This is a genomic window from Hahella sp. KA22, assembly GCF_004135205.1.
Classification (GTDB): Bacteria; Pseudomonadota; Gammaproteobacteria; order Pseudomonadales; family Oleiphilaceae; genus Hahella.
Genome location: NZ_CP035490.1, coordinates 802,882 through 860,552, shown reverse-complemented (window position 1 = coordinate 860,552; position 57,671 = coordinate 802,882). Strand labels below are relative to the sequence as shown.

The window sequence follows — 57,671 nt, the reverse complement described above, 5'->3', positions numbered from 1 at the left end:
GCCGAACAGAATCAACGGCGTCGACTTTTCCTGCACGGCGGCGAACATATCGGCAAACTCAATGCGTCCCGAGGTCGCGCCTCTGCGACTGGCGATCATAAAACCCGCCATCAGCAAAGGCGCCAGAATATTCACCAGAACAATGGAGATTAAAGGCAAAATCCCCACCACAAACATGATCAGAACGTACACGATCATCATGCCCATCCAAGGCCCTGGACCGGCGCGAAATATTGCAAAGCCTTCAGCAATCCAGCTCCAGCCACAGCCGGCGGGCATGCTTTGCGGTGGACCCAGTACGCCGGGCGAATTGGATTCATCCATCACTTCTGAGGACGGCGATTGGTAGGGGTTGGGGTCGGACACGGGACAGGCTCCTTTTATTAATCAGGCAGGCAAATAGCTTCCTTCTATTTGTCTGCAACGGCTGGGCCTGTACATGTCAGGCCCAGCCTCCCGCGGCTGGCCGCCGCGCAGGCGCATCCATGCGCCTCTTTATTAACACGCCATTAACATACGAATATCATTGCTACGCGAATAAATGCTTGGACAGATGAAAGCATAGCAGAGCCCACCCCGAAGCGCGTAAAGGGGGCTAGAGGTAGCCCGCCCGCTTGATGGAGAAGTAGCTGTTGATAACCTGGGCGGTGAGCTTGCTGGGGGCGCAATCCACAAAGAACAGCCCTTGTGCGCGCAGTTTTTCCTGTAGCTTGTCCCGCTGGCGCAGATAGTCCACCACACCGGCGTAAACCACCGCCTGATCGAAATTGCGAACGTCCTCCGCAAGCGTCCGATCCAGAGTTTCCTCACGCAGATTCGCCACCAGCACCAAATGACGCTTTTGCAGCAGGCGACAGGCGTTGATGATGTCGTCGCTGTCCTCTTCCCTCAGGTTGGTGGTGAGCACCACCAGAGAACGTTTGCGGTATCGCTGCATTAACTCGCGGGCGGCCTCCAGATAATCCGGCGCGGACTTGTCTGGATAGAAGTCGTAGAAGTGATTGATCAGACGGTTGATGTTGGTGGCGCCCTTGATTGGCGACGCATGTTTGACGGAGGCGCCGAAACTCATCATGCCCACCGCGTCGCCCTGACGTAAGGCGACATACGACAACATCAGCAAACAGTTGAGACAGTGGTCGAAGTGCGTACTCACGCCATCCTGCGTCAGCATACGGCGACCGCCATCCAGCAGCAGTATGACCTGTTGATCGCGCTCGTCCTGATACTCACGGGAAATCAATTTCTGGCGCCGGGAAGTGGCTTTCCAGTCGATCTGCCGCTGCGAATCTCCCTGCCGGTATTCCCGCAGCTGATGGAAATCCATGCCCTCGCCGCGACGCGGCTTGCGGCGGATGCCCATCTGGCTGGTGTGATTGTCCGTGGCCAGTAACTGGTAGCCTTCAATGGAAGCGAAGTCTGGAAACACCTTGGCGGAGGTTTCCACGACATGGGTCTGGCGCAACAGCCAGAATCCCGCCACCGAGCGCACGCGGACTTCCGCCCGGGTTAACTCCAGGGGGCCACGGCGACGGGGCCGCAGTCGATACTCCACGGTTGTGCGGTGGCCCGGCTCCATTGGCACAACCAAAGGCAGTCCTTCGAACTCGCAGTCCACCGGAAGATGGTCGTGTATTTCCAGCGTGGCCGCGTAAGGAAAGTCATGAGTAATAGTGAGTTTGACAGGAATCCACTGGTCCAGCGCCAGATTGTGGCGCACTTCGCGGTGAATCTGCGCCGATGGCAAACGCCAGGACACGAACAGGTCCGCCGCCAGCAGCAGGAGCGCTACCGTCGCAAGCCCCATCAGCACATTGAAAAAGCCCTCGCCGACCTCACTGCCAGGGGCCGGCAGCCAATCGCCGTCGCCTGTCCACAGCTCATAGCCCTGCCAGCACAGCAGGGCGAGCGTGACGGCGAGTCCGCAGTAGAGTAACTGCAGACTGGGTTGCACCCCTCTGAGTTTCATTTACGGGGGGCCTCAATCTCTTCCAGCATACCGGCGAGGAGTTTATCGACGCTAACGCCTTCGATCTCCATGTCTGCGGACAGCAGCAAGCGATGACGCAGCACCGCTGGAGCCAGTAATTTGACGTCATCGGGCAGGATATAGGGACGCCCTTCCATTAGCGCCCGCGCTTTCGCTGCGCGGATCAGGTTGATGCTGCCGCGCGGACCGGCGCCGCGGGCGACGCCCGGCCATTCGCGAGTGGCGCGGGTAATGCGCACAGCGTAATCCACCACCGCGTCATCCGCCAGGATTCGCCAGGCCGCCGCTTGCCATGCGCCGACTTCTTCCGGCGTGGTCAGGGCGCTGACCCGGGCCAGATAATCCACTTTGGCGCCGCGACTGTCATTGACCTGACGCACGATGGAGGCTTCGTTTTCCGCACTGGGGAATTCGATCAGCAGCTTCATGATAAAACGGTCCAGCTCCGCTTCCGGCAGCGGATAAGTGCCTTCCTGCTCAATTGGGTTCTGGGTCGCCAGCACCATAAACGGCGTAGGCACCGGGAAAGAGGTCCCATCGATAGTGACCTGATATTCCTGCATCACTTCCAGCAGCGCCGCCTGGGTTTTGGCGGGAGCGCGGTTGATCTCGTCCGCCAGCAGCAGGTTGGTGAACGCCGGCCCTTTGCGGATTTTGAAGCTTTGCGTCTCCATGTGATACATGGAATGGCCGGTCACATCGCTGGGCATCAGGTCGGGAGTGAACTGAATGCGTCCAAATTTACCCTGAAAGGTTTTCGCCAGCGCCCGCACCAGCAGCGTCTTGCCCAGACCGGGAACGCCTTCGATCAGCACGTGTCCGCCAGCCACCAGGGCGATCAGGGTATGCTCGATAATGTCGGACTGCCCCACTATCGCCTTTTCCAGCTCAGACTTCAGAGTCTGCAGTTGCTGGCTGATGGATTGCAGTTGGGATTCTTCGATGTGGGCTTCACTCATAACTTATCCTTTATTCGCTTCAACGCTCGAATAATATTGACAAAACTTACCGGATCATTGGGTATCGGGCCGAACAGGGCCGCTTCCACCGCTTGTTCATTCATCTGAAAATGTTTGGCCAGCTGGGCGACCTGAACAGATTGCTCCAGCCGCGTAATATGCTGCAGCCGCTTGGAAATCGCCTGCCAGGTTTCCGCTCTGACGCTTTCCACCAGAGCCTGACCTTTATCCATACGCCACAGGAAACGGGCGCTGGCGGCGATGTGCTCAAGAATCTGACGCTGGGTTCCCGGCTCTTCATCCCGTAGCGGGCCGAAGCGCATGCCTCGATACCACAGCCATAAAAGCAGCGTCAGCGCTCCTACCGCAATCGCCGCATAGAAGTGACGCCAGAGCACGGACCCCAGACTGGGAAAGTCCCGGTTGTAATAGAAATGCATGACCCCGCTGTCTCCCGGAGCCATTTGCCATAGCATGTAGGCATGGTCCTGGCAGCCGATGGCGAAGTTCTTCCACATATCCAGACTGACCATGTAGGTCACCATGCCGTCGCCGTATTCGTACTGCAGCATGCGGGAAGCGCCATCCGGGCCGACGGAGGCGTAAAGGTAATCGTCCTGGCCATAAAGCGTATCGTTGGAGAGGAAATGCACGCCAATGGTGTTTTCATCGCCCTCGAACGAGAATTCCGCCTGGGGATACAGCATGGGACACAGGTCTTCTTGCGTGATGCCGACATACCCGCCAATAGTGCTAATGGCGCCCCACAGCTCCTCGTCGAAGTCGCCCTGACCATTGCGCTCCACTTCCACTCCGAACTCTTCGAAAACCGGGTCCTGGATTTTTTCCATGCCCTTGAGGTAGGGATTCTTCGCCGTCACCATCAGATGGCCGCCGCGCTCCACCCATTCCAACAGGGTTTGCGCCCGCTTTTGTGACAGTGAGCCGTATGCGTCCACCAGCACAATGGCGTCGTCTGTCGACGTTTTCAGCGCAAAATCCGGGTTATCGAAGTCGCGGAAGCTGGGATTGCTCTCCAGTTTGTAGCCGCGTTTTTCAATGAATATCTGCGCCGCCAGAAAAGGCTCCCGGCGGGCTTTCTCATTCGGCCCCAGATCGCGCTCGTACTCGATCCACTCCAGTCCCTGATACCAATAGACGCCCAACCCCACCAGCAACAAAACAGCGACGGCGATACCGATCGCGGCGAAGGAATTACTGCGCTGCATGCTCGCCTCCTTCCCGCTCTACATCAAACACGTCGCGCCAGCCCCGGCACAGCTCCTGAAAACGCTCGGCAGTGGGCAGTTCGTGGGCGTAGGCCAAATGCTGCCAGACCCGGGTCAAAACCGCGAAATAGTCGCTGAGCGCGCCGCCCTGACGCCGCTTCACCATCGCCACGCAATCCCCTTCTGTGGCGCCGCGATTCAAACGCAGACCATGGCGATGCACCAAACGGGACAGGCCGCCGCGGTATAACAGACCCAGGGCGTCCCGATGTCGTCCTTGTTCCCACAACGCCCAGGCCTCGTCGGCTAATTGCGGCGGCAGGGACTCTTCACGAATATCAAGATCAAACACATGGGTCGGCTTGCTCTTCTCCTTACGCTCAATGCGAGGCATCCAAGACAGCGCCAGGATGGAATCCCGATAGCGATACAGCAGATATAAAATCAGGCCAATCAGCGTCGCCCAGATCAGTAATTTGAAGATCTGGGCGAAGTATTCGCCAAAGGAAAAGTTGGAGCTTGTGAAGTCATCCAACTGCTTTTCGCGCTTTTCTTCCTGGCGGTCTTCCCACTCCTTCCAGAACTTGGGCGCCTCTTTCTTGACGATATTACGGAAGTCCGATCCTTTCAGGATCTTCTCGATATCTTCTTTCGCCTTGTCCGGGGTCAGCGCGGATCTTTCCGCGTCCCAGTTTTGGCTTTCCGCAGTTTCGGTCTGTTCCGTCGCCGTCTCCGCCCGAACGGAACCAGAGGGAGGAAGCGCCAGGGCGCCCAACGCCAGGACCAGACACATCGCCTGAGTCACCCGGCGCGCAGCCCCGCCGTCGCCGGAATGAACCGATCCCCGACTATCATCCAGTCGCTGCCCCAGCTGACGGAAAATCAGCTCAAGATCCCAGCCTTCCAGCGTAATGCGGCGATTCAGGTACAAAGAGAAACCACTGGCGGCGTAGACAGGACCAACTAAGGCCATGCCGACGAAGTAACAAGTGGTGTACAGCGGCGCAGCCTCAAAAACGGTCTCCCACTCCAGCTGCACGCCTTGCGGAATAAACATGACAACCAGCCCGATAGCGGCGAGCATCAGAAAGTTCTCCAGATGCACGCCGACGATGGTGACCCAAAAGCTGACGGACGCCGCATTATCACGATGCAGCACTGTCATACGTTGCTGCCGGCTCTTGCCTTTTAAGCCTTCCAACTGAATAACCGGCAAGTCAAAGGAACGGGTCGGACTGAAACGCCGCCAGGTCAGCGTGGCGAAACATTGCAGAAACATCAGTTTCGGCGTTTGCCGCAGGGTTTCTTTAATCGTCGGAGGCGCGCCAAACACTGCGCGACTCAGAAAATACAGTTGCCCACGCTCAAACAGCGGCTTCACCCACCACACAGCGATACTGACGTAGTTAATATCGTCAATCAGCAGCCAGCACAACGCCGCCACCGGCGTCATCGTCAACAGCCATACTGCGTAGAGTTGCTTCCACCAGCGACGCACAAACTGACAGCCCAGGTCCACCGCTTCGTAGTGGTCCCGGGGGCGTAAACGGAAATTGATATTAGCGGGGTTCACGCACCCTCCCGCTGAACACAAAATAACAGGTCACCAACGCCCACATGACAGCGCCAACGGAATATTTCACTGTCGCCGGCATGGTGTGATCCGACGACCAGAACGCTTCAATAAAAGCGGCGATCAATAGCATGCCCGCCATGCCAAACAGGATGGGCGTGCAGGCCTTCGCCGACCGCTTCAGAGATTCCAGGCGAGAGAGATTGCCGGGAGATAACAGTGAGAAACCCAGCTTAATGCCCGCCGCTCCGGAAAACACAATCGCCGTGAGCTCAAAAGCGCCATGGGCGATAACGAAGGTCCAGAACGGCTCGGTATAGCCGATCTCCGTCAGGTGTCCGGCGACGGCGCCCATATGAATACCGTTGTAAATCAAAAAGAACAGGCTGCCCAGGGTATACAGAATGCCCGTGGCGAAAGTGCGGAACGCGATACCGATGTTGTTATAGATGTAAAACCCGAACATCTGCACATCGGTAGACGCTTCTCGCGGCCGACCCAAGCGTTCCGAGGTGGGGTCGTACATCGCCTCGTAGGAAGCGACGTCGTGCGGGTCCAGCACCAGATTCACCAGATCCGGCTGCAGTTTGATGGCGATGATCAGCACGATGAACGGCAGGTACAACAGGGCGCTGGCCAACCAGACATATTGTTGGTTGGCGCGCACCGCCTGGGGAAAGTCATAGCGGATAAATCCCAGAAAACTCAGCCAGAAATGACTGGGACGACGATACAACATCTGATGTCCGCGCAGCATCAGGTCATTCAGATAGGAAATCAGGTGCGGCGAATAGCTGCGATGACGCGCGACGGACAAGTGCTGACACAGACGCCGGTAAGAACTGGCGAAATTGCGATAGCCCGTTGTGTCGCCGGTCTCCAGCCTTTGCAGTAATACTGCGTACTCGCTCCAAAAATGCTGCTGTTGGCGCTCAAATACGTCCTGCTTCACTGCCGCTCCTCAGGTGGTTGCGCGATGGATGATGACGGCTCCGGCGCGGATGGCTCCCGCACAGGCTCAGGTCCTGGCGTTTTGCCCAACAGATAGTTCGCCATCTGATTGATATTAACGACCGCCGCCTCGTCTTTTTCGTGATGCAACGGCTCCAGAATGTTGGCCAGCTCCTGGCGGCGCGCCTGGGACAGCACGCCAGCCCGTTGCGCAAACTGCACGATGGCCTTCTGCTCTTCCGGCTTGAGGGGAACACTCGGCGACCGCACGCCCGGCTCCGCCAGCGCCGTCAACGTCTCCACGCGACGCGCCCTGACCACCACTGTGCCGGCGGCGATGTCGCCCAGACGCTTGAATTGCTTGTTGCACATCATGGACACCAGCCCCAACGCGTAAAACACGGGCAGAATGTCCGCCGTGCGCAGGAGATTGCGCAACAATGAAGAAGAAAAGGTAATAGGCGCGCCGTCATCGTGTACGACGATAAGATTCATCCACTTTTTACCCGGCGTCGCGGCACGGTATACCTCAAACAGCACCGGGTAAAACCACTCCAGCACGAAGTAAATAATCAGTGAGATGCCGATACCGGCTTCTCCAAAAATAGACAGGACAATCATACAGGCCAGGACGACACCCAGCCGAATGAGGAAGTCGGCCATGTACGCCAGCGCGCGGGAAAGCGGCCCGGCGGGAGTGAGATCGAAGTCCACGCCTTCAGGCGTTTCTATTGCGATGGAAGTATCCAGCATCCCGGCTTAATCACCTTACTAAGGAGTACATCAAAAAGGGCCCCGTATTTTACAGTAGTTGGCGGACTTGCATAGCCCAAAGGGCGTCTGGTATAGCCTAATGAGCGGATCGCACAGTCCAACAGGCGTTTTTAAGCGTTGCGTTCAGAGCGAAAGGCCTGTTCAGGAGCCCGACGCGCCGGAATCCAACAACTCTCTCTCACGGGTGCGGCCACGGTTGAAATTCAGCTGCGAAACTATCATGCCGGCCAGCATAAGACCACATCCGTAAATCGCTTTTTCGTCCAGGACTTCCTGCAGCATCAGCCATCCGCCCAGCACTGCAAAAACCGTTTCCAGACTGATAATGATGGCGACCCGGGTCGCCGGCGCATGCTGCTGGCCGATCACCTGCAAAGTATAGGCGATTCCCACGGACATGAAGCCCGCATAGGCGATTGACCAGGACGCGCCCCACAACCCGCTCCAGGTGGGCGTTTCAATAGCGAACGCCACGACCCAGCTCACCAGGCCGCAGACCAGGAACTGCACGATGGAAATATGCAAAGGGTTAAAACGGGGAGACAGCCACCCGATCATCAACACATGTCCCGCCCAGAAGCCGGCGCCGATCAGTTGCAGGGAGTCGCCATAGGAGACAGTAAAATCTTCGCGCACGCTGAGATAGAACAGGCCAATGACGCACAGCACTGCGCCAAACCATATTTTGGCTTCGGCGCGCTGTCCCCAGCATAATGCGATCAGTGGCACCAGAATGATATACAACCCGGTTATGAAACCCGCCTTACCGGCGGTGGTGTACTGCAGCCCCACCTGTTGCAGTGAGGCGCCGGCAAATAGAAAAAAGCCCGCCAGACAGCTTCCCAGCACCAGACCTTTGGCCTTGGGTTTGGCAGGCGCCACCCGCTGCAAACGCGGCAATATAATGAGCAAAGGTATCAATGACAGACCGCCGAGCACAAAACGGGCGGCGTTGAAAGTAAAGGGGCCTACGTGCTCCATGCCCGCCACCTGGGCGACAAAGGCGAACCCCCAAATCGCCGCCGCGACAATCAACATCGCTTCCGAACGATACGCGCCGACTATCATCAACTACCTCCGTCATCCCCAGGGAAAATAAATAAAGTCCAAAGGCCGCAAACAAACCGCCGATTGTATCACAACCGCCATAAATGGCAGACTTGCCGTTAACAGGCTCAGGCCAAAAAACAAGGGATTTCCATGCAACTTTTTTCCAACGAAGCCAAAAAACCCAGAGTGCTGGTCACCGGCGCCAGCGGCTTTTTAGGCGCGCATATCTGCCGGGCGCTGAATCGGGATTACGAAGTGCTGGCGCAGAGCCATCATCTTACGCTGCCGGAGGATCTAGCGCCGTTTCGCGTGCGCCAGGATCTGTGCGACGCCGAGCTGACGCAGGCCATGTTCCGTAATCTCAAGCCGGACGCGGTGATCCACGCCGCCGCTTTGTCCGATCCCAATACCTGCCAGCAGCAACCGGAACGCTCCCTGCAGCTGAACGTGGAAGCGACGCGCCAGCTCGCCGCTTTGTGCGCGGAGAGAAATATACCGCTGCTGTTCACCTCTACCGATCTGGTGTTCGACGGCCGCCAGGGCGTATACCGGGAAAGCGACCCAGTGAACCCCATCAATCGCTATGGCGAGCACAAGGTGTTGGCGGAAGAGTCGATCCGCGAACGGCATCCCCTCGCCACCATCGTGCGCCTGCCCTGGATGTTTGGGCTGGGCCTGCTCAAGCCAAGCAACGTGACGCAATGGCTGGAGCGCCTGCGTCAGGGCGATGCGCTCACCGGCTTTGTCGACGAATATCGCTCCGCCGTGGATTACGCCACCGCCGCCCAGGGCATCGTGCGCTTCTTCCAGATGCAACAGGGCCTGACTCTGCACTTAGGCGGCATTGAGACCGTCTCCCGCCATCACTTTCTGAAGGCGCTGGCGCGCACCTTTGGTCTGGATGAGGACCTGATTCAGGAGCAAAAACAAAGGGATGTCATCATGCCGGCCAAGCGTCCCCGTGACGTCAGCCTGGATAGTCGACGCGCCAGAGGACTTGGCTACAAGACCCCGTTCATGGATGAAATGCTGGAAGAATTGCGCAACATTTAGTCACTTATAAACGCAAATCTGCACAGAGTTCACACCTTCTGTACAAGTCTAGTTGCAAAACCGTTACGGAATTCCCCTGTTGCGCCGGTCATACTGGGCGACAGGGGGAACCTTTAATGATCGCCAAGAATTGCCAAGCCTGGGTCGACTTTCTGAGCCGAGTCGAATTGCCCGTACTTTCTCAGACCATGCGGGAAATCAACGAGCTCACCGCTACCGGCGACTGTTCCGTACAGCAGCTGGCGGACGTCGTTTTGAAAGACGCCGACCTGACTTCGCAAGTCATTCGTCAATCCAACACCGCTTTTTATAATCCATCCTGTCAGCCAGTGAGCACCATCAGTCGCTCCATTATGCTGCTGGGATTCGAAACCGTTCGCTCGATCGCTGTGTCATCTCTGGTGATCGACGCGCTGTTATGTAAATCACCGCGCATCCATTTACAAAAGAGTCTGGCCCGCGCGCTGCATGCGGCGGTACAGGCCAAGCGTCTGCTGGGAAAGTTTACGCCCTCGCGCAGTGAAGAAATTTTTATCGCCGCGTTGCTCAGCAATATCGGCGAACTGGCGTTCTGGTCCTGCCGCACGCCGCAGGCGGACGCCCTTGACGAGCTATTGGTGCGGGAAGAGCCGGTCACCGCCCAGAAACAGGTTCTCGGCGCCACCTTCCCCGCCATCACCCGCGGTCTGGTGGACTGTTGGAAACTGGGGCCGCTGTTGCAGGCGGTGGTCAGCGGCGGCAAAGCGGACAACCAGATGGTGACGCTGATCCGCAGTATCGTTGGACTGGTGGAGGAAGCCGAGCAGGGCTGGAACTCCCCCACATTGCGGCAATCCATCAACCATCTCGCCTCGCAGCTGAACGAACAGCCGGACAACCTGGAGCAGCGTCTGAAAACCAATGCTCAGGAGGCGGCCAAAATCGCCGCGGCCATCGGCATGAAACAGATCGTCAATCATATCCCCGGCCATAACGCCCGCTACGCCGGCGAGCAGACGCCGCCGCAACCCGCGGACCCAACGTTGCAGTTGCAGATTTTGCGCGACCTGTCGGTGATGCTGACGGAAAAACCCGACATCAACTTGATACTGATGACGGTGGTGGAAGGCCTGCACCGCGCCGTCGGCCTGACCCGCGTGGCGCTGCTGATGACCGACCGCAGCCAGAAGCAACTGGTTCCGAAGAAGGTGCTGGGGCCGCATACGGACCACTGGAAAGAAAACTTCTGCGTCAATCTGGAGTCCGACAGCCTGCTCGCCGCCATGGCGAAAGCGCTGCAAAGCGGCTGTTTCACCAATGCGGACGATCCCGCCTGGCGAATTCTGCGGGGACCGGATTTCGACCGCCTGATCGGACGTACCCCAAGCATGTTCACGCCGTTACGCGTAGGTCCGCGCATTGTCGGACTGATTTACGCCGATAACGCAGACTGTCGCACGCGTCCGTCCCCGGAGCAGTTTTTTTCCTTCTGCCACTTCACCCAGCAGGCCCAGCTTGGCTTGTTGCAGTTAACCGAGCAGACGCAAAACCCTAGCTCTTAAAACGGGTCACCAATTCATACAAATTAGCAGCCACGCCACGCAACTGCTCGATGCTGGCGGTGGACTCTCCCGCTGCGGTGGAGCTCGCCTCCGCCAAGTCGGAGATATTCACCACCTGCCGGTTGACCTCCTCCGCCGCCTGCGCCTGCTGCTCCGCCGTCGCCGCCATTTGAATCGCCATGCCGGCGATAGCGCTAACGGCGTCGGCAATACCGCCCAACATAGTTTCCGCTTCGATCATCTTCTCCAGACCTGAGCCCGCGCTGGCCTTACCTCTCTCCGCCACCGCAACGGAACGCTGCGCTAACGCAGTGAGCGTTTCAATAATCTGATGGATCTCTTTTGTCGACTCCTGCGTGCGCTGGGCCAGATGCCGCACTTCGTCGGCCACCACGGAAAAACCGCGTCCCTGCTCCCCCGCGCGCGCCGCTTCAATGGCCGCGTTTAACGCCAGAAGATTGGTCTGCTCCGCCACCTGATTGATCATCTGCGCCACCTGGGCGATCTTTTTCGACTGCGACGCCAGCTCCAGCACCGCACCGCCAACCTCCTCCACAACGCCGTGTAATTCTTCAATCGCCCGACGCGTTCCCACCGCCACTTCACGACCATTTTTGGCAAGCTCAGAAGACTCTTCCGCTTTGTCCGCGGTTTCCTGCACATGTCCCGACACGGAGCTGATGGCGCTGGTCATTTGCTGCATGGCCGCCGCCACTTCCTGAGTTTCCCGTTGTTGGTCGCGCAGACGCTCTCTGGCCATTTCCGCCCTATGCAGCCCCTCTCCCGAGCGTTCGAACATCCGGGCGGATTCCGCCTCGATACGGGTCAACACCGCATCCAGACGCGCTTTCAAACTCATAATCGCCACCGCCAGCGCGCCCTCTTCCGGATCGCCGTCGGTATAAGACAGCACCGCCAGCGGATGGCTGAATGAGCGCTCCAGCAGTTTTTGCAGCGTAGCGACCAGATGTTTGCGTCGATACGCGGCCATACCGGCGCAGAGCAACATCACCGCCAGCAACGCCGGTCCCGCCCAGCCGGACACCGCGCCCATCATCCAGGCGATCAGATACGCCAGGGCCGCAGCTACGGGAAACAGGTACTCCAACGGCGGGGGACGCCAACCCCGCGCTTTGCCTCCTTGATTGATCTTGCGATACAAGGCCTCCGCACGTTCAACATCCTTGCGGGCGGGACAGGTACGCACCGACTCATAGCCGACTACCCGGTTATTCTCCGTCACCGGGGTAACGTAGGCGTTCACCCAGTAGTAATCACCGTTCTTGGCCCGGTTTTTCACCAGCCCCATCCAGGGCTTTCCCGCTTGCAGACATTCCCACATCACCTTGAACGCCGCAGGCGGCATATCCGGATGGCGGATCAGGTTATGCGGCTGGCCGATCAGCTCCTCTTTGGAGTATCCGCTGATTGTCACAAACACGTCATTGCAGTGGGTGATGACGCCTTTCAAGTCCGTGGCGGACACCAGCTTTTGCTCCGGCGTCAGTTTGATCTCTTTCATTGTTACAGGAAGGTTCTTTCGCATAGTCGCACCTTCGGTTGCATTAATTTCTCAAACGTTTTGCAACACATAAGTGTTTTTCAAAATACAACTATAGCAACTGACTTTAGTAATCAGGCAGTCAAATAGCTTCCTTCTATTTGTCTGCAACGACAGGGCCTGCACAGGTCAGGCCCTGTCTCCCGCGGCTAGCCGCCGCGCAGGCGCATCCATGCGCCTAGTTATTAACATGCCAATATCATTGCCATATTAATAATCAGGCAGGTTGAAAGCGTGCGCGATACTCCGTCATGGTCAGGCCGGTGGCGAGTTTGAAAAGCTTGCGAAAGGAGCTGGGGTCTTCGTAACCGACATCCCAGATAATGCGCTCCACGGGGGTTACGCTGGTCTCCAGCAGTTCTCTGGCGCGCTGGATGCGAAGTTGCTGCACGTACTGCAGCGGCGACATCCCCAGGGCTTTGCGAAAACGTCGCTGCAGGGTGCGCTCGCCGACGCGAGCCACAGCGGCCATGTCTTCGAGAGCGACTTCCTCCGCCATATGCTCCTGCAGCCACAACTGTAATTTGCGCACGGCGCTATCGCCGTGAGAGAAATCCGGGGCGAACAATTGGTAATACTGCTGGCGTCGAGGGCCGGTATCCACCAGGAAGAATTTGCCCAGGTTCATGGTCAGGGAGGCGGACGTCACCCGTTGAATCATGCGCAGTCCCAAATCCATCCAGGCGCTGACGCCGCCCGCGGTGACGATGTCGCCCTGATCCACCAGCAGCTCATCCTCCACCAACTCAACCAGCGGAAACATCGCCTGAAAATCCTTCGCCAGCCGCCAGTGGGTAGTGGCTTTACGACCATCCAGTAAACCCGCCCCCGCCAGCGCGAAACTGCCCGCACAGGCTGAGGTCATGATAGCCCCCTGCTCATGCAGCGCCTGCAATCCGGTTGTCAGCGCCGGTTCGCGCCAATCCACCGCCAGGGCGTCAAAACAGGGCGGTACGATCAGCACATCCGGCGCCGCCTGCAGCGCCTCATGCAAAGGACGCGAGGCCAAACCCGGCTGGCTGGCGTCTTCTCCTGTGCGCCAGAAACTGATCTGCAACTCGGGCCAATGCGGCGACGCCGCCTGACGTCGATATTCTTCCGCCACGGATAACAGGTCTTTCAGTCCAAACACCGCCGATTGCATGGAGGTGGGATAAAGCAGCACGCCCACTTCGTAGCGTTTGATGCCTGATTGAGTTTGCGCCATGTCGTAATCCACCCTGCATTTGTCGTTTACGACATCAGCATACCCCGCCCCCACTCCCTAAGATAGTCCTCAACCTGATCAGCCCGCCGACAGCCCCTCACCGACCCGGCGGCGCAGGCTACCTGACCCCTAATTGAAGATGAAAGGAGACAACCATGACTGCGACCAACCTGTCCGCGATCAAACTACACAACACAGCATTACTATTGATCGACATCCAGAACGACTATTTCCCTGGCGGCGCCATGGAGCTGCATCAATCCGAGCAGGCCGCAGCGAAAGCCGCCAGCGTGTTGCGCGGATTCCGCCGCGCCGGCTTGCCGGTGATCCATGTCCAGCATGAAATGGTGGGCGACCGCGGCTTTTTTCTTCCCGGCACGGAAGGGCAAAAGATTCACGCCTCCGTCACGCCGGAAGCGGATGAAACCGTCGTCGTAAAAAACTACCCCAGCAGCTTCCTCCGCACCGAACTGGATCAACTCTTACAGAAGCAGGGAATCAAACACTTGGTGATCGTCGGCATGATGACTCACATGTGCGTCAACACCACGGTGCGCGCCGCAGCGGAGCATGGCTACGGCGTCACCCTGATCGGCGACGCCACCGCCACCCGCAACCTTGTTCTTGACGGAGAGAGCGTCCCGGCGGAGCAAGTACAAAAGGCCATGCTCGCCAGCGTTATCGGCTTCTTCGCCGAGGTCACCACGGCGGATGGCTTCCTGCAACAGCATAACCTGATCTAACTCCCTACCCTGTAAGAAGAAACAGAAAACCGGGCTGTCTGTCACATTCAGACGGCCCGCTCGCATTTTCCGATTGCAATGCCGCCGCTTTTCATTACCTTTGCCGGCTTGATGGAGAGAGTCGCCGCCCATGGCTGGCGTTTTACAGTATGGACAGTTCGCTGGCCGCCTGCAGATTACTTTCCCGAATGAAATTCCCCAAAAGCCGTAAGTCTTTTACCCGTTTCCCCTTTAGCGTGGGGAGGTAGCCGCACAAAGCGCGCAAACCTGGCCGGACCGACTCTTTTCCTGTTGGAGCGTCGGCGGCGGGTACGGACGCCTGCCCGAATTGCAGCCTTGCAGTTTGTCCGGAATGCAGGGAGGCAGGCGGGGAAAAGCGCCAGGGCCCGCCGGAGTGCGGGCGTTGCACGTTAAACGATTAAGAAGCCGAGCCGAAGGGCTGCGGCGTTTGGCGTCGTTTCGGAAATCAGCAGCGTGGCTCTATTGAACTGCAGTTTAAGTTCGCACGAGGAGAAAACCCATGAATAAGAAAACGATCCTTCTCTCATTGGCGCTATGCTGGCAAAGCCAGGCCGCAACGGCCGGCGAAGTCGAGGTGCTGCACTACTGGACCTCCGGGGGGGAAGCCGCCGCCATCGACGTGCTGAAGGATCTGGTGAAAAAACGCGGACACACCTGGCGCGACTTTGTGGTGCCTGGCGGCGGCGGCGAGAGCGCCAACGCTGAACTGAAAAAACGCGTGATCCAGGGCGAACCGCCCGCTTCCGCCATGGTCAAGGGCCCGGATATTGAGCGCTGGGCCAGATTGGGTTTTCTGCAGAATATGGATGAATTGGCGCAAAAGCAGCACTGGGATGAAAAGCTCCCGCCCGTGATTGCAGATGTGGCGAAGTTCCGCGGACATTACGTCTCGACCCCGGTGAACGTGCACCGGGTCAACTGGATGTGGATCAACAAGCGTATCCTCGATGACGTCGGCGTCGCCGTTCCCACCACCTGGGAAGAATTCGAAGTCGCGGCGAAAAAAATTCAGGCCAAAGGCTACCCGGTCATCGCTCATGGCGATCAATCCTGGCAGGACGCCACCGTATTTGAATCCGTCGCGCTGGCGGTGGGCGGCGAAGAGTTCTACCGTCTGGCCTTTGTAGAAAACGACTATGGCGTCATCAAGAGCGACACCATGACCAAAGTGCTGGCGCAATTCCGCCGTTTGGAGCCCTATTTCAAGACTGACCTGAAGAGCCAGGACTGGAATGTCGCCACCCAGGCGGTCATCAATGGTCAGGCCGCGTTCCAGTTCATGGGCGACTGGGCCAAAGGCGAGTTTGAAAAAGCGGGTCAGAAAGCCGGTAAAGATTTCGTCTGCGCGCCCATGCCGGGCACGTCCAGCCAGTTTCTCTACAACATCGACACGCTGGTGATGTTCCAGCTCAAATCCGCAGACGCTCAAGCCGCTCAGCAGGATCTGGCTGACGCGATCATGAGCGAAACCTTCCAGAAGGTGTTCAATCTGAAAAAAGGCTCCATCCCAGCGCGCATGGACGTCAGTCTTGACCAGTTCGACGACTGCGCCCGCCTGAGCCGCGCGGACTTTCTGGCGGCGGAGAAAAACGGCGGCCTGCTGCCCAGCATCGCCCACGGCATGGCCACCACCGCTCGGGTGCAGGAAGAGTTCTACGCCGTGTTGCACGAATTCCTGCACGATCCCGGCATGAGCCCGGAAAAAGCCACCGTCACACTGGCCAAGCGCATGCGTTACGGCTCCTACGCCATCAACTGACGGCCGCGCCTGCGACATCGCCTCTCAGCGCCCCCCGGGGGATGACCCTGGGGGCGTATTTTCATCTTTTCCACGCCGACCTGCGCCGCCAGCAAGGAGGATAAAAACGCGCCATCTCCTCCAGGGGGGATTTTAGGGGGGAATTTCACTTATGGAATTTAAACGCCTTCCGTAGAAACTACGTAACTCATTGATTAACAAATACAATAATTCGCCAGCACGACTTGAGTGGCGGCTTGGTGGGCGTCGCGTATTGCCTATAGCATAGCTCCACCACACGCACTCAAAGCAACAACAAATATAATCAGAAAGGCGTACCTCTATGAAACGTTGTTTTACATGGAACTGCAGGCAAGGCGTCGGCGCCTTGCTGGCGTTGACACTTCTGGCCCTGTTCGGCTGCTCCAACGGGGGCGGCGACAAGGGCGACGGCTCTTCGAACGGCGACGACGGCCTCTATACTCCCACCGCCTCCCAGGCCGTTATTTACTACAAACGCGAAGATAACAATTACGAAGGCTGGGGACTCCACCTGTGGAACGCCTCCGGCGCCGCTTTCAGTCCCAGCGACTATATCAGCGGCGGCGAAACCAGCTGGTCCAAGCCGTTACCCGCCACAGGCGTGAGCACTAAATACGGCGCCTATTACGTCATTGATTTCGACGGAGCCAATTGGTCGTCATTCAACCTGATTATGCATAAAGGCGACGACAAAGACCTGGGCGGCCAGGATCATACCTACGCCAAAGCGACCCTGGGCGACGACGCCTTCTCTTTCAGCGGCGTAGGCGTGTTATATCCCGATCCGCTAACCAGTCCTCCCGTCGCGCTGGAAGGCGCCAAAGCCCATTGGCTGGACGCCAGCCTCATCGCCTACAACGGTTCCGGCAGCGTGCGTTTGTACCATTCCGCTAACGCCTCAATCACCGTGAACGCCGCCACTGGCGAACTGAGCGGCGGCGAAGCAATTGAACTGACCTCCTCCAGCCTGAGCGATCAGGTCAAAGCCCGTTTCCCGCATCTGGCCTCTTACAGCGCCTGGGCATTGCCCGACTCCGCCGACGCCAAAGCGTTGCTGAAGGAACAACTGGTCGTGGCGCAATTCAGCGCCGGCGGCGAATTACGCGGCGCCACGCAAGTGCAGACCCGTGGCGCGCTGGACGCGCTGTATGCGGACGCCGCGGCGGATGCGCAACTGGGCGCGGTCAGTGCTGGAAACACTACCTACAAACTCTGGGCGCCCACCGCGCAAAGCATCAAAGTGAAGCGCTACGACGCGGATAAAAACCTGCTTTCCGCCGACTCCATGACTGCAGACCCGGCCAGCGGCGTCTGGACCTTCGCCAGCGACCAGAACGACAACGGCCGCTACTATCGCTATGAAGTGAAGGTCTACCACTACCAGACCGGCGCTGTGGAAACATTCGATGTTACCGATCCCTACTCGCTCAGCCTCTCCACCAACAGCGAATACAGTCAGGTAGCGGATTTGAGCGACGTCGCTCTGCAGCCCAGCGGCTGGGGCGCAGACGCCGACACCTCCGCTTACGCCGTGTCAGCGCCCGAGGACATCATCATTTACGAAACCCATGTGCGCGATTTCAGCGGCGCGGATAAGAACGGCACAGCCGCCTACAACGGCAAGTTCCTGGCCTACACCGAGCCCGGCCGGGAAAGCATGACGCACTTGCAGGCTCTGAAAGACGCCGGCTTGACCCATGTTCACCTGTTGCCGGTCTTCGATATCGCCACCGTCGACGAGCGCAGCGGCGCCCGCGCCGACCTGGATAGCACCAAGGCGGAGTTCTGCGCTCTTAACAACACGGCCGCTCTCTGCAACGACGGAACCGTAGCGGACACCGCCACGCTGCGCAGCGTACTGGAAGCCTGCGATCCCGCCAGCGGCTGCGCCCAGGCCTTGATGAACGACCTGCGCGCGCTGGACAGCTTCAACTGGGGTTACGATCCATACCATTACACCGCGCCGGAAGGCGGCTACTCTAATGATCCGGAAGGAACGTCACGTATTATGGAGTTCCGTCGCATGGTGAAAGCGCTGCATGACATGGGACTGAATGTGGTGATGGATGTGGTGTACAACCACACAAACGCCGCCGGTGCGGCGGAAAAATCAGTGCTGGATAAAATCGTTCCCGGCTATTACCAGCGTCTGAATCCAGAATCCGGCGCGGTGGAAAACTCCACCTGCTGCTCCAATACCGCCACCGAAGCCGCCATGTTCCAGAAATTGATGGAAGACTCACTGGTAGTGTGGGCGCGCGACTATCATATCGACTCTTTCCGCTTCGACCTGATGGGGCACCATCCCAAGGCCGGCATCGAGTCCGCGCTCGCCAAAGTGCGCGCCGTACGCAGCAACGTCTACTTTTACGGCGAAGGCTGGAACTTCGGCGAAGTGCAGAACGACGCCCGCTTCGTCCAAGCCACGCAGCTCAATCTGGGCGGCAGCCAGATCGGCGCCTTCACAGACCGCCTGCGTGATGCGGTGCGCGGCGGCGGCCCCTTCGATTCCGCCGACAGTCTGCGCGCCAACCAGGGCTTCGCCAACGGCCTGTATAACCTGCCCAACGAACTTAACAGCGGTTCCGAGGCGGAGAAATCTTCCCTGCTACACCTGAGCGATAATATCCGCGTCGGCATGGCCGGCAACCTCACCGACTTCGTGCTGGTGGACGCGTCCGGCGCCACCAATGTCGGCGCCAACCTGGATTACAACGGTCAGCCCACCGCCTATGCGAAAGATCCCGCGGACACCATCAACTATGTCTCCAAGCACGACAACCAGACCTTGTGGGACAACAACCAGTACAAAGCCGCCACAGACGTCAGCGCGCAGGATCGCGTACGCATGCAAATGCTCGCCCTCAGCATTCCTCTGCTGAGCCAGGGTGTGCCGTTCCTGCATATGGGATCGGACATTCTGCGCTCCAAATCCATGCAGCGCGACAGTTACGACTCCGGCGACTGGTTCAATAAAGTGGACTTCAGCTACGCCGACAATAACTGGAACGTCGGACTTCCCAGAGAAGACAAAGACGGCGCCAACTGGCCGCTGATCCAGAATGTGATCGCCAACGTCAATGCGCAGGCGTCCGCCGCGCAGATCACTGACGCGGCGGCTGTATTCCGCGATTTTCTACGCATTCGCAGCGGCAGCAAACTATTCCGTCTGGAAAGCGCCGCCGATATCAAAGCGCGAGTAGATTTCCATAATGTGGGTTCAAGCCAGATTCCCGGTCTGATCGCCATGTCCATCGACGATGGAGCCGGCCTGACCGATCTGGACCCCAACCATGACGCCATCGTGGTCATCATCAACGCCAGCGGCGCACAACAGACCATCGCGGTTCCCGGCGCCAGCGGTTTCCAACTGATCGACGCACAGGCGTCCGGCGCTGATCCTGTGGCGTCAGGCGCTACAAGCAGCGGCGACAGTTTCACTGTCCCCGCCCTCACCAGCGCGGTCTTCGTCAAACCCCAGGGCGCGTCGCAAGGCGCCGGCCTGCCGGTGAATTACGACAACAAAGACCCCTCTGCGATTCCACCGTACGGCCCGACCACCCTGTATCTGCGCGGCGACATGAACGGCTGGGGTACGGATACGCCCCTGACCTTCAGCAGCAATGGCGACTATGTCGCCACCCTGACCCTGGCGGCGGGCAGCTACGGCCTGAAAATCGCCGATGCGGACTGGGCGGCCGTCAACTTCGGCGGCGGCGTGACGCTGACGCCGGGAGAAACCGCCGCGCTTACCGCTGGCGGCGATAACCTTAGCCTGACCCTGACGGAAGAAAGCCAAGTCACCTTCCGCTTCAACGCATCCGATAAAGATGCGACCACACTGACCGTGACAACTGCCACTGTGGCTGAAATGAAGTAACCTCTTCAGACAAGCCGTTTATTCCATCCGACGCTTGACGCCAGCAATGGCTCAAGCGTCGGTTCGTTTTCTCCATCAGCAAGTTACGTCCTTCCTTCTACTTTCCTTTTTATCCCTGACGCTATGCCTTTTAGTCCATTGAAGGCGACGGCTTTCTCCGAAATACTGCGCGTCACCCTGTATAGAATCCAAAGCCAATGAATAAATTTCCCATCTGTCTCTTGCTGACCGCCGTGTCGCTTTTTGCCGCCTGCGGAAAAAACGCGGCGTCGCCAGAACCAGAAATCTATCTGTTGCCTGATAATTTTGTAGGTATGTTTTATATCCTGTTTAACACTCCTTCTGGAGAGCCTGTCAGGCACGAGAAGGGAAGTCGGATTTATGAAATCCCCCCATCAGGCGTTTTGCTGACCCAAGGGGAACTTAACGAAGGTTGGATCGCCGCCGAAGACGTAAAATATTACTACGTCGGGGAAAACGGCCAGCGCGTAGAAATTAAAGGCAGATGGACAACGAGCCTGGATGATACGCCCGAAAACCGAAACGACCCTGAGCTTACAATTTTTGGCGGCGGCGCTGGAGTTTATTCAGACCCGAGCATTCCCTGCGATGTGACATATCAGTATTACTATGTCGGGTTGAAAGCAGACGCGCTGGAGGGCAAAAATCAGTTCGGATTAGAAGAGTATTTGCATAAACACCCATTCCAGTGCCCATAGCTTTTTCTTCTTTCAATGCGATCTGGGAAACCAGGGTCTTAGAGAAACGTAGGTTGGATAAGCAACGCGCCATCCAACGCCCCGTTTTTCACAACCGCCAACTTAATACTGACTTTAGAGCGAATCACTGGCTATTCAGCAGCGTTGGAAGGCGCTTCGCTTTTCCAACCTACATTTTTTCGAGCTGCTTCTTTTTCCCGACCGACTTAAGAAAGCATCGCCCCGCCTAATCGGCCTCTTCAGGAGGTCGTTTCATCTTGCCTAATCCACCCTGAAAAAGTAACAATCTGTCTTGCAACTCATTGAATATTAGTAAAATTTAACAAAAGCTTTATATTTTTACTTTATTTAATCCAGGTCATTTTCTGGTACAGTAACCGCCTTTTGCAGTACCCATCCCCAGTTACGTTCCGAAACCAGGGATTAATTTATACATTCACAGCGAGGTGAAAACGTGAAAGCAAAATGGTTATTGGCAGGTTTGTGTTGCATCAGCAGCTCTGTATTCGCGAGCTGGCAGCTGAACAACGAAGAATCTAAGTTAAGCTTTATCTCCATCAAGGCCACCGACGTGGCGGAAGTGCACCACTTCGGTCAGTTGAGCGGCAGCATCAGCGACGCGGGCGACGCCGTACTGGAAATCGATCTGAACAGCGTGGCTACCAGCATCGATATTCGCAATGAGCGGATGAAGAAAGAGCTTTTCCAGACCGGACAGTTCCCCAAAGCGACTTACAGCGTGAAACTTGACCCTGAGCTGCTGAAAAAAGTCACTCCCGGCGCGTCCATCATCACCAGCATTGACGGTTCTCTGGAACTGCACGATGTGAAGAAAGAGGTGAAAGCGGAAGTCGTGATCAATCGCGTTTCCGACAAGCAAGTCGTGGTTTCCACTCTGCAGCCGCTGGTTATCAACGCTGCGGATTTCGCTCTGAAAGACGGCGTCATGAAGCTCAAGGATATCGCCAAGCTGCCTTCCATCAGCATTTCCGTTCCCGTCACCTTCAATTTGACGTTTGACGCCAAATAAGGCGGACGCATCCCCCGCCCAGGCGGGGGATCACGCTTTCTGCGCTTAGTCGGCTATGCCGTAACACGCCGTTCTAATTCAGATTCTTAAAATCGATTTTGATTTTATCGTCATCGGAGCTTCCGCATCCGTCGGAAAAGTACCAGACGTCGCCTTTGCGCCGGTTCATTTCCCCTGCAACCAGTTCAAAGCAACCGCCTCCCTGCACTTTAACGAAACGGCGCCCGGCGCTGTCCTGAAAACTCTCCACGGCGTCAGGCGGGTACTCTCCCTCCTGATTATAGATTTTCGCGTCCGTGAGCGCCTGATCCAGACGACGGTCAAAACGTTTTGGCGCCGACTCATCGTCATCAGCCATTGCATTGTCGCGTGCAAATCCCAGGGCGCTATCCAGCAGCCTTTTCTTTGGTGGTTCTACGGCTGGGACGTCCTGCACTTTCAGGGTCGTCACGGCAGACTTCTTTTGCTGTGTGTCCGGAGTCGGCGTCTCAGGTTCAGTGGGGGGCGTTGGCGCTTTAGCGACGCTCTGCCTGGGCTCGGCAGGCTTCGTTGGCGGCGGTTTAGGGGTTGGCGGAGGCGCGGGCTCGGATTCCGTCAGCGGCGTATCGTTCGCGGGAGTCTCCGGCTCAGCCAAGGGCTCTACAGGGGTCTGCGGACGACTTGTGGAAAAGTTCAGCTGGACGCTGATTGTGGAGGTTTGCGCTCGCGGAGCCGGTGATTTTTCCAACGAAGGTAATAACAAAAATCCCAAATGCGCCAATGCGGAACTCAGCGTCGCCGCCCAAAACAGCTTGCTGCGCCGGTTTTCTGATCGATTAGGGCATGCTTCCGCATCCGCGTTGTTGAAGTTTGCAATTTCCACTTAAGCGTCGCGATCTCACCTGATATCCTTCCGCCGCGCATTTAAGCACTTTTTCGGGGCGCGACTCAATTGCGCGCAGCGCCCTTTTATTCCCGACCGAAGGATAAGTTGGAACCAACGCATTTTATGATCACGAATAATCCTAAAATCAAAGCCTTGCTGAATATCGGCCCTCCCAAAGATTTCGACTGGCCGGACTACGTGGCGCAGTACGGTTTTAACCAGGATGACATCCCCGAACTTATCCAGGTTTTGACGGATGAGAGCCTTAATCTCGAAGACGAAAACAGCAGCCTGTCATGGGCTCCGTTGCACGCCTGCCGCACCCTGGGGCAATTGCAGGCGGAACGGGCCGTCATGCCTTTTCTGCACAGCTTTGACTTTCTCTACATTCAGGACTGGGCCTTGTCGGAAATTCATCGCGCCTTCGCCATGATCGGCCCGGTGGCCATCGCACCGCTGGCGAGAAAGCTGCAGGAGCCCGCCGAAGACGAGCTGATTCCCACACTGGCTGTCAAGGCGCTGGCGGCTATCGCCGTCGCACACCCGGCGCATAGGGATCAGGTAGTGGAGATTTTCCGTGAGTACATGGAGTATCCCAACCGCTCATCCAAGGTCCTTAACGGCATCTTGGTGGCGCGCCTGCTGGAGCTGAACGCCACTCAGGCCATCGACGGCATCCGCCGGTTATATGCGCTCAACTGCGTGGACCTGATCTGCGGCGGCGACCTGGAGGATGCGGAAATCAGCCTGGGATTACGCAAAGAACGCTCCACGCCCAGACTCAGTATTGAAGAGCTGCTGGATCTGGAAGAATACGGCGCGCAGCGCCAACAGGAAGAACCTGAACCACCAGCGCCGCTTCCTATCAACCGCAAAATCGGCCGCAATGATCCCTGCGTGTGCGGCAGCGGCAATAAATACAAAAAGTGTTGTGGGGTGAGTTAAGCGACTCGTTTGCTAACCAAACGGCCTGACTGATCATAGATGTCAGGCCGTCATACGCTCCGCCACGCACAGCTCCATGATGCGCCACTGTACTTTCTCGATTTGCTCGTAGACGTCCTCTAGTTCATCCTCCGCCAAGGTTTCTGGGGGAAACAGGCCCGCCGTATTTTCTTCAGGGAAACCGAGCAGGTTATAAACGCCGCTTTCATGAATCGTCTCAGCAATGAATCGGGATAAACGCCTGCGATCCCAGCCCTCAAAGTTTTCCTCCAACTCCAGGTCTTCCGTCGCCTCCTCGCATTCGTAGAGAAAATCATCCCAAAACCTGACGCCTTCCTCGCTCATCACGGACTTCATCAACGCCAGCTTATCCTGTAGCAACACTTTATTGCTGGAGACGGACGCCAGATTACAAGCGTTCATAGCGCTTATTTCCGTCGCGATTTTTAAGAACAGCGCTTTGTCGTTCATGCATTCCCCAAATTAATTGATCACAATTAAATTTATTTAACGCTTATTTTTCACTCGCTTATGAACTTCCTCAGAAACCTCAAGTCGAAGTTTTGCGCGTTGAGTGACGCCGCCAGACGGACTCCACGCGCATCGTCTTTTTTTGAGCAGTAGAGGTAGTCATGATTATCAGAAGGATAGCGGAGTTTGACCAGACGGTGGCCATGTCGGGACTGACGGGACGTTCCCAGGCCGCTTCGGAGGGCGCTTGCCATAACTTCACCATCAACTGGTTGAGCCTGATGTTTCAAGATAATGGCGACATCAGGCGCGCCAAACAGCGGATGGCGAAGTTGGGAGTGCGTTCCGGCGCCGGTAATCCGGTGCTGCAAAAAGCCTTTGGGGATCGCTGGGGAGAAGGCGGCAATGCCTACAAGATGGCGGACAAACTGATGATACAGATACGCGGCCTGAAAGAAGTCGCGCTTCTCAAAGACTACTCTCACTTCAGCCAGCGCTGGCTGGAAAGCGTGCTGCTGACGCCGCAATACGCCGGTTACATCTATTCTTTCTGGTTTCCGATGAAGGTGGTCGGCGCCGACGGCGCGCATACCATCGGCTTCTTCCGCTCCGTATCCGGTCGCCAGGGACAGCTCGTTCCCAATGACGCCACCATCGTCGTGTTCGATCCTAACTATGGTGAGTTTCACGTGCCGGAAGCGGAATTCCATAAGTGGTTCCGTAAATTCAGAACCTACTACGGCGGAACCGTCACCTCGCATATGGTGAAGTGTGTGGCGCCTAATTGATTTAGTCGTCGATGGTCGGATCGTCGTCTTACTGGCGGCGTCCATCCGACCTCTTGCCGGCCCAGCGCCCGGCGACAAACCGGGTTCCCCCCTGCACCAGCTTCCCTCCCAATTTCAGCGAACCGTATACGACGCCAGCGACGCCCTTGTGAGTTTCATCCACCACCTTCGCCACCGGTCGAACAAGGGGTATTCTGGCCAGCACCTCGTGAGGATCGCGGGCGATCGCCCGGTGCATAGACTCCACCGCGCCCACGGTTTGCAGATAGCCGTCCGCCAGTATATCCACCACACCCGCCGCCAGGCGTCCGTCTCGCCATGGCGCCGCCGCGGCGACCGGCGTCAGTGAAATGGTTTGCCGCAACGGCTGCGATCCGCCGGCCAATGTATCCTCTTCACACCACTGCTTTATCTGCCGGTACACCCGGTTGCAGTGCGCCAGAGGAATATGCGGCACGCCCTCGAAATGAGCGAAGCGGCTGTCCGGCGGCGCGGCGCGAGGGTGCGCGCTGGTCTGAGTGACCAGACTGTCGCCGACCAGTTTGTTAATGAGACTGCCGTTTTTTGGGGACACCGAGCCACTGATAAAGCAGTGCCTGGCGCCGGGGTAAAAGCCGCGCCCCGGCGTCGCCAGCGGCGCCGGGTCCAGCCCCTCGCGCAGGTCGCGAATGCCTTCGCTGCGGCCATCGATCCAGTCCGCCCACTGACTGATGTAATCTCTGGGAAACTCGCGCACCAGGGCGCTGAAACGATGGCCCATTTGTTCAAACGGAGACCCTTCATGGGGCGAACCAATGTAGAAGCAACGCTTGAGTTTGCGCAGCCAGGGCGCGTCAGTCTGGTCTGCGGACTTTTGCGCGCTGCGCATCACCAGTCCGCCCATGCTGAAACCGATCAGGATGAGTTCGTCAATTTCCAGCGGATAGACGGCGAGCAAACGCGTCATCAACTGAGAAAAGCGCACCCCATTCTCCCGCACCGGCAGCCCGCTGTTGTAGCGTAGAAAAAGTGGCGTATAACCAAAGTCCCGTTGCAGTCTCAGGCCATAGTTATCCGGCTTGGGCTCAACAACCGCGTCGGCTTGCCTGGGTTTGATGTCCCAGATGCTTTCCAGGTTGGTGAGCCCGTGCAGCAACACGACAATTTTGTTGGAAAACACCAGTCCGGAGCGCAACGCCAGCGTCTCATCCAACGGCAATGGTCGGCGCTGGTGATAGAAGTCCATCTCAATCGCCAACGGATTACCTCGTCGCGCCAGATAATCGCCGAATACGCCGTTCAGCGCCGCCTGCCCGAGGCCGCCCCAACGTCGCCAATCCACGGATTTTGTCTCGTTGTCCGCCATCGCTCTCTCCCGCCCTTCGGCATTGCGACCGCTACACGTCGGTCAAAGTCGCTCGTCCCTCACTGTCGTCACCGTTGACGACGTGTGCGCTAAATACTCACTCACCGCCGCCGCATCTCCACGAAAACAAATACGTTCCGCACGCTTGTTCAGTTGATAGGCGTACATAGGATCATAATAGTCTTCCAATAAACATCTGATCCAATCCCGGTGCAGCGCGGAATCTCCCCGCCGATGCCGCGCCAGCGCCGCCTCCAACATCCCGCCCAGTTGTTGATACCGCAGCCCGCCCAGACGCGTGCGGATGTTGAACATCGATTGACGCAGATCGTCGGCGAAACGCTCAAAACCTTCTTCCTCGCCCCGGCTGCGTCGCCACTCATCTAATTTATGCAGAATATAGTTACGAAAACTGTGCTCCACTCGTTGTTCCAAAGGGACGTCAACCACCACCAGGGGCGCTTGCGCCATGGCTCGTCGCAGACACTGCGGCAATGCGCAGCGTCCAATCAGATGGCTTTCGTCCTCCAGCAAGAGCGGCGCGTTTGCAAACTCGTGATGCTGGCGCAGCAGCGCCACCGCCAACGCGTTTTCAAAACCGATTTGAGAGGGCTGGTCGTCAGCGCGCCGGCCAAAGGCGCTGCCGCGATGATGCGCCAGTCGCTCCAGATCCACCGCCCCGGGAATACCCGTCAGCAAGTCCGTCTTGCCGCCGCCAGTATGTCCGGCCAGCAGAATAAAATGGGCTTCCTCGCAAATGCTTTCCAGAGATTCGATCAGGAAACGCCGCATGGCCTTGTAACCGCCGAGAACACGGGGATAGGCTACGCCGCTCTCCGCCAGCCACTGCTGACAAATGCTGGAGCGCAGGCCTCCGCGAAAGCAGTACAGATATCCCTGCGGATGGCGCTGTGCGAACTCCCGCCAGCCTTGCACCCGCGCCTCTTTCACTTCGCCATGCACCAGCCGGTGTCCCAACGTTATCGCCGCCTGCTGGCCGTGGCGCTTGTAACAGCTCCCCACCTGCGCTCGTTCATCGTCGGTCATCAGCGGCAGATTGACGGCGTCGGGAAAAGCGCCTTTGTGAAACTCCACCGGAGCGCGCGTGTCGAGCAACGGCGCGCCGGACAGGAACACATTGAGGTAGTCGTCCGTATCCTGCCTGTCTCCTGATCCGCTCATTCAAGCCACCTCGATGCGCGGGCCATCGCGATGGGTCTGCAATGCTCCAATCTGCGCGACCTGCACGCCAGCGTCTTGCAGCAGGCGTTCTAACGCCTCCGCACCCGCTGGATCGACGGCGATAAGCAGTCCACCGCTGGTTTGCGGATCGCATAACAGCAGCCTTTGCTCTTCGGTCATGGAACCCAGACGCGCGCCGTAACTGTCGAAATTGCGGCGGGCGCCGCCGGGAATGCAGCCTTGCTGGATGTAGTCCAACACAGGCGACAGGCGGGGAATGGCGGCGTAATTCAGTTGCGCTTTCAGTCCCGAACCTTCGCACATCTCCAGCAGATGCCCCATCAGCCCGAACCCGGTCACGTCGGTCATCGCGCAGACTTCCGTCAAGCGCGCCGCCTCCGCTCCGACCCGGTTCAACGCGCACATTTGCTCAAGGGCCAAGTGAGCGTGTTGCGGCTGAAGTTTCTTTTGCTTTTGCGCGGTGGTCAGGACGCCGACGCCCAGTGGCTTGGTGAGATAGAGCAGACTGCCGGGGACAGCGGCGTCGTTGCGTTTGAGGTGTGCAGGTGTCGTGGAGCCGGTGACCGCCAGCCCGAAAATGGGCTCCGGCGCGTCGATACTGTGTCCGCCCGCCAGCATGATTCCCGCCTCATGACAGACGTGACGACCGCCCTCCACCACCCGTTGAGCGACTTCCGCAGGCAACGTATTCACAGGCCAGCCGAGGATGGCCACCGCCATCAAAGGCTCACCGCCCATGGCGTAGATATCGCTGATGGCGTTGGCGGCGGCGATGCGTCCAAAGTCGAACGGATCGTCGACGATGGGCATGAAAAAATCCGTGGTGCTGAGAATGATGCGCCCATCACCCAGATCATAGGCGGCGGCGTCGTCTCTCGACGCATTGCCCACCAGCAGCCGGGGATCGTTGATGGGCGGCAATTGAGAAAGAAGAATACGGTCGAGAATTGCAGGAGAAATCTTACAGCCGCAGCCAGCGCCGTGACTGAATTCCGTGAGCTTGATCGATGCGTCTTGCATACGCCCCTCCGATGACGATGGAAGGACGTATGATAGGTCTTCGCAGGCGCCTTGTCACAGCGCTGAACGCCGCTATGCCGACTGCGTCGCGACTTCCCTGGAGACGGCGCGGGAAAGCAGAAATACACACCACCACAAGGGCGCAATGGCCAGAGCGGTTAAGAGAATATCAGCGACGCTGTGATACTCCTGATACAGCATCAGTAATGCATAACCCAACAACCCAATCAAAGCGGGTATACCCCAGCGCGGCGCGGCGGCGATCAGGCTGAAGGTGATGGCGATCGCCACAGCGGAATGCGTGCTGTAGTCCATGCCCAGCGCTGGCCATATATCCAGAGTGTAATCAATCCATCGTACTGTGTAAGCGATAGCCAGACCGCCAAACAACGTCAGCGCCAATCGGCCTGCCGCCGCCCAGCGACGACGCCACAAGGTGTGCGCCAACAGCGCCAGCGTCACCAGACCAAGTAACGGGTTATAACTGTCGGCGATAGCGTCGAGAGTTTCGTACACGAGAAAATCACTCCTTGAAGGCGGAAGGGTAAAAGGCGCATGGGTGCGCCAGCCCGGCGACTAGGCTATCACAGTCGCGTATCGGCAGAGTACGTTCTGATACAGCGGAGACGCATTTGCGTCAAATTTTTCCAGGTTAGTCAAAAGTCTGTATTGATCAATCAGTTACAACGAGCGATGCTGATCACAATCGATCGCCGTCGCAGTTCTCTCCAAAGGCGGCGCCTATTCCGGTTCAAGGAGCTGAACAATGGATTATGGATATTTTGCTGCGCTGGTGGCCCTACTGGCGTTGACAGGCTGCGATTCCGCCGCAAGCGAGCACTGGCAGGGTTATGTCGAGGGCGACTCGATATTTATCGCAGCGCCTTCCGCCGGCGCGCTCACTGAGATTGCGGTGGAGGAAGGCGATCAGGTGAGCGTCGACGCTCACCTGTTCAGCATTGACGATGAGCCCCAACGCGCAGCGGAACAACAGGCCGAGGCGCAATTACAGCGCGCCCGCGCCGAACTGGCGGACTTGGAGAAAGGCAAACGACCGCAGGAACTGGCGGTAATCGAAGCCCAATACGAACAAGCCCAGGCCGCCGCCGAACTCTCTTCCAAACAGCTACTGCGCGCTCGCGACCTATACGCCAACAAACTCGCCAGTCGTTCCAGTCTCGACGAAGCGGAAACCGCGCATGAACGCAACCTGCGCCAGATTCAGGAAGTTGAAGCGCAAATGAGCAGCGCGCGTCTCGCCGCCCGTTCCGACCAGTTGGAGGCGGCCAAAGCGCAAGTGGCGGCCGCGCAGGCCAGTTTGCGGGAAGCGCGCTGGAGTCTGCAGCAGAAACAACAGGCGGCGCCGACATCGGCGCTGGTGCGGCAGGTGCTATATCGCCCGGGTGAATTTGTGCCCGCCGGACAGCCGGTGGTGGAGCTATTGCCGCCGGAACGGATCAACGTGCGCTTTTTCGTACCGGAAACCGCGCTGCATGCAATTAAAACCGGAGATCAGGTCAGCGTTCACTGTGACGGCTGCGGCGCGCCGTTCATGGCCACCGTGCGCTATATCAGCCCTAACGCGGAATTCACGCCCCCCTATATCTACAGTAAAGACAGTCGGGACAAGTTTGTGTATCTGGTGAAGGCCTGGCCCGCCGCTGACAGGTCGTCGCAACTGCATCCGGGGCAGCCCGTGGATATCGATCCCCCTGGACTGAATGGCCATGAATAACCGCGAGGAGATCATTAAGGTCAAGGACATGTCGAAGTCCTTCGGCGGCAAGGTGGCGGTGAATAAAGTCAGCCTCAGCGTATATAAAGGCGATATTTTCGGCTTTCTGGGCCCCAACGGCAGCGGCAAAACCACCACCATTCGCCTGCTGTGCGGATTGCTCACGCCGGATGAAGGAGAAGGCCGCTGTCTCGGATACGACATCATCAAAGAAGCCCGTCATATCAAACGCCAGGTCGGCTACATGACCCAGCGCTTCAGCTTTTATGAAGATCTCAGCGTGCGGGAGAACCTGGAGTTTGTCGCCCGTATGTACCATTTGCAGGAGCGCCGTCAAGCGGTGGACGAAGCGCTGGATAATCTGGGAATGAAAAGCCGTCAGACGCAATTGGCGGGTGAACTGTCCGGCGGCTGGAAACAACGGCTGGCGCTGACCGCCTGCATGCTGCACAAGCCCAAGCTGTTGCTGCTGGACGAGCCCACGTCCGGGGTCGATCCGGAGGCGCGACGGGATTTCTGGGAGGAGATCCATCGCCTGGCGGATGAAGGCGTTACCGTGCTGGTGTCCACCCACTACATGGACGAAGCCGAGCGCTGCAATCGCCTCGCTTATATCGCTTACGGTCACTTGGTGGGCGAAGGGTCGCCCCGGTCTCTGATCGCCGATTCCGGTCTGGCCACCTGGCGCATAGAAAGCGCCGACATTCATCAGGTGGCGGAAAAGCTCAGGCATATCGACGCAGTGGAACAGGTCGCGCCGTTTGGAACCCGTTTGTTTGTGTCCGGCACGGACGCCCAGCAACTGGAGAAGGATCTGAGCGCCTTCGCGGAGCAGGAAGACGTCAATCCTGAGCGCACCCAGCCGCGGCTTGAAGACGTGTTTATTCAGCTGATGCGCAGCTCGGAGGAAAAAAGATGGTGACGCTGCTTTCTCCCATCCGCTTGTGGGCGGTGGTCGCCAAAGAGTTTATTCAGTTGCGCCGCGACCGGCTGACTTTCGCCATGATCATTGGCATTCCCCTGATTCAACTTGCGCTGTTCGGTTTCGCCATCAATTCGGACCCCAAAGAGCTGCCCATGGCGGTGCGCAGCGCGGAATCCAGCGCTTATACCCGCAGCATCATCCAGGCCATCGTCAACACCCGCTACTTCAATGTCACCGAGATTACCGACTCCGAGCAAACCGCCAATGAGATCCTGGCCCGCGGCGCGGCGCAGTTTGTCATCAACATTCCCGCCGACTTTACCCGGCGCCTGTTGCGTGGCGAGCAACCAAGCCTGCTGCTGGAAGCGGACGCCACCGACCCCGCCGCCACGTCCAACGCCCTGGCGGCGATCAAACAGATACCCAACACCGCCCTGGCTCACGACCTCAACGGCCCGCTGGCCTCCTTGCAGAGCAAAGGCGCGCCGTTTTCCATCGATATCCATCGCCGCTATAACCCTGAGGGCGTCACCCAGTACAACATCGTTCCGGGCCTGATGGGCGTGATTCTGACCATGACGATGATCATGATGACTTCCCTGGCCATCACCCGCGAGCACGAACGCGGCACCATGGAAAATCTGCTGGCCATGCCGGTGCAGCCGCTGGAGGTCATGGTCGGAAAAATCACGCCTTATATCCTGATCGGTTACATTCAGGTGCTCGTTATTCTCGCCGCGGCCCTGTGGGTGTTTCATGTGCCAATGCTGGGCTCGGCGTTACTGCTGATGCTCGGCGTGTTGCTGTTTATACTGGCCAACCTCACCGTCGGCATCACCATTTCCAGCGTGGCGCGTAATCAGGCTCAGGCCATGCAGATGTCGTTTTTCTTTTTCATGCCGTCCATCCTGCTGTCCGGCTTTATGTTTCCCTTTCGCGGTATGCCGCAATGGGCCCAAATTATTGGCGAAGCGCTGCCGCTGACGCATTTCCTGCGTTTTATCCGTGGCTTATTGTTAAAGGGCAACGAATGGACGGTCGCCTGGGAGCACTTATGGCCATTGCTGGCCTTCACCGCGGTAATGATGGCGGTTGGCTTACGCCGGTACCGACGCACTCTGGATTAGAGATAGAGTCTGTTTACCTATACGCCCTACCCGGAATTGCTTTTTCGTCAGGGTGGATTATGATCGTCGGGCTCGCACCAGACCTTCAGCCCAATCAGCGCGTGGAATTCACATGTCCGAAGTAGTTTTAACCAACCTCAATCTGTTCACCGTCCTGTTCGTGATCTTCTTCGCCAGCGCGAGTTTCATGTTCATGCAGATCTTTTTTCATGACGCCAAAATGGGGCTGGTTTTCCTCGCAGGACTAGTGATCGCCGGCACCGCCTCCGTCATGTTCAAGCCGTTGGCGATTCCCGCTCTGTCTCTGGCGCTGATCGCCTTCGTCGCACTGATTCTTATCAATCTGTACAAACACTATAAAAAACCGCAGTTTTACGCTCCCGCACTGGGCATGCTAGTCAGCCTGGCGGTGGGCGGCGGAATGATTCTGGCTTTGCAGCAATAAGCCAGCAGAGTTGCTCCTTCAGCGCACGTTTCCATAACGTAAAGCGATTGTCGAGGTACTTTTTAACGCCTCCGCTGCGACATATTCCCACGCGCAATCGCCCTTCCCAGTCTAAGCTTGCTGTGTTCCGGCGTCATACGCCGGAGCCCGCCCGGCGGCCGGACACGCCGCTCTTATAAAAACGGAGACAGCTAGTATGGAACGAGTCAGCAGATCTCTTAGCACTCTATTTTATTGGCTACGCCCTTCTCAAAAACTGACGACTTTAATGCAAGCCAGCGCTTTCACACTGGCGACCGGTTTTGTAGGCGCGGCCTGGGCGGCTTCGCCGTGGACGGCGGTGGGCTCCACTGGCGTTGTCGATGAGGCGGATGCGGCGGAAGTTAACTTCTCCAGCGGCGTCGCCCAGATCAGTGGCGCAGCGCCGGCATCCAGCAGCGTTACCTTACGTTATAACGTCACCGCCATCGCCGATCTCGATAACGGCGGCGTCAACAAGCGCCTCAGCGCCCGTTTCCGCGATAACGGAAGCGACGCCAGAGTCGTGCTGTCACTGCGCCAGTACAACTACAATTCCGGTCTCACCACCACGCTGCTGACGCTGGACAGCAACACCCGCCCCGCCAACGCGGCTTACCAGACCCATAGCGTCAGCGACGGCTGTTGGACCACCAGCTTCGACTTCTCGCAAAACGCCTATTTCATCGAAGCCGTCCTCACCCGAACCAGCACTGCAGGCAGCCCCGGCCTGGCGATCCTCAGGGTTGAGGATGCGGATCTTTGTTGAGCAATTCAAAATCCCCCAGATGGTAGAAAATAATCTAGGGGACTTTCAAACTACTCATCTGCCAATAAGTTCTTAGCTTCTGACGCTTCTGAAACAAATAACTCAAATAATTTCTTAAGCTCTTTTCTTGTGCGAGGAGGAAAGTCCCTTAGATCGTGAGAAACTAGTACGTGCGCCCGAGAGTTTGCTGCAACTCTAACAAAGACTCTATCATGCTTATTAGAAATCATATTTATAAGGGAGCGATTCTTAGCCATTCCGATATCAGTTTCCACCATGTCAATCCTCCCTGTTTGCGCCATTTGAGTAATAACAGCATAACCAAACTGTCCGTGAACAAGTTTCGTTAAGTACTCATGCCCAATAATGCTATTATTAACTCCCTCCTCGAAATTAAAACCCATATCAACACATATATGCGTCTCACACTCTAAAAGAAGTTGCAAAAATTCTACAGTATCATGAAATCGATTTTCATTAGGGTTGCTGCCATGCATCAACACATTAGTGTCTATAGTTACATCAAATATGCACATCATTTACTCCTAATTTTTGCTTGAGCGCTCGCTAGTGCTAGAGCTTCGCGAAGTGCATCATCAAAAAATCCTTTTGGCCATGATTCCGTATTAATATGCCCATTATTTTCTATATTAACTTGTTTAATAACTGACCTGTCACCATCTCTCTCTAAAAAATAAAGAGCGACATCATCCTTTTTTATATCACCATTTGCGACAAACTTTCGGAGTCGCATTATTAAGTGTTCACTATGAGTTTCCACTAAAACTCTATGACCGTTATTGGCCATATGTACAAATAAGTCGGCTAATGCACACTGGAGTCTTGGATTCAAATGAATCTCCGGCTGCTCTGCCAATGTTAGACTATCAGGAGGAGCTGCAAGCGCCTGAATAATTAGAGGCAATACTTGAGATGCTCCAAACCCTACATCAGCAACATTTACTCTCTGATCCCCAGAACCAAGAAATAACTGAAAAATGTCATCATTCACATCGTCAAAATGTAGAGAGTCACCAAATTCAAAGTGCTTTACCCATCTATCAACGTCATGCTTGAGATTTTCGTAGTTACGCCTGAATAAGTTGGGTGCATTTTCACCTTGAGGCCCAACAGTCTGAGGTGTTTCAGATGCAATTCTGTAATATCTTTCTATTTTCTTTCTCAGTGGACCCACATAACTCAAATTTTGAAATAAGCTTCTTATTTCAGAGAAGGCGTAACCAATAGCTCTTAAATAATGTGAAAACTCTTCTGAAAATCTTTCAACCTCAGACTCCTCACTCTCATCGCTAGGTAATTCCAGTGAGTACAATGTAGACGTAGGAGAGAATAGAAAGTTAACCACTTCAGACTTTAAAACTGCAGCCTTTTCTCTATCACTCATTTTAGAATATGAGATATTTCCGCTCAGAGAGTATTTTCCACTTTTATTCAATGATTGAGACAAATATTTCCTCTTAAATATGTCATAAAGCTCATATTTATTGAGAATTAGTTGATGAGCTTCCCTACCTTTGGAAAAGGTTAATTCAATAGCTCCAGGGGGATAGCTTCCTACCGGCTTATTTGCCTTTCTGTTTTCATGAAGATGGAATCTTAATCCTAAGAATAAATTTCTATTTTCCTCATGATGATGAATAAAGTCCTTATAGTTACCCGCATCAATAAGCCTTCCCCTAGTTACTAAAGGCGTTTCAGTATCGTTAGATTTTATAGTTTGGTTAAGAAGCAAAAGAGGAGCCAATATACTGCTCTTACCACAATTATTTGCACCAATGAGAATTGTGATAGGTTTAATTGTAATCCAGTCTGTATCCTCAAACCTTCTATAATTCTTCCATCTTATTTGGTAATCACTATGCACTAAACTTTTATCATCATCACCAGAAGATTTTTCCTCATGCATAAAACACCCATTCCGTTATAAATATATAAATTTATATTATATAAATGATCGATGCACACATATGAATTACTAGTACAAAAAATAGAAAAATCCAGAGATAAAAAAGACACAAAAATTGACACTGAAAATACAAAAAAAGCAAACGCCAAGTAAAATAAGAACATATCAGGATATTTATCTAGTAATTATTTTATACCCTCCACTAAAATTTCTAATTTTTACACTTCAATCTGCGTTCCCAGTACCCGCAGGACTTCGTAGGTGGTGGTGAGGCCGTTGTGGACGCGGGATTTGGCGTCGTCGACGAGGGTGACCAGACCGTTGGCGACGGCGATATCGTGGAGTTCTTTACTGGAGGCGCCGCCGGCGATGTGGTGGCGCAGTTCTTCTGTCATGGTGAGGACTTCATACAGGCCGATGCGGCCTTTATAGCCGTGGTTGCATTTGTGGCAGCCGCGGCCACGATAGGTTTTCAGGTGGGGGTCATCGAACAGCGGGCCCAGCAGGTAAATCTCCTCTTCATTGGGAGTGACTTCTTCACGGCAATGGTCGCAGATACGCCGCACTAACCGTTGAGCGATGATACATTCCAACGCCTGCGCCGCGACGAAAGGTTTGATGCCCAGGTCCAGCAAACGGGCGATGGTGCCGATAGAGGAATTGGTGTGCAGGGTGGAGAACACCAGGTGCCCGGTCAGCGCCGCATGCAGTGCGACTTCCGCCGTCTCGAAGTCACGAATCTCTCCCAGCAGAATAATATCCGGGTCCTGCCGTAAAATAGCGCGCAAAATGGAGGCGAAACTCAGGCCGATTTTCTCCCGCACTGATACCTGCCCGGCCATATCCAGATAAAACTCCACTGGGTCTTCGATGGTGACGTAATTCTTCTCCGTCGTGGCGTTATGCTGCAGCAGCGCATAGAGCGACGTGCTTTTGCCGCTGCCGGTGGGCCCCGTGGCGAGAATCATGCCCTGGGGTTTGTTGATGGCGGCTTCCATGCGTTTGGCGTTGAGTTCCGACAGTCCCAGGTGGGTCAGGTTTTTCACGGAGGAATTACGCTCCAGCACCCGCATTACCACTTTTTCCCCGTTCAACGTGGGTAGGGTGGAAATGCGCAAATCCACCACCCGCATCGGCGTTTTCACCGTAATGCGCCCATCCTGGGGACGGCGGCGTTCAGTGATATCCAGCTCGGACATGACCTTAATGCGGGAGACCAGGGACATGTGCATGTTGTGCGGAATACGGATCTTGTCCTCCAGCACGCCGTCTATGCGATAACGCACAATGACCTGATTGGTGCGGGGATGGATATGGATATCGCTGGCGCCCAGGCGCAACGCCTCAATGATAATCGCATTGACCAGGCGCACCGCTGGCGGCTGTTCGGTTTGACTGAGCAGATCTTCCAAAGAATCGTCGTCATCATCTTCGATGACCACTTCGATGCCTTCGAAAGGATCAACCCCCATCACCACGCTTTCCAGCTCTTTAATGGAGGTTTCCTCTTCCGTAAACAGCTCGGATAGTTTCATTTCCATTGCGCTGACCGTGGCGACTACCGGGTCAATCTGCATGCCCGTGGTAAAACCCAGTTCATCGATCAGCTCCACGTTGAGGGGGTCCGCCATGGCCAATAACAGGCGCTTGCCGCTGACCCGGAGAGGGATGATAAGTTGCTTCTGACATAGCGACATGGGAATCAGCGACAAGGTCGCCGGCTCGACCTGAAACTCCGCCAGCGCCACCTCTTCAAAGAACATTTCCTTCTTCAGGAGCTGCACCAGCTTGCGTTCCTCAATCCATTGCTTTTCCAGCAGCAGTTTGATCACCGTCTCCTTACGGCTTTGCTGCAGCTTGAACACCTCCTGCACCTGCTGCTTGTTCAGCAGGTTATGCTTGTGCAGCATGATCGCCAGCTGGCTGCGGTTTTGCTGCGCCAGCTTGCTGAACGCCTGCAGATCTTTTTGCTGTTTGGCGTTGGTCTTCTCAAGCTCTTTGTTCTTTTGAATGAGATCATACTGTTCCAGCGCCAGAGCGACGGTGACGCGCAAATCATCGTCATTCCAGGGCTTGAGAATAAAGCGATAGACCGCGCCCTCGTTGATGGCGGCCATCACCGCAGTCGTGTCCGCCTGTCCGGTCAGCATGATGCGGATGGTGTCAGGAGATTGTTCCTTCACCTTGCGCAGAAGATCCGCTCCCGTCATTCCCGGCATCATGTAGTCGGAAATCAATAAATGAATACGGCGCTGGTTGATGATCTCCAGGGCTTCCATCGCATTTTTGGCGGTGAGAATGTCATAGCTCTCCTTACGAAAAACCCGGCTCAATGCATTCAGTACGGCAGGCTCATCATCCACCAGCAAAACGCTGTATGACACTTTGGGCTTGGCTTTATCCTCATCCTGATCGGAAGCAGAGTTATTGACGAATAGAGAAGCGAATTTCGACATAGATGAATTATCCGGAAGCTTCCTCCGTCACCGGCAGCTCAATGCAAAAACGGCTGCCCTTGCCCGGTTCGCTGGCGACCTGAATCTCGCCGCCATGAGCGCGGATAATGTCCCGGCATAAGGTCATGCCCAGTCCAGTGCCGGAGCCCACCGGTTTGGTGGTGAAAAACGGTTCGAAAATACGGTTTTGAGTCTCCGTGTCCATGCCGCAGCCGGTGTCTTCAATCACAATGCGCACCCCGTTTGCGCCAAGTCCACACTGCACCAGCACTTCACCGCGTTCGCCAATGGCCTGCACCGCATTCAGCATGATGGCGTACACCGCCTGGCAGAACGCCGAATAGTCCACCCACACCGGCGGCGTCGGCTCATATTCCTTGCGCAGACGAATGTGGCCGCCCATAAGCGGCTTGGCGAGATTGCAGACGCTCTCCATCAGCTCTTCCATGGCCACTTTCTGTCTGGAGCCGCCATCCGTGCCGGCGAAACCTTTCAGATCCTTGACGATTTTCGCGACCCGCGCCACGCCATCCAGAGTGTCGCCCATCAGGATATGCAGATCCTTGATGACAAAGTCCAGTTCATAGCGACTGAAAATCGCCTTCACATCGTGGCCGCGCGACATTTCCGTCAGCGCATCGCTGATATCCTGAAGGTAGCCTTTACCTGAGTTCAGGTTAGACTGAATAAACCCGAGGGGATTATTAATCTCATGAGCGACGCCGGCGCCGAGCTGCCCCAATGCGCTCAGTTTCTCCGCTTCGTAAACCTGCTTGCGACGCAGCTCGATCTGCGCCACCTGCTCCTCCACCCTGCGCTCAAGCTGCTCCGCCAGTTCCCGATACCGCGCTTCCGACTCCTGCAGAGCCTGATGCTTTAGCTGCAGTTCCTCATAGTCCTGCTCCACCACATGATGATGCAGGGAAGCCGCCAGCCGATAACGGGCGGCCTGATGCAGTATGGCTTCCAGCAACTTGCAGGCGGCTTCCGCTTTTTCTTTGGGGGCTGAGGCGACTAAGTAGGCGACCGTACGAATCTGATAGCGGATAGGCCAGGCGTCAGCATCCGGTTTGTCCTGGACAGGGACGATACAGGCGGAGGTTTCCAACAGCGGCGGTAATCGATTTTGCAGCGACTCAATGTCTCTCGGCGTCAATAGATCGGCAAGCGTGAACTCTGGATCAATGTCATTCACGACGATAGCGCCCCTCTGATCCTGTCATTTTCCCAACAAGCCGGCGACAAACGCCTCCCGGCTCAACTGATGCGCAGAGCCCAGCTTGAATTCTTCATCCAGCTCCGGGTATACCCGCTGCAGCAACAGCTCCAGCGTCTCCAACACCCCTTGATTCTGCAACGCGCTGGCGAACACCACCGGCCACCAGGGACTGGGCTCCCAGCGCTCGCGAATTTCTTGCTCGCTCAGGATATTTTTCAGGTCGCGCTTATTGAATTGCACCACCAGTGGCAGGCGTTCGAAGTCGATGCCCACGCGACCGGCGTTGGCGGCGAGATTCTCAAACGCCTCAAGGTTGGTATGGCTTTGGTTATGCTGGGAATCCGCGATAAAGGCGACGCCGTCTGCGCGGGATAAAACCGCTTTGCGGGTGCTGTCATGCTGCACCTGTCCCGGAACAGTGTAGAGCTTGAGTTGAATCAACAGGCCGCTGGGCGCTTCGAATCCCAGCGGGAACAGATCAAAAAACAGCGTGCGGTCTTTTTGCGTCTCCAGCACCATCATCTCGCCTTTCAGTTCCGGCGAAGACAATTCGTGCAGCGCGCCCAGATTCGTGGTTTTCCCACTCAGCGCAGGGCCATAATAGACCAGCTTTAAGGTCAGTCGATTCGTCTGTTCATCCAGCTCCGCCATAATGCTCCTTCCCGGCAAGACTTCTCCGGCTGGGATAGTCCTATCCCCTCAGTATAGAAGACTTCCTCAGAGGCGCCTGAACTTAATGGCGGGGATTCGCAGACGCTTCAGTCGGTCTCCGTCAGGTACAAACGCATGCCGCGGGCCTGATAGTTGGCCAACGCGCCAGGATGGTCCAGCGTACAGGTGTGCACCCACACCCGCTCTGCTCCCCAGTTCCACGCTTCGCGAATGCATTGGGTGAGCAGATAGCCGCCGAGCCCTTGACCAATAAATCTGGGGGCCAGTCCGAAGTAGGAAATTTCCACTTGTCGTTCAGGCTGTTTCTGCAGTTCAAAGTAACCCGCCGGTGAGCCTTTGACGTAAGCCACCCAGGTGCGCAGATTTTCGTTCTCCGCATAATCCCGCCACTGATCATCGCTCCAGGACAACTTGTCGGTCCATCCCCAGGCGCCGCCTACCAACGTGTAGAGAAAGCGGCTGTACTCAAACTGCCGGATTGCGCATTCCATGATCTGCAACTCTCCCACCGGGCTTTTCGCCCGTAAGTCTGACGGAGAAGTCATTTCTAAATAGTAAGTGGAGACTGTCTGCATTGTTCCCTTTCCTGAAGTCATTTCCCTGCCTGAAAAAGGAGACGAATCCCAAGACGTCGTTGCGTCTTCAGGTCGTTCGGATTCGTCTCCGAAATTCCGCGCCGCGTAACACGGTGCGTAGACGGCGGCTAGATTTTGTAGGTCAGGTTGAAGTAATGGCCAACGCCGGTGGTATCCTGCGGCCCATTAAACCCTTCTGCACCATCCTCGAACTGAGTCATGTTGCGGTATACCTTGGCGCCATATCCGACCGCCCATTGCTTGGAATGGTACCAGATGCCCAGGTAGGACTGTAATGAGTCGGAGGAACGGCCCGGTTCATCGCCCAGATCAGAGGCGAACTCGTAATCTGTATATCCCTGGAACGCAATGAAATCATCGCCGATGTGGTAAAAAGGCTTGAACCAGTTGATGTGGGCGACATAGCCGTCCCAACTGCCTTCATTCTTGGCGCCATAGTTCTCACCCACATAACGAGCGTAGACAGCAATGCCGGTTTTACCCAACCAGGGTAGCTCCGTATCTGTGCCGATACCCGACCACAATACCTGCAGGCCGCCAAATTCGCCTGCATCGGCCATCAATAGGTCAAAGGCGAAATACCATTCTTTAACCGGGCCGACAGACAGATCCGTTCCGGTCAGGTAGTCGATGGAAAGACGGGGCTCGATATCCGCGAAGAAGTTATCGCCGCGATTTTTATCGGAATTGCCTGAGTCGCCTAAAATATCCAGAAAATCCACGTAGCCGAAAAAGTCCAAAGCGCCGGAACGGCCGCCGAACTCGATTTCGAAATAGGTGTCGTCGAACTTGTAAGGTCCGCCACGTTGATCAATCCCTCGATACAGATGCCAGTTCATCCAATGATAGTCCGCGGCGTGAATATCTTCCGGAACTTCTACAGCACTCGCAGCTGAAGAAAAAAGCAGACCGGCGACCAACGCGCCGCTTGCTGCGGCCAGGGCCGACTGTTTCTTGAGAGTCATGAATACTCCTACTTCTGTGTTTGCTTTGTTTTGATTGTTTTCCTGCAAATACATCACCGCGCGGGGAAAGCTGCCGCCCCCTGCGACGCAGCCGGACTTTTCCGACCCATCGCCCCACATATGCAGTCGTCTCCCCGCGCTGTGTGTATTTATTGACAGAGAGCAGAAGAGCAATATGCGCGCCAACGACAATGATGACCGGCAAATATTGACCTTTTAGTCAACAATTTGCAATTTAAATGCACAATTTGAATGATTTACGCGCAGCCAAATATCACATTCATGCCTGAAAACAGGGCGCGAAAACTAACTTGGCCCCAAATCGGCGCAGCGCGTAAAAGGCGGCGAAGGATATAGACGAAAGTCGAAGTCTGCAAGAAAGTGGGGAGAAAAAAGGGGCGCCTGCGAATGCGGGCGCCCCTCTCTAGAAGTGGAAGTGTCTGAAATTACAGACCGAAGTAACTCATTGAACGCTCAATCAGCTTAACGCGGTTTTCGTAACCATCGACGCCTTCCAGACCGAAGCCCATATAAATGGTGTCTTCGTCACGGATGACGGGACCGTCAACGAAGCCTGCGCCTTCGATGTTATCCCAATTATTGATGTTGAACGCGCCATCGGGAGCGCCTGGCTGCCACAGACCGAAGCCGTCTTCGAAATCTTCTGCGTCATTTTCCCCGACTTTCACGTCGTCGACGAAAACGCCCAGTCCCTGAGTACCCCAGTCGGAGGCATAGGAAATGTAGATTTCAACGGTTTTGCCAGCGTAGGCGGACAGGTCAAACAACATGGTGCGGAAACCAGCGCTGCTGCCGCTCATGGCGTTCCACTGACCGGTGGTTCCAGTAGGATTACAGCTGGCGTCCATGTAATGGGCCAATGTCGGATGCAGGTCGACCCAGCCGGATTTACAGCTTTCGCCGGTATCCTGACTGGTCAAACCATTGGCTTCCGGCAGAGTGGTCCAGTTATCGCTGCCCTGCTCGGCGATTTCCACAAACACGAAGTCCCAATCCGCTTCAGTTTCATGAGCCATGTTGAAGGTGATGTACGGCGCATCCGCTGGTACTTCGATGGTTCCACCCAGACGTTTGAAGCTCTGATCCGCTTGCTGGCTGTACACATAGTGCGTGCCGGAAGTGGGGTTGAAGCCGCCGCCAGGGCGATCATAGGTCGCCGCCAGAGTCTGGTGATACTCGTCCACAAAGCTGCTGGTGACCAGGAAGCTGTCAGGAGTGTGCTGGTTGTTGGCGCTGTCGCCGCCGTTCAGGGAGAAACGCAGACCCGCCATGATGGGGTCGTCATCCTGCCCTACTACGTCCAGCGCATTGCCGTCTTTGCCCAGACCGGATGTCTCCAGGTGCAGGAAGGCGCCCATGTAGTACTGGAAGAAGTCATCGTTGAACTGTGCGTAGACAGTAGACGCTTCTGACAGGCCCTGGCCGGTTGCCATGACTTTGCCGTCCCAGTAGTTGATGTATTCACGCGCCTGCAGCTTCATCTGCTCATGCGCCTGGAAGCCTTCCAGAACGGTCGACACAAAGTCGTCGCCGGTATACCAGATCACCGCGTCGTAGTGGCTCATGACTTCACGCGCTGGCGGCACGGCGCCTCTGGCGTCAACGTCCCACACGTCGTAGGAGTAACCGGCGCCGTCCAGGGCGTCAGTGTAGAAAGAGAGGTAGTTAGGAGCGGTGTTGTTCTCATACACAGGGTATTCGCCAGTGTAATCCTCCGCCGCCACCACCAGCACTTTGGCGCCGCTGGCTTTTTCTACGGTGTAGCTGTATGGACCGAACTCTTCGCCTTTGACGGTTTTGATCCAATAGGTGACCGTGCTGCCGGCGGCCTGGCCGCGAATCTTCGCCTCATAGCGATTGAAGTAAGTTCCCTGCTCCGTGTTGTAACGGTCGCCGAACTTTCTGCGGAAGCGAGTCAGCTGAGGCGAACCACCGTCCACTTGATAAACCAGGAAGCTGCGGTCGCCGATGCGACGCTTGGCCAGCATGTCCACAGACTGAGTTGCGCCCCAGGAAGTGGTCAGCGGCTCGTGATAGACGTCCTCTGTTTCGATGCCTACGGCGGAAACAGGACTATCCGGTCTTCTCGCGCTTTCCGCGATGGTCAGAGCGAATTCCAGGTTGTCGTTGAAAACCGCCTGCAGCATTTTTTCATCGTCTGGAAATTCAAAGCCGTAGGAGTTGCCCTCTTTATCCTGCCCGGAAGTCAGCTCCACGGTGTAGGAGGGAATGCCCAACGCGCCGTAGGACCAGTCAGTGAAATCGCCATTGGTGGTGTACAGGTCGGCGCTCACGCCGGGATCATAGCCCGCTTCGATAATGCTGTCGTAGATAGCGGGATTGTCGTCAGTACCCGCCTGCGCCACGAAAATAGGATTGTCGAAGCTGGGCGTCTGCACCTGCCATCCGAAGGGATACAGAATCAGGTTGCTGTAGGTGTGATAAGACAAGGTGAAACGGAAGTCATGGGCTTGAATAAAGCTGGTCAGCGCCACGGTTTCCGGCTCGCTTCCCGCTGAAGGTCCGCGATAGGTCTGATCGGACATCACCGGGCTGGAGCCTTCGTCGTCCAGGCCCCAATGCTCGCCGAAGTTACGGTTCAGGTCGACGCCGTCCTGCAGCGTGATCTGGCCGTCGCCATCGTTATCGCGCAGGTTTTTCCGCCACAGACGTTCGTTGGTGAAGGTGTACTCGTAGCCGTCCGGGTTAGCCACCGGCATGATCCACAGCTCGTTATGATTCAGCAGCTTGGTGATGCGCTCAATCTTGCCGTAGTTCTCGGTCAGGTAGTCCATATAACGCATGGCCATTTGCGTCGCCACCCATTCGCGGGCGTGATGCGTGGCCACGTAGAATACCTCAGGCTTTTTACGACCAGGCGGTTGATGACTCACGCCATAACCGTCCTTCAGGTCGCCGCCGCGATCGAACCAACGCTCCCACCAGGTCTTACGGGAAAGTTTGGCGACGATCAAAGGACGTCCCTGATGGGATTCGCCGATTTTATACAGCGTCACCAGCGCGGGGTATTTCTCCGCCAGGGCGTACAGGCGGTCCTCAATACCCAGTTCAGGTTCGTCAAAGCTGTGATAAGCGGTTTCACCGCTGGCGGAAAAGGCGGAGCGGAACTGCGACGTCATCTGCATCGGCTCCCACTTGATGCCGGCCTTATCCAGCTTTTCCTTATCAATAGGCGACAACACCGCTTCCACCGTAAAGGATTCCCCTTTCACGCCTGCGGTCAGATTTTTCAGTTTGTGGTAGTGGACGATGTCGAGGCCAAGCTTCTTGGCCGATTTCAATTCATCGCCGCTGTTGAGGGTGATTCGCGCCATGCTAAGTTGCCCGGCCAGCGCGACCCCCGGCAGTATCGTGCAAATCAAGGCTAGCCATCTAACTAATTTCATGATGTTTTCCTTATTCATGGTTATCGTTAACGGAAAGTTAGTTCGGACTACTGCTAGACTACGGCCAAGGGGGTGAGGGGGAGCCCTAAGCACTCGATCCATGTGCCGTTACAGGCCTTTTGCGGAGAGGTTTCCAGCTGGGTCAACGTCGCTATTCCAGTGTTATGGGGTAACCGGCGGGAGCGGCGTTTTTTGGGAAAACCTAACAGCAGGCGCTAACGGACTGCACTTACCTCTATATGTGATAGGAACTCAGCTTGATATAGAGGTTTTCCACTATATCCTCATAACAAAATTAAATATAAAGGCGAGCATCTAACGACGACGCTGAGACGGCGTACGCCGCGGGTTTGACCGATTGACCAGGAAAATGATTTATCCATGCAGCCATCCTTGGATTTCCTTATACTCCTAGCGAAAATGATAAATAGCTCACACACAATTTCACTGTCACCGTTTACGCCTCCTTCATGCTGAAAATCTACTACAGCAACCGTCAGGAACAGCTGCTCGCACTGCTCGCCGACGCCTTGGCGCGTCCCAAGGCGAACCCGTTGCAAAGCGACATATTGATCGTGCAAAGCCAGGGCATGAGCCGCTGGCTGAGCCAGCAACTGGCGGAACTCAACGGCGTCGCCGCCAACCTGGAGTTCCAACTGCCGGCGCAGTTGATCTGGCGGCTGGCGCGACTGTGCCGGGACGACTTGCCGGAGCTGCATCCCTTCGACAAATCCATTCTGACCTGGCGCTTGATGCAGCTCGCGCCCACGCTTCCGGACAGCGGCGAATTCGACGCCCTGCATCGTTATCTTCACACCGGCCCGGACCGCAAATCGCCGGATCTGCTGCGTAATTATCAGCTGAGCCAACGCATCGCCGATGTCTTTGACCACTATCTGATGTATCGCCCGGACTGGTTATCCGAATGGGAGCAAGGCCTGCCCACTGAAGCCAGCGCCAGCGAACACGCCTGGCAGATTGAGCTTTGGCGCGGCCTGACCCGTGACAGCGACGCGCCCCACCGCGCCCGCGTGCTGCAGGAGTTGGCGGAGCAGCTGCCGCAGCATGTGGATAAGCTGCCGCCGCGCCTGTTTGTCTTTGGCGTTCCCTACATGGCCCCGGCGTATCTGGACGTGCTGCAGAACACCGCACGCCATATAGAAGTGCATATGTATCAATGGAACCCTACGGAGCATTACTGGGGCGACATCGCCTCCCGTAAGGACATCAGCCGCATTCGCACCCGCGATGGCGCGGAAGTCTCAGTGCTGTATGACGAAGGTCACCGACTTCTGGCGTCCTGGGGTAAGCCGCTGCGGGATTACCTGGATGTGCTGCAGGACGTATCCGTCACGGAAGCCGACTGCTACGTTCCGCCCGCGCCGCCGCAAACAATGCTGCAACGCCTGCAGGCGGACGTTTTCAACCTGCGTCAGGAACCATGGCCTGAGAGCCCCGCTGACGACCGCTCTCTGCAAGTGCATTTATGCCACAGCGCATTGCGCGAAGTGGAAGTGCTGTACGATCAACTGATGGATCTGCTGCAAACCGATCACAGCCTGTCTCCCCGGGATATCGTGGTGATGACGCCGGATATCGGCCAGTACGCGCCTCTGGTTGAAGCCGTATTTGGCGCGCAGGAAGGTCCGCGCCGCATTCCCTGGTCTCTCGCCGACCTGAGCCGCTACAGCGACTTCAATCTGGTGCAGTCGGTGCTGCAGTTGTTCGACTTATTGCCGGGCCGCTTTACCGCCTCAGAAGTGCTCGGTCTGCTGGAAATCCCCGCCGTGGGACGCCGCTTCGGGCTGGATGAAGAATTGTTATCGCGTCTGCGCCAATGGCTGCAGGAGGCGTCGATTCGCTGGGGGCTGGACGGCGAATCGCAACAGGCGTACGGGGTCGACTACGCCGATCAGTTCAGTTGGAAGGCGGGCATCAAACGCCTGCTGCTGGGATTCGCCCTGCCGGATGCGATGCAGATGTATCAGGGCGTGGCTCCTTACCCACATATTCAGGGCGGCGATGCGGACAGCCTGGGCGCGCTATCGCAATTAATCGACACCCTGGCGCGCTGGCGCGCTCAGATCTCACGCGGCCAGACGCCCCAGCAGTGGGCGGACCTTATACACAGCTGGATGAACGACCTGTTCGACCCGGATCGGGATGAAGAACAGGCGCTGCAGGTCGCCCGCGAGGCGGTGCAGGAATGGCTGCAGGAAACCCAGACCGCGGGCTTTGACCAGCCCTTACCGCTGGCGGTGGTGAAACAGGATCTGCGCCGACGTCTGGACAGCCCGTTACGACGTCAGAGTTTCCTCACCGGGGCAGTGACCTTCTGCGCCATGGTGCCTATGCGCAGTATTCCCTTTCGCGTGGTCGCCGTCCTGGGGTTGAACCACGATCAGTTTCCGCGCCGCCAGACGCAGCCGGGCTTCGATCTGATCACAGTCTTTCCTCGTAAAGGCGACCGCGCCCGTCGCGAAGAAGACCGTTTCCTGTTTCTGGAAGCGCTGCTGGCGGCCCGCGATGTGTTTTATCTGAGCTATGTCGGGCGCAGCATCCGCGACAACAGCGAGTGCGCGCCCTCAGTCATTCTCAGCGAGCTGCTGGATACGATTCAGGAACAAGGCGGCGAGACTGCGATACAACGTATTCTCACAGAGCACCCGCTACAGCCTTTCAGTCCGCATTACTTTACTGCCGATGGCGACCACTTCAGCTATCAGTCGGAATGGCTGCCCGCCCTGCACGGTCGCCACAGCAAGCAGGAGTATCAGGCGTTCTGCCCGGAAGCGCTGCCGTCACGGGAAGGGGAGCCATTTTCCGCAGATCATCCAGTGGAGCTGGACAGCCTGCGACGTTTTCTACGCAATCCCACCCGCTACTTCGTGCAGCAGCGTCTCAATATATTGCTGGACGCCAGTGATCTGACTCAGGACCGGGAGCCTTTCGACCTGGGCGGCCTGCACGGCTTCCAGGTGAAAGAGCTTTGGCTGCAGGAACTGATGAACGCGGCGACGGACGAGGAGGCGGAAAGCTATCTGGAGGCCAAGGGGCTGCTGCCCGGCGGCGCTGTCGGCGCGATCAGCCGCAAGCAAACCCGACAGCAACTGGAGGCGCTGCGCGAGCAGGCCCGTGAACTGTATGGCAAGGACCGTATTGAAATTACCCCGGAAAAATCAGGACTGCCGTTGCGCGGCGCCGTTGCGGGTATCGGCCCGCGCGGCCTGCTGCATCTGACCACCGCGGGCTGCAACGCATCCCGCATGCTGCTGTTATGGCTGGAGCATCTGGCGCTATGCAGCGTCACTGCCGACGCCCTCGCCCGACCCAGTTTTCTGGTGTGCCGCCAGGGCGTTGGACATTATCGTCAGGTCACGCAAGATCAAGCCAGAAAATTACTGGCGGAACTGATGGATCTGCTGTCGCAGAGTGAGAATGAACCGGTGCGCTTCTTCCCGAAGACCTCCTTAAAGTATGTAGAAACCAAAAATAATCCGCGTAGCCGCAGCGAGCCCATCAACGCCGCGCAGAGCTGCTGGCTGGGCAACGAATGGCAGCCAGGCGAACTTGCGGACGCGCATCATTTTCTGGTGTGGCGCTTTGAAGCGGAAACCTTGAACGAGCGTTTCACAGCGCTGGCGGAAAACATCTGGGAACCCGCGCTGGAGCATTGGGAGGCGCCGGCATGAGGCCGCTGGACCCGATCGCCATTCCCCTGCAGGGCGTGCAGCTCATCGAAGCCAGCGCCGGCACAGGGAAAACCTATACCATCACCACCTTGTATCTGCGCCTGCTGCTGGAGCGCCAGCTCGACGTCAGGCAGATTCTGGTGGTTACCTTTACTCGCGCCGCAACGGAAGAGTTACGCACGCGGATTCGTCAACGTATTCGCGAGGTCATGCAAACGCTGCAGGCGCCGCCGGAAATGGAAACGCCGGAATGGCTGGCTTCCTGGCGCGATCCGGAACGCAACGAAGACGCTCTCGCCCTGCTGCAACAGGCGCTGTTGAACATGGACGAGGCGTCCATTTTCACCATTCACGGTTTCTGCCAGCGCGCCCTGCAGGACAACGCATTCGAAAGCGGACTTCTGTTTGACCTGCGTCTGCAGGAAGACCTGGGCCCGTTACTGCAACAAGCGGCGGAGGACACCTGGCGCAAGCTGTTCTATCCCGACCGGTTGCTCGCGGAGCTGGCGCAAGCCAAATGGGGCGAGCCGGCGGACATGCTGAACGGACTGCGCAGTTATCTGGCGCAAAGCGACCTGGAATTGATCCATCCGGATGTAGACCCACAAACCCTCAGCAAGCTGGCCGTCGAACTAAAGGCCCAATGGCGTCAACAGGGCGACGAGCTTACCGCTGCAGTACGGGAAGCGGCGGAGAACAAAGTTCTGGGACGTGCGGAGAAAACTTACCGGGAAGACAAACTGAACGATGCGATTCTCAGCCTCACTATCTGGAGTCGCACGGAAGAACAAATGACGCTGCCGCCCGCCGCAGCTCTGTTCAGCCAGAGCGTCCTTGACGCATCCGTGCTGAAAAAAGCGGCGGACAAAGGTCTTGGCGCGCCGCAGCATGCCTTCTTCATCGCCCTGAACCAGTTTCTGAGCCAACAGGCGCAGTTGGACGCCTGGTTGGTGGGCGCGACGCTGACCACCTTCAGAGACGTGTTGCGACGCCTGAAAACCCAGGCGGAAATCCTGGGCTTCGACGACCTGATCGGCAGCCTCAAAGACGCCCTCGCAGCCGCCACTGGCCCTCAGTTACGCCAGGCGCTGCAACGCCGCTACCCCGTTGCTCTGATTGACGAATTTCAGGATACCGATCCCTCCCAGTATCGTATCTTCTCGTCCCTGTATGACGCCGCCGACAGTAACGCCACCCTGTTTATGATCGGCGACCCCAAGCAGGCGATTTACAGCTTCCGGGGGGCGGATATTTACGCCTACCTGCAAGCCAAGCAGCGCACGCCCCAGGATAATCGCTTCACCATGGACACTAACTGGCGCTCCCGCAAAGAGCTGGTAGCGGCGGTCAATGGCTTGTTCGAGCAGTGCGCCAATCCTTTCCTGTTTGCTGGCGACATTGAATTCATACCCGTGCAGGCCGCCGGCGCCGCTGACGCCTCCGTCCTGACTCTGGACGGCGTCCCCGTGACGCCATTGCAGGCCTGGCTGCTCGGCCGGGAAGACGGCGGCAAGTCCATCAGTAAAGACCAGGCGCGACCACAATTAGCGCAGATTACCGCCAGTGAAATCGCCAACTGGCTCAACCTGGGAGAGAGCGGACGCGCTCGTCTGGGGGAACGCCCGCTCTGCGCCGGCGATATCGCGGTACTGGTGCGGGATAACAATCAAGCCCGCATCATGTCGGAAAAACTCTCCACCGTTGGCGTCAGCAGTGTGTTTCTGACACGGGAAAGCGTCTATCAAAGCGAAGAGGCCACCGATCTGCTGCGCCTGTTGCGCGCTTTACTGGAGCCTAATGACGAGCGTCGTCTGCGCGCCGCGCTGGTGACCCTGAGCTGGGGATGGACGGCGGCGGAGCTGGAGACGCTGGCGCGAGACGAGCAGCGTTGGGAAAACATGCTGACCTCATTGCATCAATTGCGGGAGGAGTGGCAGGAAGCCGGCTTCATACCCATGTTTCAGAAATGGCTGCAAACCTTTAGCGTCGCCGCCAGATTACTGGGCCTGCCGGAAGGCGAACGCCGCCTCACCAACCTGTTGCAGCTGGCGGAGCTGCTGCAACAGGCCGGACGCGACTACCCCACGCCCGAACGCCTGCTGGCCTGGTATCATGGCCAATTGGAGCAGGCCGACGGACGCGGCGATGAGCATCAGTTACGCCTGGAAAGCGACGAGGCGCTGGTGAAAATCGTCACCATCCACAGTTCCAAAGGCCTCGAATATCCGTTGGTGTTTCTGCCTTTCCTGGGCTTCGGCCGCAGCGGCAAAGACGATTATCTGATGTGTCATGACCCTGAGCGGGAGCACCGGCTGGTGCTTGATCTCAGCGGCGGCGACCGCTTACAGGAGCAGGCGGAGCGAGAGCGTTTGGCGGAAGACCTGCGTCTGCTTTATGTGGCGCTGACCCGGGCCAAACAACTCTGCGTCTGGGCCTGGGGCGCCGTGAATGAGTTCCAGTACGCCGCCATGGCGTGGCTGCTTTATGGCGGGGCGACAGACAATCTGACCGACTGGCTGGCGTCCCTGAAAAATCTGGACGATACGCAACTTGCGGAGCCTCTGACTCGCCTGGCTGCGCAGACGGACTTCTGCTGGAGCCCGGCTCCAGTGCCCGTGCATCAGCGCCATCAACCCGGCGAAGGCGCCGGTCAGTGGCGGGCGCGCTCCGCCCAGCGCACCGTGGAACAAAACTGGCGTTTATCCAGTTACTCGCAACTGGCCTCTGGCGGCGGCGGTCGTCATCACGAAGAACCTGTGGACGAGGCTGCGCCTGTGCAGGAAGTACAACCCCGTCTGCAGCCGGACGTCAGCGATATTTTTCAGTTTCCCAAAGGCGCCTGGGCGGGCCAGTGTTTCCACCATATTCTGGAGAATATGCCGTTTCAGGCGGAAAGCCCCGAGGTTTTGCATGAACTCACCAGCCACAGCCTGCAACAACACGGCTTCGGCGAAGAGTGGGTGGCCTGCGTGGCGGAACAGTTATGGCAAGTGGTGAACACACCACTCAGCCTAACCGGCGCTGAGCCCTTTGCGCTGGCGCAACTGGACAAGGCCAATATGCAGGTGGAAATGGAGTTTTTGTTTCCCGTAACGCTGATTCAGCAAGCGCGGCTCGCCCGATTCCTGGCGGATTACTCCGGCTCGGAAGCGCCGGTTAACCTTAACGTCGCCGCCAACGAAGGCCTGATGCACGGCTTTATCGACCTCACCTTCCAGCATGAAGGACGTTTCTATATCGCCGACTACAAGGGCAGTTGGCTGGGAGAAACGCGGGGGAGTTACGCCCCCGACAACCTGCGCAACGAAATCCTCGCCCATCGCTATGACCTGCAGTACCTGATCTATACGCTGGCGTTGCATCGCTATCTGCAACGCAGCTTGCCGGACTACGATTACGACACCCATTTTGGCGGTGTGTATTATTTGTTTTTGCGGGGCATGCATAGCCAACAACAACCGGAGCTGGGGGTGTTTTTCGATCGTCCCTCACATGAAGCCATGGCCGCTTTTGCAGAGATTCTGCAGGGAGAACCTGCATGAGCATCGCCCATCTGATTGACGCCGCCCGCCAAAGTAACCTGCTGCGGCCACTGGACTATTATCTTGGCCATCAGTTTGCTGACATGGCGATGTCGGCGACAGAAGAACAACGGGAGCTGCTGGCGCTGACCGTGGCGCTGACCTCCAACGCCCTGGCTAACGGCCATACCTGTCTGGACCTGTCTCAGTATGCCGGCCGCTCGTTGTGGCCTGATTCGGTGGAAGAAGATATGCGCGCCTTTATCGCCCCTTCTCTCAAATTATGGCGCGAGGCCTTGCTCGCCAGCGGCCTGACTCAAGCTGACGCAGACGTCGGCGAGGCGGGCCCGGTCAGCCCCTGCGTGCTTGACGATCGTAACTGCTTCTATCTGGCCCGTTACTTCGAATATGAGCGCCAACTCGCCGGGCTACTGCAACAACGCATCGCCAATCATACGGCTTTCCCGCCTGAACAAGTGCGTCAGGCATTGCTGCGTTTTTTCCCTTCCGTCAAAACAGAGGATCGCCAGGCTATCGCCGCTGCTGTGGCCTGTCGTCAGGGCTTCACCGCCATTGTCGGCGGCCCAGGCACCGGAAAAACCACCACGGTAGCCAAGCTGTTGGGCATGTTGGGAGAACTAGCCGACCCGCCTCTGCGCATCGCCCTGGCGGCGCCGACCGGCAAAGCCGCCGCTCGATTAATGGAGTCCATTCGCAACGCCAAGGCGCAACTGGCGGAACAACTGCCTCATCCTGAACGCATTCCCGACACCGCTTACACCCTGCATCGTCTGCTCAAAGTCCGCGGCGACGGCAAAGGCTTCGTACATCACGCCGGCAATCCGCTGGCCGTGGACTTACTTTTGATAGACGAAGTGTCGATGGTGGATCTGGCGATGATGCTGCGCATCGTGGAGGCGCTGCCTCCCCACGCCCGTCTGATGATGCTGGGGGACAGCGAACAGCTCGCTTCGGTGGAAGCCGGCAGCGTCATTGGCGACATCTGCTCGCAACGAAACGCCGCCGGCGTCAGCCCGGACATGGCGGACTATCTGCGCCAGCTTGGCCTGACGCCGCCCTACCCAGCTGACAAGCAAGCCGCGCCAGTGGCGGACTGCGTCATCCGTCTGGAAGTGAGTCACCGTTTTCACGCCCGTAGCGGCATCGGCCGACTGGCGCAGGCGATCAACGCCGGCGACCCGGAAGCGGCTCTGCAGGTATTCAAACAACCGGAATTCGAAGACGCGGACTGGGAAAACCTGCCACCTTCGCAATTGCAGTCGATCATCCAACAGACCGCCGCCAACGCCTATGAACCCTGCTTCAAAGCCGATTCAGTGGAAACCGCGTTGGAGGCTATGAATCGCTTCCGTATTCTCTGCGCCGTGAAGGAAGGCCATGGCGGCGTGCAGGAAATCAATCAGTGGGTGGAGTCTGCGCTGCAACGCAAAGGCCTGGCGTCGCGTTACCAACTGCATTACCACGGCCGCCCCATCATGGTGACCCGCAACGATTATAGTCTGGGCTTGTTTAACGGCGATGTGGGTTTGATCTGGCGTGACCCGGCGTCGGGGCAACTGCGCGCCTGGTTCCCGGACGCTGACGGCCCTCTGCGCAGTATTCCTTTATACCGTCTGCCCGCTCATGAAACGGTCTATGCTATGACCATACACAAAAGTCAGGGATCTGAATTTGACCATTGCGTGGTGACGCTGCCTGAAACCGATCAACCGGTGCTGACGCGGGAATTGCTATACACGGGCGTCACCCGCGCCAAGAACCGGATCAGCGTGTGGGGACCCCGCCATCTGTTGATCAAAGCAATCAAGCGCCCCACTCAGAGGATGTCCGGGCTCGCCCGTAGAATCTGGGGCGAGTCCGCACTGAACGAGCCCAGCGTTGATAACCCACCTGATGAAGCGTCCGGCGATGGCGTGCAGTTGGATTTATGGTAGGCCTCGCAGAGGCGATTAGAACGCTCCCGTCACGCCAACGCTGAAGGTATTAAAGCGCACTTCATTATGCTCGAAGTGCGTTACTTCCGTTTTAAGGTAAACCCCTTTATCAATACGAAAATCCACGCCGCCGCCATACGCGAAGCCGCTGTGCGTTTCATGGTTTTTCTCGCAGCCGCCGGCCAGAGCATAACAATTCTGCACACTGACGCTGGCGCCCTGCCACCCCAGCAGCGCATAAGGCCTTATTGCATTGCTAAGCGGTAGAGTGAAGCGGTTGTACCCCGCCACGTAGGCGTCCATGAAAGCGCCTGAGTCATCCAGAGGGTCGTCATCGAATAACAGAGAGAAGAAATCAACGCCCAGGCGTCCTTCTAATCCCCAAAAGTCTGTAAGACTCCAACCTAATGTTCCGTTCAACATCAGATTGTCATGCAGATTTTCTGAAGAGGCGTGCATGTAATCCAGCCCCAGTGCGCCATAGCCTCCTGCTGATGCGTTACCAGCCATGGCCAAACTCAAGCAGACTCCTAAAACCAGTCTTTTCATTACCACTTTCACCCTCTCATTTACGGAATATTCTTAAAACAATATTCGGGCTATCTCCATAGCGCGCCGAAGCATACACTAGGGGTTGTCTGTGTAACAGCGTCAGCGCCGCAAAGCTCTATACGCCGAGGCTGGCTATACTTCCTGGAACATCGTTGAAATATCGCCAAGCCCTGGGTAGCGGCGGGTTTGACTCGCATCAAGCCATACCGACGCCGGTTCCATTACCTTAAAGCTTACGCAATTGGAGGTAAGCATGATCCTGATGAAAGATGTAATGAGCCACCCCGTGCATACGTTGAGCACTGAGAACAGTCTGGCCGATGCGCGCAAGATGATGCAGGAACAGGGCATCCGCCACATCCCGGTCGTCAACGCCAAAAACAAACTGGAAGGCCTCGTCACCCAGCGCGACGTCTTCGCCGCCATGGATTCCTCCGTGTATGACATGCCCCCGGAGTTGATGGAAGCCCATGAGTCCGAAATTCCCGTCACCCAGGTGATGCGGACCAAAGTCGCCACCGCCAGCCTGGACACGCCGATCCGTAAAGCGGCGGAATTTCTGCAAACCAAGAAATACGGCTGTCTGCCCGTGGTGGAAAATGGTCATGTCGTGGGTATTTTGACGGGAGGCGACTTTATCAAGATCGCGATTAATCTGCTGGATCTGGTGGAAGTGGAGCCGGAAGAAGAACCCAGCTGACGAGAAGCGCAGCGGGCGCCAGTCACGGCGCCCGCCAGGTTAGCGTCTGTTTCAGGCGGGCTTGGCCAGGTGCGCCAGCGCCGCTTCCAGGAATTTCCAGAAATTCGCCACGCTTGGCGCATGCACAGCCTCATCCGGCGAGTGCGCGCCGCGAATGGTCGGTCCGAATGAAATCATATCCCAGTGGGGATAGTTCGCGCCCAGAATGCCGCATTCCAGACCCGCATGAATCACCTGAATTTTGGGGACGACGCCCACCACTTTCTCGTGCAGACGGGTCAGGTTATCCAGCAGACGAGAGTTCTTGTCCGGCGCCCATCCGGGATAGCTGTTGCCCACAGAGGTTTCCGCGCCCGCTAATTCAAAGACGCCCGCCACGGATTGCGCCGCGTCATCGCGTAAAGAGTCCACCAGACTGCGCGCCAGGCAGTGCACTTCAATGTGACCGTTATCCATCACCACCCGCGCAAGGTTGTTAGACGTTTCCGTCACGCCGGGGAAGTCAGCGCTCATACGGAACACGCCATGCGGACAGGCGAAAATCACGCGCTGTAAACGGTCCACCATGTCCTCTGGCAACAGATCAGCGGAATCGGTGTCGCTGATGGTCAAATGCAAATGCGGCTCAACCGATTTCAGCTCCTGCAAGAACAGCTGCTGCAGTTCGCTAACGCGGCGGCTGATCGCCTCGCCCAGCTCCGCCGGCGCCGCCACTATGGCGAAGGCTTCGCGCGGGATGGCGTTCCGCAGAGTGCCGCCAGTCAAAGAGGCGACCCGCAAGGCGGGAAACTGTTTGCGTAATTGATCCAGAGCGCGATTCACCAGCTTCAACGCATTGCCGCGCCCCGAATGGATATCCAGTCCGGAGTGGCCGCCGCGCAGCCCTTTCAACGCGATGCGCCAATACTGACGACGATCGTCCCGAGGCTCCGCCTGATAGGTGAAACGTCCGCCGATATCCACGCCGCCAGCGCAACCGATATACAGTTCATTTTCTTCTTCCGTGTCCAGATTCAGCAGCAAAGAGCCCTGCAGTACGCCGCCCTGCAATCCTTTGGCGCCGCTCATCCCGGCCTCTTCGTCCACCGTCAGCAAGCCTTCCAGCGGTCCATGGATCATGTCTTTGGACGTCAGTACGGACAGAATGGCCGCTACGCCGATGCCGTTATCCGCACCTAATGTCGTGCCACGGGCGCGCACCCAGTCGCCGTCGATATAGGGTTGAATCGGGTCTTTACTGAAATCGTGGGTAGAGCCTTCGTTCTTCTGCGGCACCATATCCAAGTGGCTTTGCATCACCACGCCGGGAGCGTCTTCGTAGCCGGGCGTCGCGGGTTTGCGGATTATCAGATTACCGACCTGATCCTCGATGATTTCCAGCTCATATTCAGCCAGGGCTTCTCTGATGCGGGACTTGAGCAACTGCTCCTGTTTGGAAGGCCGCGGGGTGTCGCACAATAGCTGGAAAAAACGCCACAAGGGCTGCGGGTTCAGATCGCTTAAACTCATAATGTCGCCAAATTGTTGTTGATTGTTCTGGAGTTCCTCCAGGCGCGCGCCCAGAGGCCTATTCAGGAAATCTGGTCCATTCACGTCCCCGTCGCAATAGCTGATTTCCCAGATAAAGCGTGGCGGGGCCTTGCCTGTCCATATCGCCGTAGACCAGATACAGCGGGACTTCTCTATCGCCGCCTTCCTGCAGCGGCAACGCCCTCAGGGCGCCGCTTTGAATATCCGCATCCACCCAGGAGACCGGCAGCCAGGTAAAGCCCAGACCGCGTTTCACCATATTCACCGAGGTGCTCATATGCGTCACCGTCCAGCGTTGCTCGGCACCCAGCCAACCGGAATTACGGCGCACGACGCCAGAGTCGCGAATGACGATTTGCCGATGTCGGGCCAGATCATCTTTATTCAGGGTGCGATTGAGCTGATGCAGAGGATGCTCCGGATTCGCCACCGGCGTAAAAGGTATATTGGTAATCAGATCGCCGATGAATCCCTGCGGTACGAAAGGAGTTATAACCAGATCGCATACGCCCTGCTTGAGCAGGTCCTCAGCGCCGGATAAAACCGTTTCAATTATTTCGATGCGAGTATTGGGATATTGCTCGGAAAACTCCGCCAAGGCGCAGTACAACGCCTCTTGGGGATAGATGATTTCCACCGCAATCTGGATGTGCGCTTCAATGCCCTGGGCCAGACCGGAGGCCACGGACTCCAGCTGCTCCGCCTGTTGCAGCAGGTTTTCCGAACGCCTCAGCAGAAGTT

The 57,671-nt window shown here is 56.9% G+C and carries 46 protein-coding genes (2 of these 46 only partly in view); 19 read left to right on the top strand and 27 right to left on the bottom strand.

Translation table 11 applies throughout. The features are described from left to right. The 8 genes from EUZ85_RS03795 to EUZ85_RS03760 form a co-directional block, all read right to left on the bottom strand. A protein-coding gene (locus EUZ85_RS03795; RefSeq protein WP_129498711.1) for a BPSS1780 family membrane protein crosses the window boundary here: on the bottom strand, window positions 1–366 show its 5' end (the start). Its footprint begins 408 nt before the window's first position; 366 of the gene's 774 nt are visible here — the first part of the coding sequence; it begins with the start codon at window positions 364–366; its stop codon lies off the left edge, out of view. Window positions 367–595: 229 nt separating this feature from the next. Then, a complete protein-coding gene (locus tag EUZ85_RS03790; protein WP_127967996.1) occupies window positions 596–1,969 on the bottom strand; it encodes a DUF58 domain-containing protein in 1,374 nt (457 codons plus the stop codon). Beyond that, the gene (locus EUZ85_RS03785; RefSeq protein WP_127967995.1) at window positions 1,966–2,949 is read right to left on the bottom strand and encodes a MoxR family ATPase; all 984 of its coding nucleotides are present in this window, start codon (window positions 2,947–2,949) and stop codon (window positions 1,966–1,968) included. The genes EUZ85_RS03790 and EUZ85_RS03785 overlap by 4 nt, the downstream gene beginning before the upstream one ends. Further along, window positions 2,946–4,178: a DUF4350 domain-containing protein gene (locus tag EUZ85_RS03780; protein WP_127967994.1), complete on the bottom strand. Its 1,233-nt coding sequence runs from the start codon at window positions 4,176–4,178 to the stop codon at window positions 2,946–2,948. Before EUZ85_RS03780 ends, EUZ85_RS03785 begins: the two co-directional genes overlap by 4 nt. Further along, window positions 4,165–5,751, bottom strand: a complete 1,587-nt coding sequence (locus tag EUZ85_RS03775) for a DUF4129 domain-containing protein (protein ID WP_127967993.1) — start codon at window positions 5,749–5,751, stop codon at window positions 4,165–4,167. The genes EUZ85_RS03780 and EUZ85_RS03775 overlap by 14 nt, the downstream gene beginning before the upstream one ends. Continuing rightward, window positions 5,738–6,703, bottom strand: coding sequence for a stage II sporulation protein M (locus EUZ85_RS03770; RefSeq protein ID WP_127967992.1), 966 nt, complete (start codon window positions 6,701–6,703; stop codon window positions 5,738–5,740). Before EUZ85_RS03770 ends, EUZ85_RS03775 begins: the two co-directional genes overlap by 14 nt. Then, window positions 6,700–7,455, bottom strand: coding sequence for an RDD family protein (locus EUZ85_RS03765; RefSeq protein ID WP_127967991.1), 756 nt, complete (start codon window positions 7,453–7,455; stop codon window positions 6,700–6,702). Before EUZ85_RS03765 ends, EUZ85_RS03770 begins: the two co-directional genes overlap by 4 nt. Before the next feature lie 162 nt (window positions 7,456–7,617). Beyond that, entirely contained in the window at window positions 7,618–8,544 is a 927-nt protein-coding gene (locus EUZ85_RS03760; RefSeq protein WP_127967990.1) for a DMT family transporter, read from the bottom strand. Between the two features lie 132 nt (window positions 8,545–8,676). On the opposite strand from EUZ85_RS03760, the gene EUZ85_RS03755 reads away from it, so the two are divergent. Then, a complete protein-coding gene (locus EUZ85_RS03755; protein ID WP_127967989.1) occupies window positions 8,677–9,579 on the top strand; it encodes an SDR family oxidoreductase in 903 nt (300 codons plus the stop codon). Window positions 9,580–9,695: 116 nt separating this feature from the next. Next, on the top strand, window positions 9,696–11,120 hold the full coding sequence (locus EUZ85_RS03750; RefSeq protein WP_127967988.1) for an HDOD domain-containing protein: 1,425 nt from the start codon (window positions 9,696–9,698) through the stop codon (window positions 11,118–11,120). Here EUZ85_RS03750 and EUZ85_RS03745 read toward each other — a convergent pair. Beyond that, window positions 11,110–12,666 carry a PAS domain-containing methyl-accepting chemotaxis protein gene (locus EUZ85_RS03745; protein WP_127967987.1) on the bottom strand — a complete coding sequence of 519 codons (1,557 nt, stop codon included), beginning with the start codon at window positions 12,664–12,666 and terminating at the stop codon, window positions 11,110–11,112. The two genes, EUZ85_RS03750 and EUZ85_RS03745, sit on opposite strands and share 11 nt — an antisense overlap. 232 nt (window positions 12,667–12,898) lie before the next feature. Continuing rightward, window positions 12,899–13,888, bottom strand: coding sequence for a GlxA family transcriptional regulator (locus EUZ85_RS03740; protein ID WP_127967986.1), 990 nt, complete (start codon window positions 13,886–13,888; stop codon window positions 12,899–12,901). 155 nt (window positions 13,889–14,043) lie between these two features. On the opposite strand from EUZ85_RS03740, the gene EUZ85_RS03735 reads away from it, so the two are divergent. From EUZ85_RS03735 to EUZ85_RS03715, 5 genes are all read left to right on the top strand, one after another. After that, window positions 14,044–14,631, top strand: coding sequence for a cysteine hydrolase family protein (locus EUZ85_RS03735; protein WP_127967985.1), 588 nt, complete (start codon window positions 14,044–14,046; stop codon window positions 14,629–14,631). Window positions 14,632–15,151: 520 nt separating this feature from the next. After that, a complete protein-coding gene (locus tag EUZ85_RS03730) occupies window positions 15,152–16,411 on the top strand; it encodes an ABC transporter substrate-binding protein (RefSeq protein WP_127967984.1) in 1,260 nt (419 codons plus the stop codon). Between the two features lie 322 nt (window positions 16,412–16,733). After that, on the top strand, window positions 16,734–20,312 hold the full coding sequence (gene pulA, locus EUZ85_RS03725; protein WP_127967983.1) for a pullulanase-type alpha-1,6-glucosidase: 3,579 nt from the start codon (window positions 16,734–16,736) through the stop codon (window positions 20,310–20,312). A gap of 197 nt (window positions 20,313–20,509) precedes the next feature. Continuing rightward, window positions 20,510–21,031 (top strand): hypothetical protein, encoded by a 522-nt coding sequence (locus EUZ85_RS03720; RefSeq protein ID WP_127967982.1) that lies wholly within the window; start codon window positions 20,510–20,512, stop codon window positions 21,029–21,031. 454 nt (window positions 21,032–21,485) lie between these two features. Further along, a complete protein-coding gene (locus tag EUZ85_RS03715; protein WP_127967981.1) occupies window positions 21,486–22,061 on the top strand; it encodes a YceI family protein in 576 nt (191 codons plus the stop codon). 73 nt (window positions 22,062–22,134) lie between these two features. On the opposite strand, the gene EUZ85_RS03710 is transcribed toward EUZ85_RS03715, so the two are convergent. Next, a complete protein-coding gene (locus tag EUZ85_RS03710) occupies window positions 22,135–22,512 on the bottom strand; it encodes a hypothetical protein (protein WP_127967980.1) in 378 nt (125 codons plus the stop codon). A gap of 19 nt (window positions 22,513–22,531) precedes the next feature. Between EUZ85_RS03710 and EUZ85_RS03705 the strand changes: the two genes are divergently transcribed. Next, the gene (locus EUZ85_RS03705) at window positions 22,532–22,927 is read left to right on the top strand and encodes a hypothetical protein (protein WP_127967979.1); all 396 of its coding nucleotides are present in this window, start codon (window positions 22,532–22,534) and stop codon (window positions 22,925–22,927) included. Window positions 22,928–23,049: 122 nt separating this feature from the next. Continuing rightward, window positions 23,050–23,871 carry a DUF1186 domain-containing protein gene (locus tag EUZ85_RS31535; protein WP_241566944.1) on the top strand — a complete coding sequence of 274 codons (822 nt, stop codon included), beginning with the start codon at window positions 23,050–23,052 and terminating at the stop codon, window positions 23,869–23,871. Between the two features lie 42 nt (window positions 23,872–23,913). Here EUZ85_RS31535 and EUZ85_RS03695 read toward each other — a convergent pair whose 3' ends face one another. After that, window positions 23,914–24,342: a hypothetical protein gene (locus tag EUZ85_RS03695; RefSeq protein ID WP_127967978.1), complete on the bottom strand. Its 429-nt coding sequence runs from the start codon at window positions 24,340–24,342 to the stop codon at window positions 23,914–23,916. A gap of 161 nt (window positions 24,343–24,503) precedes the next feature. Here EUZ85_RS03695 and EUZ85_RS03690 point away from each other — a divergent pair, with 161 nt between their 5' ends. Next, on the top strand, window positions 24,504–25,130 hold the full coding sequence (locus tag EUZ85_RS03690; RefSeq protein ID WP_127967977.1) for a YopT-type cysteine protease domain-containing protein: 627 nt from the start codon (window positions 24,504–24,506) through the stop codon (window positions 25,128–25,130). Between the two features lie 28 nt (window positions 25,131–25,158). Here EUZ85_RS03690 and EUZ85_RS03685 read toward each other — a convergent pair whose 3' ends face one another. The 4 genes from EUZ85_RS03685 to EUZ85_RS03670 form a co-directional block, all read right to left on the bottom strand. Continuing rightward, window positions 25,159–26,475 carry a triacylglycerol lipase gene (locus EUZ85_RS03685; protein ID WP_127967976.1) on the bottom strand — a complete coding sequence of 439 codons (1,317 nt, stop codon included), beginning with the start codon at window positions 26,473–26,475 and terminating at the stop codon, window positions 25,159–25,161. Window positions 26,476–26,517: 42 nt separating this feature from the next. Next, window positions 26,518–27,657, bottom strand: a complete 1,140-nt coding sequence (gene mnmH / locus EUZ85_RS03680; RefSeq protein ID WP_127967975.1) for a tRNA 2-selenouridine(34) synthase MnmH — start codon at window positions 27,655–27,657, stop codon at window positions 26,518–26,520. Continuing rightward, complete coding sequence (gene selD, locus EUZ85_RS03675) at window positions 27,658–28,698, bottom strand: selenide, water dikinase SelD (RefSeq protein ID WP_127967974.1); 1,041 nt, start codon at window positions 28,696–28,698, stop codon at window positions 27,658–27,660. It lies immediately after the preceding gene. A gap of 72 nt (window positions 28,699–28,770) precedes the next feature. After that, the gene (locus tag EUZ85_RS03670) at window positions 28,771–29,214 is read right to left on the bottom strand and encodes a hypothetical protein (RefSeq protein WP_127967973.1); all 444 of its coding nucleotides are present in this window, start codon (window positions 29,212–29,214) and stop codon (window positions 28,771–28,773) included. Between the two features lie 250 nt (window positions 29,215–29,464). Between EUZ85_RS03670 and EUZ85_RS03665 the strand changes: the two genes are divergently transcribed. From EUZ85_RS03665 to EUZ85_RS03645, 5 genes are all read left to right on the top strand, one after another. After that, window positions 29,465–30,433, top strand: a complete 969-nt coding sequence (locus EUZ85_RS03665; protein ID WP_127967972.1) for an HlyD family secretion protein — start codon at window positions 29,465–29,467, stop codon at window positions 30,431–30,433. Next, entirely contained in the window at window positions 30,426–31,355 is a 930-nt protein-coding gene (locus EUZ85_RS03660; RefSeq protein ID WP_127967971.1) for an ABC transporter ATP-binding protein, read from the top strand. The genes EUZ85_RS03665 and EUZ85_RS03660 overlap by 8 nt, the downstream gene beginning before the upstream one ends. Next, a complete protein-coding gene (locus EUZ85_RS03655; protein ID WP_127967970.1) occupies window positions 31,349–32,485 on the top strand; it encodes an ABC transporter permease in 1,137 nt (378 codons plus the stop codon). The genes EUZ85_RS03660 and EUZ85_RS03655 overlap by 7 nt, the downstream gene beginning before the upstream one ends. Window positions 32,486–32,597: 112 nt before the next feature. Beyond that, on the top strand, window positions 32,598–32,930 hold the full coding sequence (locus tag EUZ85_RS03650) for a hypothetical protein (RefSeq protein ID WP_127967969.1): 333 nt from the start codon (window positions 32,598–32,600) through the stop codon (window positions 32,928–32,930). 268 nt (window positions 32,931–33,198) lie between these two features. Then, window positions 33,199–33,717 carry a hypothetical protein gene (locus tag EUZ85_RS03645; protein WP_246842218.1) on the top strand — a complete coding sequence of 173 codons (519 nt, stop codon included), beginning with the start codon at window positions 33,199–33,201 and terminating at the stop codon, window positions 33,715–33,717. Window positions 33,718–33,767: 50 nt separating this feature from the next. Here the strand turns inward: EUZ85_RS03645 and EUZ85_RS03640 are convergent, their stop codons facing one another. The 8 genes from EUZ85_RS03640 to EUZ85_RS03605 all read right to left on the bottom strand — a co-directional run bounded on the left by EUZ85_RS03640 (window position 33,768) and on the right by EUZ85_RS03605 (window position 44,980). After that, on the bottom strand, window positions 33,768–34,253 hold the full coding sequence (locus EUZ85_RS03640) for a hypothetical protein (RefSeq protein ID WP_127967967.1): 486 nt from the start codon (window positions 34,251–34,253) through the stop codon (window positions 33,768–33,770). Continuing rightward, the gene (locus tag EUZ85_RS03635) at window positions 34,253–35,644 is read right to left on the bottom strand and encodes a DUF3696 domain-containing protein (protein ID WP_011394224.1); all 1,392 of its coding nucleotides are present in this window, start codon (window positions 35,642–35,644) and stop codon (window positions 34,253–34,255) included. Before EUZ85_RS03635 ends, EUZ85_RS03640 begins: the two co-directional genes overlap by 1 nt. A gap of 218 nt (window positions 35,645–35,862) precedes the next feature. Next, window positions 35,863–38,100: an ATPase, T2SS/T4P/T4SS family gene (locus tag EUZ85_RS03630; protein WP_127967966.1), complete on the bottom strand. Its 2,238-nt coding sequence runs from the start codon at window positions 38,098–38,100 to the stop codon at window positions 35,863–35,865. 7 nt (window positions 38,101–38,107) lie between these two features. After that, a complete protein-coding gene (locus EUZ85_RS03625) occupies window positions 38,108–39,295 on the bottom strand; it encodes a sensor histidine kinase (protein ID WP_127967965.1) in 1,188 nt (395 codons plus the stop codon). Window positions 39,296–39,319: 24 nt separating this feature from the next. Next, window positions 39,320–39,970 (bottom strand): ATP/GTP-binding protein, encoded by a 651-nt coding sequence (locus EUZ85_RS03620; RefSeq protein ID WP_127967964.1) that lies wholly within the window; start codon window positions 39,968–39,970, stop codon window positions 39,320–39,322. Window positions 39,971–40,077: 107 nt separating this feature from the next. Beyond that, the gene (locus tag EUZ85_RS03615) at window positions 40,078–40,566 is read right to left on the bottom strand and encodes a GNAT family N-acetyltransferase (protein ID WP_127967963.1); all 489 of its coding nucleotides are present in this window, start codon (window positions 40,564–40,566) and stop codon (window positions 40,078–40,080) included. A gap of 128 nt (window positions 40,567–40,694) precedes the next feature. Next, window positions 40,695–41,552, bottom strand: a complete 858-nt coding sequence (locus EUZ85_RS03610) for an outer membrane protein OmpK (protein ID WP_127967962.1) — start codon at window positions 41,550–41,552, stop codon at window positions 40,695–40,697. Window positions 41,553–41,998: 446 nt separating this feature from the next. Continuing rightward, entirely contained in the window at window positions 41,999–44,980 is a 2,982-nt protein-coding gene (locus tag EUZ85_RS03605; protein ID WP_127967961.1) for a M14 family metallopeptidase, read from the bottom strand. A 470-nt stretch (window positions 44,981–45,450) separates the two neighbouring features. Between EUZ85_RS03605 and recC the strand changes: the two genes are divergently transcribed. From recC to recD, 3 genes are read left to right on the top strand one after another with little or no spacing between them, the layout of a single operon-like run. After that, window positions 45,451–48,672, top strand: coding sequence for an exodeoxyribonuclease V subunit gamma (gene recC / locus EUZ85_RS03600; RefSeq protein WP_127967960.1), 3,222 nt, complete (start codon window positions 45,451–45,453; stop codon window positions 48,670–48,672). Then, entirely contained in the window at window positions 48,669–52,214 is a 3,546-nt protein-coding gene (recB, locus tag EUZ85_RS03595) for an exodeoxyribonuclease V subunit beta (RefSeq protein ID WP_127967959.1), read from the top strand. The genes recC and recB overlap by 4 nt, the downstream gene beginning before the upstream one ends. Further along, a complete protein-coding gene (recD, locus tag EUZ85_RS03590) occupies window positions 52,211–54,148 on the top strand; it encodes an exodeoxyribonuclease V subunit alpha (protein ID WP_127967958.1) in 1,938 nt (645 codons plus the stop codon). Before recB ends, recD begins: the two co-directional genes overlap by 4 nt. Before the next feature lie 15 nt (window positions 54,149–54,163). Here the strand turns inward: recD and EUZ85_RS03585 are convergent, their stop codons facing one another. Beyond that, window positions 54,164–54,697, bottom strand: coding sequence for an outer membrane beta-barrel protein (locus EUZ85_RS03585; protein ID WP_127967957.1), 534 nt, complete (start codon window positions 54,695–54,697; stop codon window positions 54,164–54,166). A 256-nt stretch (window positions 54,698–54,953) separates the two neighbouring features. Here EUZ85_RS03585 and EUZ85_RS03580 point away from each other — a divergent pair, with 256 nt between their 5' ends. Then, window positions 54,954–55,400: a CBS domain-containing protein gene (locus tag EUZ85_RS03580; protein ID WP_011394211.1), complete on the top strand. Its 447-nt coding sequence runs from the start codon at window positions 54,954–54,956 to the stop codon at window positions 55,398–55,400. 51 nt (window positions 55,401–55,451) lie between these two features. On the opposite strand, the gene EUZ85_RS03575 is transcribed toward EUZ85_RS03580, so the two are convergent. Both EUZ85_RS03575 and EUZ85_RS03570 read right to left on the bottom strand, forming a co-directional pair. Then, window positions 55,452–56,909 carry an aminoacyl-histidine dipeptidase gene (locus tag EUZ85_RS03575; protein ID WP_127967956.1) on the bottom strand — a complete coding sequence of 486 codons (1,458 nt, stop codon included), beginning with the start codon at window positions 56,907–56,909 and terminating at the stop codon, window positions 55,452–55,454. 58 nt (window positions 56,910–56,967) lie between these two features. Further along, window positions 56,968–57,671: the 3' portion of a LysR family transcriptional regulator gene (locus tag EUZ85_RS03570; RefSeq protein WP_127967955.1), read on the bottom strand. Its footprint extends 193 nt past the window's final position; 704 of the gene's 897 nt are visible here — the last part of the coding sequence; its start codon lies off the right edge, out of view — the gene reads right to left on this strand; it ends in the stop codon at window positions 56,968–56,970.

Coding starts and splice junctions, on each gene's coding strand:
- EUZ85_RS03790 (WP_127967996.1), bottom strand. CDS start 1,969: ATGAAACTCAGAGGGGTGCAACCCAGTCTGCAGTTACTCTACTGCGGA.
- EUZ85_RS03785 (WP_127967995.1), bottom strand. CDS start 2,949: ATGAGTGAAGCCCACATCGAAGAATCCCAACTGCAATCCATCAGCCAG.
- EUZ85_RS03780 (WP_127967994.1), bottom strand. CDS start 4,178: ATGCAGCGCAGTAATTCCTTCGCCGCGATCGGTATCGCCGTCGCTGTT.
- EUZ85_RS03765 (WP_127967991.1), bottom strand. CDS start 7,455: ATGCTGGATACTTCCATCGCAATAGAAACGCCTGAAGGCGTGGACTTC.
- EUZ85_RS03760 (WP_127967990.1), bottom strand. CDS start 8,544: ATGATAGTCGGCGCGTATCGTTCGGAAGCGATGTTGATTGTCGCGGCG.
- EUZ85_RS03755 (WP_127967989.1), top strand. CDS start 8,677: ATGCAACTTTTTTCCAACGAAGCCAAAAAACCCAGAGTGCTGGTCACC.
- EUZ85_RS03750 (WP_127967988.1), top strand. CDS start 9,696: ATGATCGCCAAGAATTGCCAAGCCTGGGTCGACTTTCTGAGCCGAGTC.
- EUZ85_RS03745 (WP_127967987.1), bottom strand. CDS start 12,666: ATGCGAAAGAACCTTCCTGTAACAATGAAAGAGATCAAACTGACGCCG.
- EUZ85_RS03740 (WP_127967986.1), bottom strand. CDS start 13,888: ATGGCGCAAACTCAATCAGGCATCAAACGCTACGAAGTGGGCGTGCTG.
- EUZ85_RS03735 (WP_127967985.1), top strand. CDS start 14,044: ATGACTGCGACCAACCTGTCCGCGATCAAACTACACAACACAGCATTA.
- EUZ85_RS03730 (WP_127967984.1), top strand. CDS start 15,152: ATGAATAAGAAAACGATCCTTCTCTCATTGGCGCTATGCTGGCAAAGC.
- pulA (WP_127967983.1), top strand. CDS start 16,734: ATGAAACGTTGTTTTACATGGAACTGCAGGCAAGGCGTCGGCGCCTTG.
- EUZ85_RS03720 (WP_127967982.1), top strand. CDS start 20,510: ATGAATAAATTTCCCATCTGTCTCTTGCTGACCGCCGTGTCGCTTTTT.
- EUZ85_RS31535 (WP_241566944.1), top strand. CDS start 23,050: ATGATCACGAATAATCCTAAAATCAAAGCCTTGCTGAATATCGGCCCT.
- EUZ85_RS03695 (WP_127967978.1), bottom strand. CDS start 24,342: ATGAACGACAAAGCGCTGTTCTTAAAAATCGCGACGGAAATAAGCGCT.
- EUZ85_RS03690 (WP_127967977.1), top strand. CDS start 24,504: ATGATTATCAGAAGGATAGCGGAGTTTGACCAGACGGTGGCCATGTCG.
- EUZ85_RS03685 (WP_127967976.1), bottom strand. CDS start 26,475: ATGGCGGACAACGAGACAAAATCCGTGGATTGGCGACGTTGGGGCGGC.
- mnmH (WP_127967975.1), bottom strand. CDS start 27,657: ATGAGCGGATCAGGAGACAGGCAGGATACGGACGACTACCTCAATGTG.
- selD (WP_127967974.1), bottom strand. CDS start 28,698: ATGCAAGACGCATCGATCAAGCTCACGGAATTCAGTCACGGCGCTGGC.
- EUZ85_RS03665 (WP_127967972.1), top strand. CDS start 29,465: ATGGATTATGGATATTTTGCTGCGCTGGTGGCCCTACTGGCGTTGACA.
- EUZ85_RS03660 (WP_127967971.1), top strand. CDS start 30,426: ATGAATAACCGCGAGGAGATCATTAAGGTCAAGGACATGTCGAAGTCC.
- EUZ85_RS03655 (WP_127967970.1), top strand. CDS start 31,349: ATGGTGACGCTGCTTTCTCCCATCCGCTTGTGGGCGGTGGTCGCCAAA.
- EUZ85_RS03650 (WP_127967969.1), top strand. CDS start 32,598: ATGTCCGAAGTAGTTTTAACCAACCTCAATCTGTTCACCGTCCTGTTC.
- EUZ85_RS03645 (WP_246842218.1), top strand. CDS start 33,199: ATGCAAGCCAGCGCTTTCACACTGGCGACCGGTTTTGTAGGCGCGGCC.
- EUZ85_RS03640 (WP_127967967.1), bottom strand. CDS start 34,253: ATGTGCATATTTGATGTAACTATAGACACTAATGTGTTGATGCATGGC.
- EUZ85_RS03635 (WP_011394224.1), bottom strand. CDS start 35,644: ATGCATGAGGAAAAATCTTCTGGTGATGATGATAAAAGTTTAGTGCAT.
- EUZ85_RS03630 (WP_127967966.1), bottom strand. CDS start 38,100: ATGTCGAAATTCGCTTCTCTATTCGTCAATAACTCTGCTTCCGATCAG.
- EUZ85_RS03620 (WP_127967964.1), bottom strand. CDS start 39,970: ATGGCGGAGCTGGATGAACAGACGAATCGACTGACCTTAAAGCTGGTC.
- EUZ85_RS03615 (WP_127967963.1), bottom strand. CDS start 40,566: ATGCAGACAGTCTCCACTTACTATTTAGAAATGACTTCTCCGTCAGAC.
- EUZ85_RS03610 (WP_127967962.1), bottom strand. CDS start 41,552: ATGACTCTCAAGAAACAGTCGGCCCTGGCCGCAGCAAGCGGCGCGTTG.
- EUZ85_RS03605 (WP_127967961.1), bottom strand. CDS start 44,980: ATGAAATTAGTTAGATGGCTAGCCTTGATTTGCACGATACTGCCGGGG.
- recC (WP_127967960.1), top strand. CDS start 45,451: ATGCTGAAAATCTACTACAGCAACCGTCAGGAACAGCTGCTCGCACTG.
- recB (WP_127967959.1), top strand. CDS start 48,669: ATGAGGCCGCTGGACCCGATCGCCATTCCCCTGCAGGGCGTGCAGCTC.
- recD (WP_127967958.1), top strand. CDS start 52,211: ATGAGCATCGCCCATCTGATTGACGCCGCCCGCCAAAGTAACCTGCTG.
- EUZ85_RS03585 (WP_127967957.1), bottom strand. CDS start 54,697: ATGAAAAGACTGGTTTTAGGAGTCTGCTTGAGTTTGGCCATGGCTGGT.
- EUZ85_RS03580 (WP_011394211.1), top strand. CDS start 54,954: ATGATCCTGATGAAAGATGTAATGAGCCACCCCGTGCATACGTTGAGC.
- EUZ85_RS03575 (WP_127967956.1), bottom strand. CDS start 56,909: ATGAGTTTAAGCGATCTGAACCCGCAGCCCTTGTGGCGTTTTTTCCAG.